At 69.3% G+C, this 57,671-nt stretch carries 50 protein-coding genes and 1 riboswitch (2 of these 51 cut by a window edge); of the genes, 37 read left to right on the forward strand and 13 right to left on the reverse strand.

Annotation, left to right across the window (positions count from 1 at the left end; all coding sequences use genetic code 11):
• On the reverse strand, nt 1-1,572 hold the 5' portion of the coding sequence (locus tag GO592_RS08685; RefSeq protein ID WP_007297465.1) for a DEDD exonuclease domain-containing protein. It extends 195 nt beyond the left edge of the window; the window shows 1,572 of its 1,767 coding nt (coding positions 1-1,572); the start codon lies at nt 1,570-1,572; the stop codon falls past the left edge of the window.
• A gap of 456 nt (nt 1,573-2,028) precedes the next feature.
• Nucleotides 2,029-2,193: riboswitch (cyclic di-AMP (ydaO/yuaA leader) on the forward strand.
• Between the two features lie 14 nt (nt 2,194-2,207).
• Between GO592_RS08685 and GO592_RS08690 the strand changes: the two genes are divergently transcribed.
• From GO592_RS08690 to GO592_RS08705, 4 genes are all read left to right on the forward strand, one after another.
• On the forward strand, nt 2,208-2,753 hold the full coding sequence (locus GO592_RS08690; protein ID WP_039951278.1) for an NlpC/P60 family protein: 546 nt from the start codon (nt 2,208-2,210) through the stop codon (nt 2,751-2,753).
• A 377-nt stretch (nt 2,754-3,130) separates the two neighbouring features.
• Complete coding sequence (locus GO592_RS08695) at nt 3,131-4,183, forward strand: C40 family peptidase (protein ID WP_005260128.1); 1,053 nt, start codon at nt 3,131-3,133, stop codon at nt 4,181-4,183.
• Between the two features lie 49 nt (nt 4,184-4,232).
• Nucleotides 4,233-5,594 (forward strand): peptidase MA family metallohydrolase, encoded by a 1,362-nt coding sequence (locus GO592_RS08700; RefSeq protein WP_007297464.1) that lies wholly within the window; start codon nt 4,233-4,235, stop codon nt 5,592-5,594.
• Nucleotides 5,595-5,637: 43 nt separating this feature from the next.
• Nucleotides 5,638-6,765 (forward strand): glycosyltransferase family 4 protein, encoded by a 1,128-nt coding sequence (locus GO592_RS08705; protein ID WP_007297463.1) that lies wholly within the window; start codon nt 5,638-5,640, stop codon nt 6,763-6,765.
• 60 nt (nt 6,766-6,825) lie between these two features.
• Here the strand turns inward: GO592_RS08705 and GO592_RS08710 are convergent, their stop codons facing one another.
• Nucleotides 6,826-8,637, reverse strand: a complete 1,812-nt coding sequence (locus GO592_RS08710) for an AMP-dependent synthetase/ligase (RefSeq protein ID WP_007297462.1) — start codon at nt 8,635-8,637, stop codon at nt 6,826-6,828.
• A 168-nt stretch (nt 8,638-8,805) separates the two neighbouring features.
• On the opposite strand from GO592_RS08710, the gene GO592_RS08715 reads away from it, so the two are divergent.
• From GO592_RS08715 to GO592_RS08740, 6 genes are all read left to right on the forward strand, one after another.
• Nucleotides 8,806-9,180, forward strand: coding sequence for a hypothetical protein (locus tag GO592_RS08715; protein ID WP_007297461.1), 375 nt, complete (start codon nt 8,806-8,808; stop codon nt 9,178-9,180).
• A 151-nt stretch (nt 9,181-9,331) separates the two neighbouring features.
• Nucleotides 9,332-9,769, forward strand: coding sequence for an SRPBCC family protein (locus GO592_RS08720; RefSeq protein WP_005247694.1), 438 nt, complete (start codon nt 9,332-9,334; stop codon nt 9,767-9,769).
• Nucleotides 9,766-11,007: an ArsA family ATPase gene (locus tag GO592_RS08725; RefSeq protein ID WP_080606193.1), complete on the forward strand. Its 1,242-nt coding sequence runs from the start codon at nt 9,766-9,768 to the stop codon at nt 11,005-11,007. The genes GO592_RS08720 and GO592_RS08725 overlap by 4 nt, the downstream gene beginning before the upstream one ends.
• A complete protein-coding gene (locus GO592_RS08730; RefSeq protein WP_007297460.1) occupies nt 11,004-11,405 on the forward strand; it encodes a hypothetical protein in 402 nt (133 codons plus the stop codon). The genes GO592_RS08725 and GO592_RS08730 overlap by 4 nt, the downstream gene beginning before the upstream one ends.
• A 52-nt stretch (nt 11,406-11,457) precedes the next feature.
• Complete coding sequence (locus tag GO592_RS08735) at nt 11,458-12,471, forward strand: ROK family protein (protein WP_007297459.1); 1,014 nt, start codon at nt 11,458-11,460, stop codon at nt 12,469-12,471.
• A gap of 130 nt (nt 12,472-12,601) precedes the next feature.
• On the forward strand, nt 12,602-13,360 hold the full coding sequence (locus GO592_RS08740; RefSeq protein ID WP_005260161.1) for a lysophospholipid acyltransferase family protein: 759 nt from the start codon (nt 12,602-12,604) through the stop codon (nt 13,358-13,360).
• A 13-nt stretch (nt 13,361-13,373) separates the two neighbouring features.
• Here the strand turns inward: GO592_RS08740 and GO592_RS08745 are convergent, their stop codons facing one another.
• Nucleotides 13,374-14,696 (reverse strand): glycosyltransferase 87 family protein, encoded by a 1,323-nt coding sequence (locus GO592_RS08745; protein WP_005260163.1) that lies wholly within the window; start codon nt 14,694-14,696, stop codon nt 13,374-13,376.
• Nucleotides 14,697-14,763: 67 nt separating this feature from the next.
• On the opposite strand from GO592_RS08745, the gene GO592_RS08750 reads away from it, so the two are divergent.
• Nucleotides 14,764-15,255: a polyadenylate-specific 3'-exoribonuclease AS gene (locus GO592_RS08750; protein ID WP_007297458.1), complete on the forward strand. Its 492-nt coding sequence runs from the start codon at nt 14,764-14,766 to the stop codon at nt 15,253-15,255.
• 42 nt (nt 15,256-15,297) lie between these two features.
• Nucleotides 15,298-16,683: a class II 3-deoxy-7-phosphoheptulonate synthase gene (locus tag GO592_RS08755; protein ID WP_005247669.1), complete on the forward strand. Its 1,386-nt coding sequence runs from the start codon at nt 15,298-15,300 to the stop codon at nt 16,681-16,683.
• 43 nt (nt 16,684-16,726) lie between these two features.
• On the opposite strand, the gene pknB is transcribed toward GO592_RS08755, so the two are convergent.
• Nucleotides 16,727-18,745 (reverse strand): Stk1 family PASTA domain-containing Ser/Thr kinase, encoded by a 2,019-nt coding sequence (gene pknB, locus GO592_RS08760; protein ID WP_039951276.1) that lies wholly within the window; start codon nt 18,743-18,745, stop codon nt 16,727-16,729.
• Between the two features lie 110 nt (nt 18,746-18,855).
• On the opposite strand from pknB, the gene GO592_RS08765 reads away from it, so the two are divergent.
• The gene (locus GO592_RS08765; protein WP_007297456.1) at nt 18,856-19,224 is read left to right on the forward strand and encodes an Rv2175c family DNA-binding protein; all 369 of its coding nucleotides are present in this window, start codon (nt 18,856-18,858) and stop codon (nt 19,222-19,224) included.
• 7 nt (nt 19,225-19,231) lie between these two features.
• Here the strand turns inward: GO592_RS08765 and GO592_RS08770 are convergent, their stop codons facing one another.
• From GO592_RS08770 to GO592_RS08785, 4 genes are all read right to left on the reverse strand, one after another.
• Nucleotides 19,232-20,173 (reverse strand): phytoene/squalene synthase family protein, encoded by a 942-nt coding sequence (locus tag GO592_RS08770; protein ID WP_007297455.1) that lies wholly within the window; start codon nt 20,171-20,173, stop codon nt 19,232-19,234.
• Nucleotides 20,174-20,180: 7 nt separating this feature from the next.
• Entirely contained in the window at nt 20,181-21,785 is a 1,605-nt protein-coding gene (locus tag GO592_RS08775; protein ID WP_007297454.1) for an alpha-(1->6)-mannopyranosyltransferase A, read from the reverse strand.
• A 121-nt stretch (nt 21,786-21,906) separates the two neighbouring features.
• The gene (gene crtI / locus GO592_RS08780) at nt 21,907-23,532 is read right to left on the reverse strand and encodes a phytoene desaturase family protein (protein ID WP_007297453.1); all 1,626 of its coding nucleotides are present in this window, start codon (nt 23,530-23,532) and stop codon (nt 21,907-21,909) included.
• Between the two features lie 9 nt (nt 23,533-23,541).
• The gene (locus GO592_RS08785; RefSeq protein ID WP_007297452.1) at nt 23,542-24,759 is read right to left on the reverse strand and encodes a polyprenyl synthetase family protein; all 1,218 of its coding nucleotides are present in this window, start codon (nt 24,757-24,759) and stop codon (nt 23,542-23,544) included.
• Nucleotides 24,760-24,829: 70 nt separating this feature from the next.
• On the opposite strand from GO592_RS08785, the gene metF reads away from it, so the two are divergent.
• On the forward strand, nt 24,830-25,795 hold the full coding sequence (gene metF, locus GO592_RS08790) for a methylenetetrahydrofolate reductase [NAD(P)H] (protein WP_005260176.1): 966 nt from the start codon (nt 24,830-24,832) through the stop codon (nt 25,793-25,795).
• Here metF and GO592_RS08795 read toward each other — a convergent pair.
• Genes GO592_RS08795 through GO592_RS08815 form a run of 5 tightly spaced genes read right to left on the reverse strand, consistent with a single transcriptional unit; the run spans nt 25,788 to nt 30,681 of the window.
• A complete protein-coding gene (locus GO592_RS08795; RefSeq protein ID WP_007297451.1) occupies nt 25,788-26,948 on the reverse strand; it encodes a glycosyltransferase in 1,161 nt (386 codons plus the stop codon). The two genes, metF and GO592_RS08795, sit on opposite strands and share 8 nt — an antisense overlap.
• Nucleotides 26,945-27,658, reverse strand: a complete 714-nt coding sequence (locus GO592_RS08800; protein ID WP_037204868.1) for an LppM family (lipo)protein — start codon at nt 27,656-27,658, stop codon at nt 26,945-26,947. The genes GO592_RS08795 and GO592_RS08800 overlap by 4 nt, the downstream gene beginning before the upstream one ends.
• A gap of 31 nt (nt 27,659-27,689) precedes the next feature.
• Entirely contained in the window at nt 27,690-28,502 is an 813-nt protein-coding gene (locus GO592_RS08805; RefSeq protein WP_007297450.1) for a carotenoid biosynthesis protein, read from the reverse strand.
• On the reverse strand, nt 28,499-30,073 hold the full coding sequence (locus GO592_RS08810; RefSeq protein ID WP_007297449.1) for a phytoene desaturase family protein: 1,575 nt from the start codon (nt 30,071-30,073) through the stop codon (nt 28,499-28,501). The genes GO592_RS08805 and GO592_RS08810 overlap by 4 nt, the downstream gene beginning before the upstream one ends.
• On the reverse strand, nt 30,070-30,681 hold the full coding sequence (locus tag GO592_RS08815) for a GNAT family N-acetyltransferase (RefSeq protein WP_005260186.1): 612 nt from the start codon (nt 30,679-30,681) through the stop codon (nt 30,070-30,072). Before GO592_RS08815 ends, GO592_RS08810 begins: the two co-directional genes overlap by 4 nt.
• 173 nt (nt 30,682-30,854) lie before the next feature.
• On the opposite strand from GO592_RS08815, the gene GO592_RS08820 reads away from it, so the two are divergent.
• From GO592_RS08820 to GO592_RS08930, 23 genes are all read left to right on the forward strand, one after another.
• Entirely contained in the window at nt 30,855-31,319 is a 465-nt protein-coding gene (locus GO592_RS08820; RefSeq protein WP_237720420.1) for an SAV_6107 family HEPN domain-containing protein, read from the forward strand.
• A 234-nt stretch (nt 31,320-31,553) separates the two neighbouring features.
• The gene (locus tag GO592_RS08825; RefSeq protein ID WP_005247640.1) at nt 31,554-31,982 is read left to right on the forward strand and encodes a DUF3040 domain-containing protein; all 429 of its coding nucleotides are present in this window, start codon (nt 31,554-31,556) and stop codon (nt 31,980-31,982) included.
• Nucleotides 31,983-32,472: 490 nt separating this feature from the next.
• Nucleotides 32,473-32,904, forward strand: coding sequence for a division/cell wall cluster transcriptional repressor MraZ (gene mraZ, locus GO592_RS08830; RefSeq protein ID WP_005247637.1), 432 nt, complete (start codon nt 32,473-32,475; stop codon nt 32,902-32,904).
• A 196-nt stretch (nt 32,905-33,100) separates the two neighbouring features.
• Nucleotides 33,101-34,117, forward strand: a complete 1,017-nt coding sequence (rsmH, locus tag GO592_RS08835; protein ID WP_007297447.1) for a 16S rRNA (cytosine(1402)-N(4))-methyltransferase RsmH — start codon at nt 33,101-33,103, stop codon at nt 34,115-34,117.
• Complete coding sequence (locus tag GO592_RS08840; protein WP_007297446.1) at nt 34,114-34,788, forward strand: hypothetical protein; 675 nt, start codon at nt 34,114-34,116, stop codon at nt 34,786-34,788. The genes rsmH and GO592_RS08840 overlap by 4 nt, the downstream gene beginning before the upstream one ends.
• Complete coding sequence (locus tag GO592_RS08845) at nt 34,785-36,635, forward strand: peptidoglycan D,D-transpeptidase FtsI family protein (RefSeq protein WP_039951275.1); 1,851 nt, start codon at nt 34,785-34,787, stop codon at nt 36,633-36,635. Before GO592_RS08840 ends, GO592_RS08845 begins: the two co-directional genes overlap by 4 nt.
• A 169-nt stretch (nt 36,636-36,804) precedes the next feature.
• Nucleotides 36,805-38,418 (forward strand): UDP-N-acetylmuramoyl-L-alanyl-D-glutamate--2,6-diaminopimelate ligase, encoded by a 1,614-nt coding sequence (locus GO592_RS08850; protein ID WP_007297444.1) that lies wholly within the window; start codon nt 36,805-36,807, stop codon nt 38,416-38,418.
• The gene (locus GO592_RS08855) at nt 38,415-39,929 is read left to right on the forward strand and encodes a UDP-N-acetylmuramoyl-tripeptide--D-alanyl-D-alanine ligase (protein ID WP_007297443.1); all 1,515 of its coding nucleotides are present in this window, start codon (nt 38,415-38,417) and stop codon (nt 39,927-39,929) included. The genes GO592_RS08850 and GO592_RS08855 overlap by 4 nt, the downstream gene beginning before the upstream one ends.
• Nucleotides 39,926-41,005, forward strand: coding sequence for a phospho-N-acetylmuramoyl-pentapeptide-transferase (mraY, locus tag GO592_RS08860; protein ID WP_005247625.1), 1,080 nt, complete (start codon nt 39,926-39,928; stop codon nt 41,003-41,005). The genes GO592_RS08855 and mraY overlap by 4 nt, the downstream gene beginning before the upstream one ends.
• A gap of 4 nt (nt 41,006-41,009) precedes the next feature.
• Nucleotides 41,010-42,509 (forward strand): UDP-N-acetylmuramoyl-L-alanine--D-glutamate ligase, encoded by a 1,500-nt coding sequence (gene murD, locus GO592_RS08865; RefSeq protein ID WP_007297442.1) that lies wholly within the window; start codon nt 41,010-41,012, stop codon nt 42,507-42,509.
• Entirely contained in the window at nt 42,506-44,041 is a 1,536-nt protein-coding gene (gene ftsW, locus GO592_RS08870) for a putative lipid II flippase FtsW (RefSeq protein WP_007297441.1), read from the forward strand. Before murD ends, ftsW begins: the two co-directional genes overlap by 4 nt.
• Nucleotides 44,038-45,186 carry an undecaprenyldiphospho-muramoylpentapeptide beta-N-acetylglucosaminyltransferase gene (gene murG / locus GO592_RS08875; RefSeq protein WP_005247177.1) on the forward strand — a complete coding sequence of 383 codons (1,149 nt, stop codon included), beginning with the start codon at nt 44,038-44,040 and terminating at the stop codon, nt 45,184-45,186. Before ftsW ends, murG begins: the two co-directional genes overlap by 4 nt.
• A complete protein-coding gene (gene murC, locus GO592_RS08880) occupies nt 45,183-46,694 on the forward strand; it encodes a UDP-N-acetylmuramate--L-alanine ligase (protein ID WP_007297440.1) in 1,512 nt (503 codons plus the stop codon). Before murG ends, murC begins: the two co-directional genes overlap by 4 nt.
• Complete coding sequence (locus tag GO592_RS08885) at nt 46,691-47,578, forward strand: cell division protein FtsQ/DivIB (protein WP_237720419.1); 888 nt, start codon at nt 46,691-46,693, stop codon at nt 47,576-47,578. The genes murC and GO592_RS08885 overlap by 4 nt, the downstream gene beginning before the upstream one ends.
• Before the next feature lie 217 nt (nt 47,579-47,795).
• A complete protein-coding gene (gene ftsZ / locus GO592_RS08890) occupies nt 47,796-48,995 on the forward strand; it encodes a cell division protein FtsZ (RefSeq protein WP_005247614.1) in 1,200 nt (399 codons plus the stop codon).
• Nucleotides 48,992-49,735, forward strand: coding sequence for a peptidoglycan editing factor PgeF (pgeF, locus tag GO592_RS08895; protein ID WP_005574462.1), 744 nt, complete (start codon nt 48,992-48,994; stop codon nt 49,733-49,735). Before ftsZ ends, pgeF begins: the two co-directional genes overlap by 4 nt.
• Nucleotides 49,736-49,772: 37 nt before the next feature.
• Complete coding sequence (locus GO592_RS08900) at nt 49,773-50,507, forward strand: YggS family pyridoxal phosphate-dependent enzyme (RefSeq protein WP_007297438.1); 735 nt, start codon at nt 49,773-49,775, stop codon at nt 50,505-50,507.
• An 85-nt stretch (nt 50,508-50,592) separates the two neighbouring features.
• Nucleotides 50,593-51,270 (forward strand): cell division protein SepF, encoded by a 678-nt coding sequence (locus GO592_RS08905; RefSeq protein ID WP_005574458.1) that lies wholly within the window; start codon nt 50,593-50,595, stop codon nt 51,268-51,270.
• Between the two features lie 133 nt (nt 51,271-51,403).
• Nucleotides 51,404-51,706, forward strand: a complete 303-nt coding sequence (locus tag GO592_RS08910; RefSeq protein WP_005247609.1) for a YggT family protein — start codon at nt 51,404-51,406, stop codon at nt 51,704-51,706.
• A 102-nt stretch (nt 51,707-51,808) separates the two neighbouring features.
• A complete protein-coding gene (gene wag31 / locus GO592_RS08915; protein ID WP_007297437.1) occupies nt 51,809-52,654 on the forward strand; it encodes a DivIVA-like cell division protein Wag31 in 846 nt (281 codons plus the stop codon).
• Between the two features lie 49 nt (nt 52,655-52,703).
• Nucleotides 52,704-52,955, forward strand: coding sequence for a hypothetical protein (locus GO592_RS08920; protein ID WP_005574455.1), 252 nt, complete (start codon nt 52,704-52,706; stop codon nt 52,953-52,955).
• 261 nt (nt 52,956-53,216) lie between these two features.
• Complete coding sequence (gene ileS / locus GO592_RS08925; RefSeq protein WP_007297436.1) at nt 53,217-56,351, forward strand: isoleucine--tRNA ligase; 3,135 nt, start codon at nt 53,217-53,219, stop codon at nt 56,349-56,351.
• A 31-nt stretch (nt 56,352-56,382) separates the two neighbouring features.
• Nucleotides 56,383-57,671, forward strand: the 5' portion of a protein-coding gene (locus GO592_RS08930; protein WP_443218437.1) for a DNA polymerase IV. Its footprint extends 61 nt past the window's final position; only the first 1,289 of its 1,350 coding nucleotides appear in the window; its start codon is at nt 56,383-56,385; its stop codon lies off the right edge, out of view.

Here is a 57,671-nt window from a genome sequence, read left to right on the forward strand (position 1 = left end):
CAGCCCGGCCTCCTCGGGGGACGCGCCGCGAAGCGGAGTTGCGTCGGGAACGACGGTTTCGGCGGTGAGCACGAGCGCATCGACCACCGGCATCGGATGGATTCCGCGCCGGGCGCAGCCCGCGGACGCGAGTCGCCCGGAACGGATCACCGCGAACTCCCAGCCGCCGGTGACGGCCGGGCGAGCGGCCACGAGCTGATCGAGGGCGGTGAGGGCGGCCAGGCGCTGCATTCTGCGCAACGCGAGGACGACCTCCGCGGTGCGATCACGCAGGCGTGCGGCGTTCTCGAACAACTCGCCGGCGGCCAGCTCCTCCACCCGTGCGCGCATGCGGTGCAGCGGGGCGTCGTCCAGGCCGCGCAGGAACTGCCGGAAGAGTTCCGGCCCGAGACGGTAGGCGTCCTCCGTCATGCGGTCGTGGACGGACGCCGGGCAGCGTCCGAGTTCGCGGGGCGGGCACTGCGGACCGTGCTCCCTTCCCTTCGGGATGCGGCTCGTGCACGTCCGGAGAATGCAGTACTCGGCGAGGACGTCGGCGACGTCGACTGCGGTCGAGCGGGACCGGAACGGACCGAGCGAGTCGGCGGTCGGGGTACGCACCACCGACAGCCGGGGGAATGCCTCCGCGGTGAGCGTGATCCACCAGCCGCGTTTCGGGTACTTGGACCTCCGGTTGTACGGCGGCGTGTGCGCGGCGAGCAGCCGGAGCTCGCGCACACCGGCCTCGAGCGCATGCGCGCACTCGACGTGGTCGATCCGGGTGGTCAGGGCCACCATCTCCTTCATCCGTCCACGCGTCTCGGAGCCGGTGAAGTAGTTGCGCACCCGCCGGCGCAGATCGGTCGCCGTGCCGACGTAGAGGACCTCGTCGGACGGTCCGCGGAACAGGTAGACGCCGGGAGCGTGGGGGAGATGGCTTGCGAGTGAGCGTTTCGCCCGCTGGTGTGAGGAGACGTCGGGCAGGTAGTCGACGAGTTCGGTGAGACTGTGCACCCCCTGATTGCCGACCCTCGCGATCAGGGCGTGCAGGACGTCGACGGTGGCACGGGCGTCGTCGAGTGCCCGGTGGGTCGGAGTGGTCCCGACGTCGAACAGCCGGGCCAGCGACGACAGCTTGACGGACGGCGCTTCGTCGCGGCTGAGGACGCGCCTGGCCAGTTTGACGGTGCAGAGCACGGTGAACTTGGGCCAGGGGGTGTCGGTGGCGGACGCCGCGGCTTTGAGGAAGCCCGTGTCGAACGGGGCGTTGTGGGCGACGAGCACGGCCCCGCGTGCGAACTCCAGGAACGCCGGCAGCACTCGCTCGATCCGGGGGGCGTCGATCACCATGGCGGTGGTGATGCCGGTGATCTCCACGATGTGCGGCGGGATGGACCGTCCCGGGTCGACGAGAGTGGCCATTTCGGCGATCACCTCGCCTCCGCGGATCTTCACGGCGCCGATCTCGGTGATGGCGTCCTCACCCGGTCGTGCACCGGTGGTCTCGAGATCGACCACCACGAACGTGGTGTCCCGCAGTGGGGTGTCGAGCTCGTCGAATCTCAGCTGTTCGGGTACACCGGGAACACTCACGGATCGGAGCGTATGGACGGGCACCGACAGAACCGCCCGGAGAGCCCGGAGAGACGAGGATCACATTGCCCGTCTCGGGCGGCGGTCGCGGGCGGTGCGAGGGGCGGCCGCGGGGCCGCGAACGAGGGATTCGCGTGGGGCGGCGGTCGGTTGTTGCGGGTCCGGCGCGTGCCGCGGGTTCGGTCCGCGGCACCCCGTTGAACAGCAGGAACACGGCGTGGGGAGAAATCGGGGAGTCGTGAGGGTCCGCGAAATGCCTACTCCCGCTGTCGGAAAGAGATCGGAAACAAACCGCTTGTTATCCAGTCGTTACCGAATGTGGGTATCGCGCGCCCGCAAAGCCGGAATCGGCCCAAACGGACACTTTCCGCGTGTTCCGGTCGACATCGGGGTATTCCATTTCGTAACCTTCCTGAGACCTAGCGGAGTCTCGCAGCCCCAACACCGGGGCAGCATCGCTAGTCACCGCCTAATCGGCCACTCGCGAGAGCGGTCGTACCGGGAACCCAAGTTTCTACTGGGGTGAATCCCGCCGGGACGTCCTCACGCACCGGTGGGTAGGGCTGATCTTCCCAGCCCGAACCCGTCAGCTAACTCGGTCGGCGGATGAATGGAAGAAACGGAGCACCCCTTTCGTGGCGTCACAAGTTTCCAAGCGGAGTGTGCGACGGGCAGTCGTCGCCGGCGCGCTCGCAGTCGGAGCGCTCACCGCTACCGCGGCCCCCGCGGCCGCAGATCCCGTCACCATCCCCGGAGTCGGAACCTTCGAGATCCCGGGTGTCGTCATCCCGCAGATCCCCGGTGTCCCGAACCTGCCCGCGCCCCCGGCGCCGGCCAGCACCGCAGGTGACAAGGCCGTTCAGGCTGCTCAGACCAAGCTCGGCTCGCCGTACGTCTACGGCGCCGCGGGCCCCAACTCGTTCGACTGCTCCGGCCTGGTGCAGTGGGCGTTCAAGCAGGCCGGACTGAACCTGCCGCGTACCAGCTACGCGCAGGCAGCGGCAGGCACTCCCGTGTCGCAGTCCGATCTCCGCCCCGGCGACGTGGTCTCCTTCTACGGCGGATCGCACTCGGGCATCTACGCCGGCAACGGCAACGTGATCCACGCCTCCACCGAGGGTCAGCCCGTCAAGTTGGCGCCCATCGCGTCCATGCCTTTCGACGGCGCACGCCGCTACTGATCCACACACGAGGCGAGGCATCCACCGAGTCGAGGGCGGGGATGCACGGGGTAGCTTCGTAGGATCTCGCACGACCATCGAGGGTGGGTTCGAATCGCGATTCGAACCCACCCTCGATGTCGTTGCGCCCCAGGTAGGCAGCGAGTCGTCCACTCGCCGGTGGTCCCCGCCACCGTTCGTGACATGGGTGGACACAAACGTATGCCATTCCGTAACCTATCCGAGACCTTGCGAAGTCTTGTCGCGCCAACCGGGCGGCAACGCGGGTCACCACCTCTTCGGCACTCCACGGTCGCCTCGGCCGCGGAAATCCCTGAGCCACGCACCGGACACCCGACCCGGCTGGTGGAGATCGACGATCGGAGAACTGCATTTCCGTGGCCTCACACAAGATGAAGCGCTCCCTGGGCAGCGTGCTGACAGCCGGCGTGCTATCGGTGGCGCTCGTGTCGCTGCCCGCGATCCAGGCGGGTGCAGACCCGGTCACCACCAACCCGACCGAAGCACTGACGAAGCTCGGTGACCTGTCCCGGCAGTCCGAGCAGACGTCGGAAGCACTCCACAACGCGCAGATCGATCTCGAGGCCAAACAATCGGCGCAACGCGACGCCGATGCCAAGCTTGCGGCCGACCAGGGTGTGCTCGACGCCGCCAACGCGCGCGTCGCCGTCTTCCAGCCCGTGGTGAACAAGCTCGCCACCGCCAACTACCAGGGCGCACGGACCAATCGCCTCTTCGCCGTGATGGTGAGCGATTCGCCGCAGCAACTCCTGGACCAGATGTCCGCTCTGGACGCCATCTCCAACGACACCCGCAATCAGGTCGCGCAATTCCAATCGGCAACGTCGGAAGCCACCGAGGCGGCCGAGGCGTCGAAGAAGTCCGCTGATGCCGCGCGGTCCGCGACCGAGCAGGCCAAAGCCGTGAGCGACGACCTGCAACGCAAACAGAGCGACCTGCAGGCGCAGATCGCCGACGTGATCAAGGCATTCGGAGATCTCACCGGCGCCGAACGCGACCAGCTGGCGGGGACGCCCTTCCCGCCCGGCTTCGACCCGAACACGATCCTCGCGCACCTCACCCCCGGCTCGGGCACGAGCGCGCTGCAGGCAGGCATGACCCGCATCGGCGACCCGTACGTGTGGGGTGCCACCGGTCCGGACGAATTCGACTGCTCGGGACTCGTCGTGTGGGCGTACAAGCAGATCGGCAAGACGCTGCCGAGGTCCAGTCAGGCGCAGGCCAGCGGCGGCACCCCGGTGTCCCGCGACGCCCTGCAGCCCGGCGACGTCGTCCTCTTCTACAACGACGCGTCCCACGTCGGCCTCTATGCCGGAAACGGCAACATTCTCCACGCCTCGACGTTCGGTGTTCCGGTGAAGATCGAGTCGATGGCGAAGTTCCCCTTCTACGGGGCGCGCCGCTACTGACGGCGACCGTCCGACAGCGGCGCCCGGGCGTGCTCATACACTCACCGGCGTGCCCGCTTCAGACCCGTCTCCCGCAACGGATCCGACCTCGCGCCGTCAGGCGCGCCCGTGGGAGCTGGCCGCACTGGCCGGACTCGTTCTCGCCGTCGTCGTCGTACTCGCACTGACCGGGTTCTCCCGGACCGAGCGGGCAGCCGACGGGGCCGTCGGCGCCGTGCAGGCCGACGCCGAGGCGCGTGCGGCAGCCGTCCAGACGCTCCTCGACACCTGGGCGTCGGCCGTGCGGACGAACGACGCGGCCCGGCTTGCCGGTCTGATGGATCGGGCGGCGGCACCGGGATTCCTGGCCGCCGAGACGCGGCGGGCGGGCAACGTTGCCGGGGTGGAATTCTCGGACTGGGGCTACGAGATCGCCGAGGGAGCCGAGACAGCGGTGCCGTCGAGTCTCGTCGACGCGATCCGGGCCGATGAGGTGTGGGCCCCCGCCGTGCAACTCCGCTACGCGATCGCGGACGAGAGTCCCACCCGCAAACCGGTGTCTCTCGTCGTCGCCCGGCGCGGCGACCGCTGGGCACTCGTCAGCGACAGCGCCACCGTGGACGGCGAGCGGCGGACCTGGCGCGGACCGTGGGATTTCGGACCCGTCGTGTCGCGCCGCGTCGACACCGGTGACGGGCGGACGTCGGTGGTGCTCGGACATCCCGAGAACGCCACCATGGTCGACCGGCTGGCGGACGAACTCCCCGCCGCCGTCGTCAACGCCACCCAGCTGTGGGGTTCGAACTGGGCGGGCCGCGCGCTCGTGTGGGTCGCGGGATCGCAGGACGAGTTCACGGCTCTCGTCGGGCCGAATCACGACGGACGCGACATCGCCGCCGTCGCCATCTCGGACGCCGTCGACCCCGACGCCGCCACGGTCACCGGACAGCGAATCGTGTTCAGCCCCGCGTCGGCGGACCGGCTGACCGAGATCACCCGGCGCGCGATCCTGCGGCACGAGCTGATCCACGTGGCGGCACGCGCCGAGACGGTGGACCGCTCGCCGATGTGGGTGCTGGAGGGCTACGCGGAGTACGCGGCCTACCGGGGGACCGGCGAGGCCGAACGGCAGATCGCGCCGGCACTGACCGCGCAGGTGGGTGCCGAGGGTCCGCCGACCGAGTTCCCCGAGGACACCGACTTCTCCGGGTACGGACAACGCGGTTCGGTCGCCTACGAGACGGCGTGGTCGATCAACGCCTTCGTCGCGGAGCAGTACGGTGAATCGAGGCTGACCGAGCTGTACCGGACGCTGGCCGTGGGAGAGGCCGATCCGGAAACGGTCGACGGGCGGCTGTCCGACGTCCTCGGCGTCGACGCCGATCAATTCCGCGACCGCTGGACCGACTGGGTGGGTGCTCACCTGGGGTGACCCTGCGTCGGTCGCCGCACGGTCCACCGCCTACGGTGATCACATGCGCCGAACCCTGTTGGTGACGAACGATTTTCCGCCGCGACCCGGCGGAATTCAGTCGTACCTGCACACCTTCGCCAAGCACCTGCCCGCCGACGACCTGGTCGTCTACGCCCCGCGCTGGCGCGGCGACTCGCACATCAAGTTCGATGCGCGGCAACCGTTTCAGGTCCTCCGGCACCCCACCACCTTGATGGTGCCCACACCGTTCGTCGCCCGCCGTGCCGCCACGTTGCTCGCCGAACACGACTGCACGGGCGTCTGGTTCGGCGCAGCCGCCCCGCTCGCGCTGCTGAGTTCGACGCTGCGCCGCGCCGGGGCGGAACGGGTGGTCGCGAGTACCCACGGGCACGAGGTCGGCTGGTCGATGCTCCCCGCCGCGCGACAGGCCCTCGGACGGATCGGCGACCGGACCGACGTCGTCACGTATGTCAGCCGGTACACGAGGGGCCGCTTCGCGTCCGCGTTCGGCGCGAGTGCCGCGCTCGAACACCTGCCGCCGGGAGTCGACACCGACCTGTTCACCCCGGACAGCGGCGCGCGGGCCGAACTGCGGTCCCGCTACGGGCTGGGGGAGCGGCCGACGGTCCTGTGCCTGTCCCGTCTCGTGCCCCGCAAGGGCCAGGACATCCTCATCAAGGCGCTCCCGGGCATCCGCGAGCACATCGACGGCGCCGTGCTCGTGATCGTCGGCGGCGGCCCCTACGAGGACCGCCTGCGCTCGCTCGCGCGCTCGGTCGGGGTGGAGGACCACGTCGTGTTCACGGGCACGGTGCCGTCCGCCGAGCTGGCGGCGCACCACACGATCGCCGACGTGTTCGCGATGCCGTGCCGCACGAGGGGCGCGGGACTCGACGTCGAGGGCCTCGGCATCGTCTTCCTCGAGGCGTCCGCCACCGGTGTGCCGGTCGTCGCCGGACAGTCCGGTGGCGCCCCGGAAACGGTGCGGCAGAACGAAACCGGCATGGTCGTGGACGGCACGTCGGTGGCCGAGGTGGCGCGTTCGGTGATCTCGGTCCTGTCGGACCGCGACCGCGCGGCCGCGATGGGGGCGGCCGGCCGCGAATGGGTCAGGGCGGAGTGGCGATGGGACGTGCTCGCCGCCAAGCTCCAGGCACTGCTTGCATGACCGCCCGTGAGTACTTGTCAACCGCCCGCGGTTGACAAGTACTCACGAGCCCGGAGGGCACTATTTGGCGTAGATGGCGGCGATGTCGTCGGCGAAGCTGTCGTGCACCACGTTGCGCTTGAGCTTCATCGTCGGCGTGAGCTCGCCGGTCTCCTCCGTGAAGTCGACGGGCAGGACCCGGAACTTCTTGATGGCCTCCGCGTGCGACACGAGCTTGTTGGCCTCCGCGACGGCCTCGTCGATCTCGGCCGTGAGGTCGGCGTCGGCGAGCAGATCCGCGACCGTCGTGCCTGCGGGCTTGCTGTTGCGCTCGTTCCACGCGGGCAGCGCGTCGGCGTCGATGGTGATCAGCGCGCCGATGAACGGCTGCTGGTCTCCGACGACGATGGCCTGGCTGATCAGCGGGTGCGCACGCAGGTGATCCTCGAGCTGGGCGGGGGAGACGTTCTTGCCGCCCGCTGTGACGATGATCTCCTTCTTGCGGCCGGTGATGGTGATGTACCCGTCCGCGTCGACCGATCCGAGGTCGCCGGTGTGGAACCAGCCGTTCTCGATCGCGTCGGCGGTCGCGTTCTCGTTGCGCCAGTAGCCGCTGAAGACGACCGGCCCCGACAGCAGGATCTCGCCGTCGTCGGCGATGCGAACGGAATTGCCCGCCAACGGCTTGCCGACCGAGCCGACCTTCTGCTCGCCGATCGTGTTGACCGCGAACGCCGCGGACGTCTCGGTGAGGCCGTAGCCCTCGTAGATCGTGATGCCGATGCCGCGGAAGAAGTGGCCGAGGCGGGCGCCGAGCGGGGCGCCGCCGGAGATCGCCAGCTGGCACTTGCCGCCGAGCGCCGCCCGCAGCTTCGAGAACACCACCTTGTCGAACAGCGCGTGCTTGGCCTTGAGCACCAGCCCCGGCCCGCCCTTGTCCTGAGCCTCGCTCCAGGCGATGGCCGTCTCGGCGGCGGCGTCGAAGATCTTGCCCTTGCCCTCGCCGTGGGCCTTGGCCCGGGCGCTGTTGTACACCTTCTCGAACACACGCGGCACGGACAAGATGAAGTCGGGGCGGAACTCGCCGAACGTGGGGACGAGGTTCGGGATGTCGCTGGTGTGTCCGAGTGCGGCGCCGGCGTCGAACGACGCGATGCTGACGGCGCGCGCCAGGACGTGCGCCATCGGCAGGAACATGAGGGTGCTGACGCCGGGCGTCTTCAGCAGGGTGCCGAGACTGGAATCGAGGATGCCCTTGGACTCTGCGATGAGGTTGGAATGCGTGAGCTGGCAGCCCTTGGGCCTGCCGGTGGTGCCGGAGGTGTAGATGAGGGTGGCCGGATCGCTCGACTTCAGCGCGGCCACGCGGGCCTGGACTTCGGAGTCGGGTACGTCGGCGCCCAGTTCGGTCAGTTCCTCGACGACGCCACGGCCGCCGTCGGACACCTCGATCTGGTAGACGCCGCGGAGCGCGGTCGCCTCGGCGGCGACGGCCTTCACGGTGGCCGCGTGCGTCGCGTTCTCGACGACGAGATCGATCGCGGCGGAGTCCTCGAGGATCCACCGGACCTGCTCGGCGGAGGACGTCTCGTAGATCGGGACGGTGACGCCGCCCGCTGCCCAGATCGCGAAGTCGACGAGGGGCCACTCGTACCGGGTGGCCGACATCAGTGCCACCCGGTCGCCCTGTTGGACGCCGAGGGCGATGAGACCCTTGGCGACCGCGGTGACCTGAGCCGCGAACTCGGCGGCCGTGACGTCGGTCCAGCGTCCGCCGATCTTGCGCTTGTACACGACCAGCGTCGGGTCGGCCACGGCGTGGGCGAACACCGAGTCGACCGCGGACGCGTCCTCCGCGATCGTGAACGACTGTGGCGCGCTGAACTCGGGCACGAAAACCTCCGACACTGAAGATACTGACGAGTAGGATTGTGGTCCCAACTTTAGACCTTCCCCCGCCCGGCCTGCTTCCAGGCCGAAGAAGGGTGGTCAGAGCCCTGCCGGCGAGGTGCTGCGGAACCCCGCGGCCACCGTCGGCGGCGGTATGTGAAGCTAGTCGCCGTGAGCAGCATTCAGGTCGCAGACCAGACGTTCATCGCGGCCCCACCACAGCAGGTCGCGGCGGCGATCGCCCCGCCGGCCCGCTGGCGCCGGTGGTGGCCCGATCTCACTCTCGCCGTCCGCGAGGACCGGGCCGAGAAGGGCATCCGGTGGACGGTGGCCGGATCCCTCACCGGGACGATGGAAGTGTGGCTCGAGCCGGTGCTGGACGGGGCGATCGTCCACTACTTCCTCCACGCCGAACCGGCCCGCAGCGAGGGCACCCCCGATCTGGCCGCACTGAACCGTCGCAGGCGCGTCGAGGGAAAGGTCATGTCCTTCGAGGTGAAGAAGGAACTCGAGGCCGGTCGCGCTGCGGGAGAACCGCCGTCCTGAGGCAGATCCGGCCGCGCGGCTGGGTCGGCATTGTGTCAGGGCGCCGAGATCGTGTGTGATAGTCGGGCACAACACAGACATACGACACCGGTAACGGCGTGGCCCCGCGATCGACGAGCGGGTCGGCCAGGCGAAAGGAAGCGTTCACTCCATGCCCGAGAGGACCAAGAGGTCGATCAGTATCGAGGCGCCGCCCGCCCGGGTGATGGATGTGATCGCCGACTTCGACGCGTACCCGGCGTGGGTGGCCGCAGCGAAGTCCGTCGAGGTCATGGAACCCGGACAGGGCGGCCGGGCCGACCGGGTGCGGTTCGTGCTCGACGCGGGCATGGTCAAGGACACGTACGTACTCCGCTACGACTGGGCTCCCGACGGCAAATCGGTCAGCTGGGAGCTCGAGTCCGGTGAGATCCAGAAGTCGCAGTTCGGTTCGTACGTTCTGGAGGACGAGCCGGGCGGCGGCACCACCGTCACATACGAGCTCACCGTCGACCTCACCATTCCGATGATCGGCCTGTTCAAGCGCAAGGCGGAGAAGGCGATCACCGACACCGCGCTCAAGGAACTCAAGAAGCGGGTGGAAGGCTGAGCAGCGAGGGTCGTGCCGGACCTGCGCGGGTCCAGTTCTTCGTAGGGAAGGGGGGCGTCGGGAAGACGACGCTCGCGGCCGCGACGGCGCAGGCGGCCGCAGAGGCGGGAAACCGGACTCTCCTCGTCTCCCTCGACCAGGCGCACTCCCTCGCCGACGTGATCGGGATCGCCGCCGCCCGGGACCTCGTGTCCGTCACCGACACCCTCGACGTGCTCGAACTCGACACCCTCACGTTGCTCGAGAACAGATTCCGGAGTCTGGCAGCGGTTCTCGCCGCCGCCGGATCGCACGACCACGGTGCCCAGCTGTCGGCGCTCGAACCGGAGGAGCTGACCGGGCTTCCCGGCGTGCAGGACGTGCTCGGGCTGCGCGAGATCGTCCGGTTCGCCACCGAGGGCGACTACGACGCCGTCGTGGTCGACTGCCCGCCCACCGCGGACTGCCTGCGGACGCTCGCCGCGCCTGCAATGGCCCTCGAGTACATCGAGCGGGTGTGGCCGCAGCACCGCCGCATCGTCGCGCTCCTGGGTTCCGATCCGCGCCTCGTCATGCTGGTGACGCTGATCGAACAGGTCGTCGCCGCGGTCGGCGAGGTCCGGGAGATGCTCGCGAACCGGGCGAAAACCACTGTGCGACTAGTGACGACGCCGGAGCGGGTGGTGCTGACGGAGACCCGGCGCACCGTGGCGGTGGCCGCGCTGTCCGGCCTGCGCATCGATGCGATCCTCGTGAACAACCTTCTGCCGCACTTCGATTCGCCGGCAGGACACGACGATCCCGGTGTGGCATGGTTGATCAGGCGGCGAGCCCTGCAGCAGCGGGTGCTCGCCGAGCTGACCGCCTCCGCGGGCGCCACGGTGATCCTCTCGGTGACCCGGTCGGTGACGGAGCCGGTAGGGTGGGCCGATCTCGGCGGAATCGCCCGGGAGTTGTATGCCGACGACACAGACGCGGTTGCGGTGTTGGGGAAAAACCCGCCTGCAGTGCGGGTGGGGCTGGAATCGGGGGCCGGTGTGGATTCTGTGTACACGATGCGGATGTATCTTCCGCTCGTGAACCCGTCGACCCTCACGTTGGGTCGAGTGGAGGACGACTTGGTCGTGGGAGCTGAAGGGGTGCGCCGCCGGGTCCGCCTCGCCTCGGTCCTGCGCCGGTGCGTCGTCGCGGGCGCAGAACTCGACGGAAGCGATCTGGTCGTGCGCTTCACGCCCGACCCGCAGGTGTGGCCGGTATGAACGACGACCACGCGCAGCTCGTGGCAGAGTTGCGGGCGCTCGCCGAGACCGCACTGGACCGTCTCGAGCCGATTCTCCAGCGCGCGGCGGCGCCGCACGCCCCGGCGGACGCCGAGGGTGCAGTGCCCGGAACCGGGCAGTGGTCGGGGTGCACATGGTGCCCGGTGTGCGCACTCGCGGCCCTGATCCGCGGTGAGCAGCACGACCTCGTGACCCTGCTCGCCGGCCAGGCGTCCGTGCTGATCGCGGTGCTGCGGCAGGTCCTCGACGAGCATGCCGTTCACGACACCCCGGACCCCGGCGGCCCCGACACTCCGGAACCCGGCCCGGGCGGTGGAACGCCCGAACCGGACGGCGGCTCGGCGTTCGAGCCGATCACGGTCACCATCAAGCATTGAGCGTGCTCAGCGCGGACCGGATCGCCGGACTCGTGCACGTCGGCGATCCGGCATGGGCACAATCATCTCCATGAGCACAGGCACGGGCAGCGAACGTGGCGGCAGCGCGGCGCTGACCATCGGCATCGACGTGGGTGGAACGAGCATCCGTGCGTCGGTGGTCGACTCGGCCGGTGAGGTGCTCGACTCGCTCCAGTCGCCGACCCCGGCGTCGGCGAAGGCACTCGAGAACGGCCTGGACCGCGCGGTCCGGGAGCTGTCCGCGCGGCACGACGTCGCCGCGGTGGGGCTGGCGGTCGCCGGGTTCATCACGCCCGACCGCACGACGGTGCGGTTCGCGCCGCATCTGCCGTGGGTGGGTGCACCCGTCGGCCGGGACCTCGGGCAGCGTCTCGGTCTCCCGGTGATCCTCGAGCACGACGTGAACGCGGCGGCCTGGGCCGAGCACCGGTTCGGTGCGGCCGCAGGCGGCCGGAACGTGGTGATGCTCGCGATCGGCACGGGTATCGGCGCGGCGCTCCTCGCGGACGGCCGGCTGTACCGCGGCAGCCACGGCGTCGCACCCGAACTCGGCCACATCCAGGTGGTCCCCGACGGGCGCCCGTGCGCGTGCGGCAAACACGGCTGCTGGGAGCGGTACTGCAGCGGGACGGCCCTCGTCGACACCGCGATCGAACTTCTGGCCGCGGATCCGGCGACGTCGACCGTCCTGGCGCGGGAGGTGGCGGTCGATCCCGGTGCGCTGACGGGCCGGCGGATCGCGGGCGCGGCACAGGACGGCGATCCACTGGCACTGGAGACCATGCGGGAGTTCGCCCGTTGGCTCGGCGTCGGCCTGGCGCTCATCGGGGACGTGTACGACCCGGATCTCGTCGTGATCGCCGGTGGGGTCGCGAGTTCCTCACCGCTGTTCATCGACGAGGCCCGCGAGCACTACGCGGCGCTGTCGACGGGGGCCGGGCACCGGCCGCTCGCCCGCATCCGGCCTACCCAGCTGGGGGAGGCGGCGGGCATGATCGGAGCGGCGGAACTCGCTCGGGCCGTCCTGCCCGATCGGGTGGGTTGACGTCCGGCCTACTGCTGTAAACCCGCAGAGTGTGATGCTGTGCGGGGTTCCCGGGCGTGTGTAGCGACCCTCACCCACCCGAAGTAGAGTCGACCCGAACGAAGCTTGGGTTGTGAACGGGAGGGACGCCATGTGGTACTGGCTCTTCAAGTACGTGTTTTTGGGGCCGGTTCTCTGGGGGCTGGGTAGGCCGACTGTGGAGGGTACGGAGAACATTCCGGCGGAGGGTGGCGCCATATTGGCGAGTAACCATCAGGCCGTGCTGGATTCGTTCTTCCTGCCGTTGCGTGTGCCGCGGAGGATCACTTTTCTCGCAAAGAGCGAGTACTTCACCGGGACGGGACTCAAGGGCGCTTTCCAGCGCTGGTTCTTCTCGGTGGTCGGCCAGGTGCCGATCGACCGGACGGGCGCGGACGCCGCGCAGGACGCATTGAACGCCGGGTTGCGCGTCCTCTCGCAGGGCAAGCTGCTCGGCATCTACCCGGAGGGCACCCGGTCGCCCGACGGCCGCCTCTACAAGGGCAAGACGGGCCTGGCCCGCATGGCTCTCGAATCCGGTGTGAAGGTCATCCCGGTCGCCATGATCGGAACGGAGAAGGTCAACCCGATCGGCTCCCGGGTGTGGCGTCCTTCTAAGGTCACCATCCGCGTCGGTGAGCCCATCGACTTCTCGCGGTTCGAGGGCATGGGCGGCAACCGTTTCGTGGAGCGGGCCGTCACCGACGAGGTCATGTACAAGCTGATGAAGCTGTCGGGTCAGGAGTACGTCGACATCTACGCGGCGACGCTGAAGAAGAAGGCGCCCGCCGCCGACGCCTCGGTGGCCGATGTGGCGCCGGCGAGCGACGCGACCACCGTCACGCGACTGCCGGACACGCGGGCGAGCTGACCGCCGCGACCTCTCAGCCGACGGGGACGGTGAGATCGTCGGAGGTCTCCGACCGATCGTCCTCGTCGGACTGTGAGGGGCGGGTGCGGAACGCGACGATCGCGACCAGCACCACGGCGAGTCCCCACCACACGTACGACGACGCCAGGAACTGATCCCACAGATTCCAGTGGGTTCCGCTCCAGCGGCCCACCCCGAGTTTCCAGTGCGCGGCGAGCCTCACGACGACGACGCCGGCCACGGCCGTGACCGCCAGGGCGACACTCCGGCGGCGGTAGGCGAGGACCCCGAGCACGAGGATCACCGGCACCGACCACACCCAGTGGTGCGACCAGGACACGGGGGAGACGAGCAGTCCGAGAACGGCGTTGAGTCCCAGCGCGAGCGCGGTCTCGCCGGACCGGAGCGCCCGCGCCATCGCGAGAATCACGAGTGCGAGAACCACGACGCTCAGCAGCAGCCAGAACGGGGTGCGCACCGAGTCGCTCAGGCCGAGCCGGGCCAGCACACCGGTGATGCTCTGGTTCGCCGGATACGCCGGGGTGCCGATCCGATCGGAATCGAAGAGGGTGTGCGTCCAGTAGGTGACGGAGTCGTTCCACGTCGCGATCGCGCCCACTGCGCTGAACGCGAGGAAACTGACCCCGGTCACGACGGCAGAGCGGAAGTCCTTGCGCACCAGGAAGTACAGGATGAACACGGCGGGCGTCAGCTTCACCGCCGCCGCGAGGCCGATCAGCACGCCGCGCGGCCACGGCGTCTTCTTCGGCAGGCAGTCCGCGGCGACCAGCAGCATAAGCAGGATGTTGATCTGCCCGTAGTCCAGGGTCGACGAGACGGGTTCGAGGGCCATCGACACCGCGAGCGCACCGAGGGCAGTCCACACCAGCGTGGTGCGGGGTGCGATGCCCAGCGAGTCGAGCGTGACGACGAGAACACCGAACAACGCGATCAGCGACAACACCGTCACGACGGTCCCGGCAGTCGCCAGCGACACCGTCGACAGCGGACTGAAGACGACGGCGGCGAGCGGCGGGTACGTGAACGGCAGGAAGTTGCCCATCTGGGTGGCCGGCATCGACCCGTATAGGGTCGGGCCGTGCAGGAACACCGAACCGCCCAGGCGGTAGACGTCGAGATCCAGCCGGTAGTAACTGCCGAAGTCCCGCAGGCCGGGCAGTCCGAGCAGGTTGTAGGCGAATCCGATTGCGAGCCCGGCGAGGACGAGGACTCGGACGACGAGACCTCCGATGCGGAGATGCAGAGGCACCCGCGGGGGGTCGATCAGGTCCGCGACAGGGGCGGCGGACTGTCGACCGTCGGAGGTTGCGCGCACCGAGGCCTCCTTCACGAGGTAGGGGTGGATCCGGATGACGCCAACGGGTGAGGCATAGTTTGCGGGCGTGCGTTACTTCTACGACTGCGAGTTCATCGAGGATGGTCGCACGATCGACCTGGTGTCGATCGGGGTGGTCGCGGAGGACGGACGTGAATTCTACGCGGTGTCCACCGAGTTCGATCCCGACCGCGCGGGCAAGTGGGTGCGCAGGAACGTGCTGCCGAAGCTGCCGCCGCCGTCGTCGCCCCTCTGGAAGAGCCGCGCCCGCATTCGCGACAACCTCTACGCGTTCCTGATTCCCCGGCCCGGCATCGTCCCCGAACTGTGGGCGTGGGTGGCCGCCTACGACCACGTCGCCCTCTGCCAGTTGTGGGGGGACATGACGGAGCTGCCGCAGTCGCTGCCCCGGTACACGCGGGAACTCCGCCAGTACTGGGAGGAACACGGCAGCCCGGCGCTCCCACCTGCACCGGGGGACGCCCACGACGCCCTCGCCGACGCCCGGCACAACCTGGCGAAGTTCGAGGCAGTTCGGGCGGCGCGCTCACTCCGGTGACCTGACTCGCCATCGCTCCGGTCGAGCGAATATCCTGTATGGGTGAACTGGACTGTCGACGTGCCGATCGACCGCTTGCCCGAACTCCCGCCGCTGCCCACCGAGATGCGTGAGCGCCTCGATGCAGCGCTGGCCAAGCCCGCTGCCCAGCAGCCGCAATGGCCCGAGGGTCAGGCCGCCGCGATGCGGACGGTCCTCGAGAGCGTGCCACCGATCACGGTGGCCAGCGAGGTCGTGGCCCTGCAGGAGAAGCTGGCCCAGGTCGCGCGCGGCGAGGCGTTCCTCCTCCAGGGCGGTGACTGCGCCGAGACGTTCGCCGACAACACCGAGCCGCACATCAAGGGCAACATCCGCACCCTGCTGCAGATGGCCGTGGTCCTGACGTACGGAGCGAGCCTGCCCGTCGTCAAGGTCGCCCGCATCGCCGGCCAGTACGCCAAGCCGCGGTCGTCGAACGTGGACGCCCTGGGCCTGCAGTCGTACCGCGGCGACATGATCAACTCCCTCGTCGCCGACGAGGCCGTGCGCGCCCACGACCCGTCGCGGCTCGTGCGGGCGTACGCGAACGCCAGCGCCGCGATGAACCTGGTCCGCGCGCTCACCGGCGCGGGCATGGCCGACCTGCACAAGGTGCACGACTGGAACCGCGAGTTCGTGGCGTCGTCGCCGGCCGGGGCCCGGTACGAGGCACTCGCCGCGGAGATCGACCGCGGGCTGCAGTTCATGAACGCCTGCGGCGTCACCGATCCCAGCCTGCACCACGCGCAGATCTTCGCCAGCCACGAGGCGCTCGTCCTCGACTACGAGCGCGCGATGCTGCGCCTCGACAACGACGACGACCACGCCAAGCTGTACGACCTGTCCGCTCACTTCCTGTGGATCGGCGACCGCACCCGTCAGCTCGACGGGGCGCACATCGCGTTCGCCGAACTCGTGTCGAACCCGATCGGCTTGAAGATCGGACCCAGCACCACACCGGAGATGGCGGTCGAATACGTCGAGCGCCTCGACCCCACCAACAAGCCGGGTCGCCTCACCCTGATCTCGCGGATGGGGAACAACAAGGTCCGCGACCTGCTGCCGCCCATCATCGAGAAGGTCCAGGCCACCGGTCACCAGGTGATCTGGCAGTGCGACCCGATGCACGGCAACACGCACGAGGCGTCCACGGGATACAAGACCCGCCACTTCGACCGCATCGTCGACGAGGTCCAGGGATTCTTCGAGGTCCACAACGGTCTCGGCACGTACCCGGGCGGCATTCACGTCGAACTCACCGGTGAGAACGTCACCGAATGCCTCGGCGGCGCGCAGGACATCTCGGACCTCGACCTGTCGGGTCGCTACGAGACGGCGTGCGACCCCCGCCTGAACACCCAGCAGTCGCTGGAACTGGCGTTCCTCGTCGCGGAGATGCTGCGCGGCTGATCGCCCGCATCATTCGGACCCTCACTGCCCTGCACCTGCGGGGTCAGGGCAGTGAGACCAGGGTGACCGTGCTCCCGGGCTTCACGAGATCGCCGCTGCCCGGGTTCTGGCTGATGACGAACGACCTGTCCGTGTCGGTCACCGAACGCACCTTGACGTCGAGTCCGAGACGGCTCAGTTCGTCCCGCGCGGATCCGACCGTCCGGCCCAGCATCGACGGAATTCGCACCGCATTCGACACACTCAACGTCACGCTGGTACCCGCATTGATGCTGGTGCCCGCCTTCGGGCTGGTGGCGATCGCGTCCCCGGCGGCGACGTTGCGGTCGAAGTCCGTGGTGACGTCCTGCACGACGATGCCCACCGCCTCGAGTGACGCGCGGGCCTCGGCTTCCGACATACCCTTCACGTCGGGAACGTCGACCGGCGGTGCACCTTTGCTGACGATCAGTTTGACCGTGGAACCGGTCGCGAGCTCGGTACCCGGTGCCGGGTCGAGCGCGGCCACCGCACCGATCGGGACCTTCGCGCTGAACGCCTGACCACCGTCGACCGGGGTGAACGTGCGGTTCCGCAGTTCCTGCTCGATTCCGGCGCGCTCACCGCCCGCGGGCAGCGGCGGGACCGTCGGCCTCCCGAGGGAGACGAGAAGAGCCACCGTGCCGTCGCGGGAGATCCGCGAACCGCCGGTGGGATCGGTACCCAGCACCGTGTCGAGCGCAGCCGTGTCGGAATACTGCCCCCGGATCTCCGTCGACAGACCGGCCGCTTCGATCGCCGTCACCGCCGCACCGCGATCGAGACCGTCGGTGGTCGGGACCGCGGTGAATCGGCCCGAACCCATCCACCAGCCACCGAAACCCACCGCCAGGGCGAGCATCAGGATCACGAGAAGCCACACGATCGTGGTCCGGCGCGACCGCTGCCGTTCGGCGGCGAAGTCGGGGTAGTGATAGCCGTCGTCGGGTTCGTCCTCCACCCCGAACGACGGTTCGTCGATCGGCGGGCGCGGAGTCTGGGTGGTGACGACCCGCGTGTGCTGGACACCGGGCTGCGCCGGTAGCGGGCTGGGCGGCGACAGCGGTGCGGCGGGGGGAAGGTGCACGGTGGGCGGTGCGGCGGGGCCCGGCGGCGCGCTCAGGGGAGGCGCGCTCGCGGCGGCCGCGGCGCTCAGGTGCTGCGCCGAGCGTCGCGGGGCGGGCACCCGATAGGCGGGCAGGTCGAGCGCCGCAGCGATGCCGCGCAGGGCCGAGCCCATCTGCTCGGCGTTGGCGAAGCGGTGCGACGGTTCCCGGTGGGTGGCCTCCGCGACGAGTTCGTCGAACTCGGGCGGGACGCCCGCGATGAACGAACCCGGCCTCGGAACGTCCTGGTTGATCCGCTGGTAGGCGACGGACAACGACGTGTCCCCGGTGAACGGGGTCCGTCCGGTGAGGAGTTCGAACAGCAGGACACCGGTGGAGTAGACGTCGCTGCGGGTGTCCGCGATCCCGGACGTCACCTGCTCCGGCGACAGGTATGCCGCCGTGCCCAGAATCACACTGTTCGACGTGGTGGTCGACGCGGCGGCGGCCCGCACCAGACCGAAGTCGGCGATCTTCACCTCACCGCCGTCGGAGATCAGGATGTTCTCGGGTTTGATGTCGCGGTGCACGAGACCGGCCCGGTGGGCGACGGCGAGCGCGTCGAGAACCGGGCCCGCGACCGCGGCCACCGCGTGCGGCGGCATCGGCCCGCGTTCCCGGAGCAGTTCGCGGAGCGTTCCGCCGTCGACGAGTTCCATCACCAGGAACGCGTGCTCGCGGTCGTGCCCCTGGTCGTAGACCGCGACCAGCGACGGGTGCTTGAGTCGTGCGACCGAGCGGGCCTCGAACTCGAACCGGGTGACGAACGCCGGGTCGGCCGCGAACTGCGGATCCATCACCTTGATGGCCACCGGACGGTCGAGACGCGTGTCGAGCCCCCGGTAGACGGTGGACATGCCGCCACGCGCGATCGTGGCATCCACCCGATAGCGCCGGTCGAGCAGCTCGCCGATCAAACGTTGACCTCCATCGTGCACAGTGTCCGTTCCCCCGTCAGTGCGCGTGGCCCGGCCACGCGCCCCTCAATCGTAGCCAGCGACACCGACCGGTAGCGCCACGCAGGAAGCGACCAGATAACGTTAGGGGAGTGAGTGCCATCCCTTACTGTGACGATGTCCTGGACCCTTCCGTCTCGCTCCTCCAGTTGGTGGACGTCGCGAAGAACCTCGGTGTGGCCGTCACTCGTGTGCAGCAGCTTCTGCGCGATCAGCAGTTGATCGCCGTCCGACGCGACGGCGTCCTCGGTGTTCCCGAACTCTTCTTCGGCGAGACCGGCGAGACCGTGAAGTGGCTGCCCGGTCTCATCGCCGTGCTGCACGACGGCGGATTCAAGGACGAGGAAATCCTGCAGTGGCTGTTCCGTGAGGACGACAGCCTCCCCGGCGCACCCGTCCAGGCCCTGCACGGCGACCTCGCCCGCGAAGTGATCCGCCGCGCTCAGGCGATGGGATTCTGACCGCCGGTCACCACGCTCGGCCACGGGCCGGCACCGCGAGCCGGGCGAACTGAGGCAGCGCCGTCGCCCACCGGTGTCTCCGGGACACGGTGGCGCGCCGGTCGAGAACCCGGTAACCGCCTCGCTCGATCTCGTCGAGAATGCGGGAATACAGCACGAACGCGGTCCGGATCCCGGGTTGCACCCGTCGGTCCAGCATCGCGATGCCCGGTTCCGCGTCCCGGTACACGGAACGGGTGATCGAGATCAGGTGGGCGAGAGCCCGCACGATCCGCTGGTCCGTCGTGCCGCTGCGACGACTGTGCGCGAGTAGTTCGGTGTCGACACCGAACGCGGCCAATTCGTCGGCCGGGAGGTAGACCCGGCCCCGATCCAGGTCCTCGCCGACGTCGCGAAGGAAATTGGTCAGCTGGAACGCCTCACCGAGAGCCGCAGCGTGTGGTTCGGCATCGGCGGCGGGCCCGGTGGTTCCGAGGACGGGCAGCATCTGCAACCCGATCACGACCGCCGATCCGTACATGTAGGTCCGGAGTTCGGTCATGGTGCCGTACTCGGCCCGATGCTCCGCGGTTCCCGGAACATCCATCCGCATGGACTCCAGGAACGCGAAGAAGTAGTCGTGGGGGATGTCGAACGAAGCCACGGTGTCGAGGAACGCGGGAAGGACCCGCTGCATCTCCGGTGCGCACGCAGCCGGCCCGACCGCGTTCCGGTCGGTGAAGCCGAGTCGCAGTGCCGCGTCGATCCGATCGAGTTCGGCGGCGCAGTCGCCGGCCGTCCGACCGGCATCGACGTCCACGATGTCGTCGACCGTGCGGGCGAACCCGTAGAGGGAATGCACAGCGGCCCGGCGGCGCACGGGAAGCAACCGGGTCGCGAGATGGTAGGTGCGACCGTGCTCCGCCGTCACCGCGCCGCAGAACCGGTAACTGTCGGCCAGTTCGGTCATCGACCGGTCATTCGACGCGGGACGACGTCGCAGCACCTGCGAGACCGGAGGTGCGCTCGTGCTCGACGGGCCGGGGTGCGCGCAGCCGCAGCGGATCGACCGTGCGGAGCGATACCGCCGCGACGACCGCGGCGAACGTCGCGAGCACGACGTGCGCGAACGTGTAGAGACCGATCGAGCCGTCGGGCTGGAAGACCAGCATCAACCAGGTGGACAACCCGACGAGGACCATCAGGGTCCGCGTCGACAACGCGAAGCCGGCCGCGATGGCGATCGGCCACGAGTAGTACCAGGGCAGTGCCGCGGGCGACAGGATCACGATCGCGACCAGGACGATGAGAATTCCGAGAATCGCCTCACGCTCGGTCTTCCGGTAGCGCCACCAGGCCGCCAGCACGATCGCGACCAGGGCGACCGCGCAGATCGGGCGGGTGATGGCCAGCACCTCACCCAGCCGCAGCTCCGCGAACCACGACGTTCCGACGGTCACGATGTGGGCGAGGATCGTCGGCAGCGACAACCAGTTGATGATCTTGTTCGACCCGGACAGCGCGGTCATCCAGCCGAGCCCGACACCGGCGACGGCGGACGCGGCCGCGAAGACGGCCACGAACACGGCGAATCCCGCGCCCGCGGTCTTCGCGAACGACGCGAGCGGCGACGCGGGTGTGCGCCCTTCCGCCTCGGCCTTCTCCCTCTCGTGGAGCATCCAGATCCAGACCATGAAGGGCAGCGCGGCGCCTGCGGTCGCCTTGATCGCGACCGCAACCGCCACGAGGGCGATCCCGGCGAGATGGTGACGTTCGAGGACGAGCGCGATGCCGGCGATCATCAGGCCGACCATCAGCAGTTCGTTGTGGACACCGCCGATGAGGTGGACGAGGACCAGAGGATTGAGCACGGCGAGCCACAGGGCGATCGCCGGATTACCGCCGAGGTGGCGCGCGAGGTGCGGGACTCCCCACACCATGAGCGCGAGTCCGGGCAGCATCGTCACGCGCAGAAGCATCGTCCCGGCGATCACATTGTCGCCGGTCAGCCCCGTGATCCCCTGGCTGAGGAGCAGGAACAGCGGACCGTACGGCGCGGTGGTGGTGGTCCACACGTTGCTGACGTTGTCGAGGAGCACGCCCGGGTTGACCACCGGCCCGACGGCGTAGGGGTCGAACCCGTCACGCAGGAGCGCACCCTGCGCCAGGTAGGAGTAGGCGTCCCGGCTGAACATCGGCACGGCCAGCAGCAGCGGCACCGTCCACACCGGGACGACCATCCGCAACTGCCGGAGGGTGACGTCGCCGCCGAGCGTGGCGCGGCCCAGCCGCACCCAGGCCGTGATCATCGCGACGACACCCGCCCACACTATGACCGTCGACAGGATCTGACCGTGACCGAACCGGAGCCACGACAGGTGCATCGCCTCCAGGAGCGGGTCCTCGCGGCGGACGCTGCCCGCACCGAAACCACCGAACGTGATCATCACGGCGCCTGCGAAACCGAGGATGGCGGCGTGCCCCTCGGGGCTGCGGAGGAAGTCGGCGGTGGTCTGGGGCCACGACCGCTGCGGCGTGGGCGTCGCAGCGGCGACGGTCGCCTGCCGGGCAGAGGACGTCATGAGTGCAGATTCCTCCCCCGAGGTGCGTTCGGTTGCGGTCGGTGCGCTCGTCGTCGTGCGCATCGCATGGTCGAGGAACCAGTTTAATTGCTGCCGGCACCAGTTCCCGCCACGCCTCGCCCTATCCTTCCGCACTGGATGCTTTCGTGTGTCTTTCCGCACTTCGTGCTGCGGTAGGTCTTTCCGCACTTCGTGCTGGGGTGGGCCCGGTGATGCGGGCGGCCGCGAGCTTCCCCGACAGCAGGACGGTCGGAACTCCGACCCCCGGGACGGTGCCGGAACCGGCGAGCACGACGTTGTCCAGCCCCCTGACCAGGTTGGGGCGCCGGAACGGTCCGGTCTGCCGGAACACGTGCGCCGCCGCGAACGGACTGCCCGCCGCCATGCCCTTGCCGAGCCAGGTGAGGGGGGTGTCGACGTGGTCGATCGTGAAATTCTCCGCGATTCCGGTGTACCCGCGCGTCTCGAGTTCGCGCAGCAGTTCGTTCACGTACGGGCCGGTCAGCGACGACCACTCCAGCGGTGCGCTGTGCAGGTTCGGGCAGGGGGCCAGCACCGACAGCGGTTCCGACGGAGTGCCCGCCCGGTCCACGGCGAGGCCCGGATCCGACAGGGCGGGCCGGGTGATCAGCAGCGACGGGTCCGTCATGAGCCGTCCGCGCCCCGCGCGGGCGGTGATCTCCGCGAACGTCCGCTTCCACGCATGACCGAAGTCGATGGTGTGGTGCCGTTGGGCGGCCCACTGCGACGCGACCGCGGTCGGGACGGTCCCGTGCAGGACCACGGCGGACGGTGACACCCGCACCAGGCGGGGCGTCCGGCGTGTCACCGGGCGGAGCAGTGCGTCGACGACGGCGGTGTCCGGGGTGAGTACCAGCGAGTCGCAGTCGATGCGGTCACCCGCAGCCGTGACGACGGTGCCGATGCGGTCGCCGCTTCGCTCGAGCGCCGCGACCTCGGTGTCGAACCGGATCTCACCGCCCGCGGTGGTGAAGGCGTCGGCGAGGGCGAGCGCGATCGAGCGCATCCCGCCCCGGGGGAAGTAGACGCCGAGCGAGGTGTCCATGTGGGCGATCGCGCCATACACCGCGAGGGCGTCGGCGGGAGCGACCCCGGCGTAGAGGGCCTGGAACGTGAAGATCCGGCGGAGTCTCGGATCGGTGATCGTGCGGTCGACCCGGGCTCCGAGCCTGCCGAACCCGCCCAGGGCGGTGAGAGTGAGCAGATCCCGCGCGGCCGCGGGGGACGAGACGAGATCGAGCGGCGAGTCGAAGTTCGCGTCCATGAAACGGTGGTACTCGGCGTCGAAGATCCGGCCGAGCCATCGCCGCAGCCGCAGGTACCTGGCCGATTCCTCCGGCCCGCACACCCGGCTGACCTCGGCGACCATCGCCTCGGGATCGGAGTGCACGTCCAGCGAGGAACCGTCGGCGAATCGCGCGTGATACGCCGGCGCCAGCCGCTCGAGGACGAGTGCCGGACTGGTGGACTCGAAATCCGCGCCGACCGCGGCCAGGGCCTCGCCGACCAGTTCGGGCATCGTGAGGACGGTGGCACCGTTGTCGATGTCGTAGCCGGGACCACGGTAGGTGCCCACCCGGCCGCCCGGTGACGACTCCCGTTCGAGGACGGTGACGCGCCGGCCCGATCCGGCGAGGTGCAGAGCGGCCGAGAGACCGGCGAGGCCGGCACCGACGACCACGACGTGATCGGTGCGGCCGGGAACCGTCCGGAGCGCGCGGGCCACCCCGGACCCTCAGTAGTCGCGGCGCGTCGCGGCGACGGCCATCTCGGTGAGCTGCTGCCTCGCCTCCGCGGTGGCGGTGCTCGCCGCCAGCGTCGACAGCGCGTTCTCGACGAGTTCCTCGATCTGTTTCTCCACGTCCGCGACCGCGCCGAGCGACGTGATCGTGGCCCGGAGGGTGTCCACGTCCGAATCGGACAGATCGGTGCCGATGCCCTCGCGAAGGAGTTCGGCCGCCGCGGGGTCTTCGGCGTCGGCGCGCTGCAGCGACATCGCGAACAGGACGGTGCGCTTGCCCGCCCGCAGGTCGTCGCCCGAAGGCTTGCCCGTCACGGCCGGATCGCCGAACACGCCGAGCAGGTCGTCGCGGAGCTGGAAGGCGATACCGATGTCGGTGCCGAAACGGCGGTACGCCGAGACCAGGGTCTCGTCGGCGCCTGCGAGCGCCGCACCGAGGTGCAGGGGCCGCTCGATGGTGTATGCCGCCGTCTTGTACCGATTCACCTTCATGGCGGCGTCGATCGATTCGTCCGCCCGGGCCTCGTTGCTGATGTCGAGGAACTGCCCGCCGAGCACCTCGGTGCGCATCGCGGACCAGACGGGGGAGATGCGGGCCGACGCGTCCGCGGTGATGCCCGATTCGCGGATCATGTCGTCGGCCCAGGCCAGCGCGAGATCGCCGAGGAGGATCGCGACGCCCTCGCCGAAGTGAGCGGAATCACCGCTCCACGCCCCCGCACGATGCTGTTCCGCGAATTCGACGTGGACGGTGGGGAACCCGCGGCGCGTCGTGGACGCGTCGATGATGTCGTCGTGGACCAGTGCGCAGGCCTGAACCAGTTCCAGCGCGGAGCAGGCGCGGAGCACGGGTCCGGCCTCGGGGTCGCGAGGGTCGCCGCCCGCCCCGAGCCAGCCGGTCCACGCGAAGGCGGGACGGACCCGCTTGCCTCCGCGCAGGACGAAGTCTTCGAGGGTGGTCACGGCCTCGCGGTAACCACCGCCCACGGAGTCGACGAGGTCCTGCCGGCTGGTGAAGAAGTCGCGAAGCGCATTTTCGACCTCGGCCGCGAGGGCGGCGGGGCGCGTTCCAACGGACAGTGTTGCCTCCAGGATCGAATTCTCGCGTGCGCGCCGAGACCGGCGACAGGCGTCGACACCACCATAGTGGGCGCCCTCCCGGGTGGCCGGATACCCGGATCCCGCCGCCCCGTGTAGACGCAGTGGGTGCATTGCCCTGGGCACTACCTATGCTGGACGGGTGACATTCGATTCCGTCAGGGGGCGGGCCAGCGAAGGTTGGGTGACCCGCACTCCGTCCATCGTCGACCGGATCCGGTCGTCCAGCGACGGCCGGGTCCCCTTTTCCGTCGAGTTCTCGCCGCCGCGTGACGAGGCCGCCGAGGCTCGTCTGTGGCGTGCGGTGCGGGAGTTCGAGCGGCTGGGTCCGGCCTTCGTGTCCATGACCTACGGTGCGGGCGGGTCGACGCGGGACCGCACGGTCCGCGTCACCGGCCAGCTCGCCGAGGAGACCACCCTCCTGCCGGTCGCGCACCTCACTGCCGTGTCGCACAGTGTCGACGAACTGCGGTCGATGGTCGGCGCCTACGCCGACCGCGGAATCAGCAACATCCTGGTTCTGCGCGGCGACCCGCCCGGCGACCCGCTGGGCGAGTGGGAGAAGCATCCGGACGGCGTCGAGTACGCCGAGGACCTCGTCCGGCTCGTCCGCGACCTCGGCGACTTCCACGTCGGCGTCGCGTCGTTCCCCGAAGGCCACTACCGCGCGCCCGATCTCGCGCACGACACCCGGTACCTGGTGTCGAAGCTGCGGGCCGGCGCCGAGTACTCGATCACCCAGATGTTCTTCGACGTCGACGACTACCTGCGCCTGCGCGACCGGGTGTCGGCGTACGACCCCGAGCAGGGAGCCAAGCCGATCATCCCCGAGATCATGCCGATCACGTCGCTGCGGTCGGTCCGCCGCGTGCTCGAACTGTCGGGGTCGCGTCTCCCGGCGCACCTCGAGAAGCGTCTGGCCACGGCCGCCGGGGACGGTCCCGAGGAGAACCGCGCCGCCGTGCGCGAGATCGGCATCGACGTCGCCACCGAGATGAGCGAACGTCTCATCGCCGAGGGTGCGCCCGGCCTGCACTTCATCACCCTCAACTTCGCGCGCGCCACCAGCGAGGTGCTGGCCCGGCTCGGCGACAAGGTCGGTTCGGGTGTGGCGGATCCCACCCCGGTCACCCCGGCGCGGGTCAGCTGAGCGTCCGCCCCTTCCATCGGGTGCGCCCGCGTCGATGATTGCGGTGTGACGACACCGTCAGGGCCGTCACCGCGGCGACGGACAGCGGGTGCGCGACCGCGCCGGCCACGTCGGCGCCGGTGAGGCGGCCCTCCCGTTCCAGTGCGCGGGCGCACAGCCGGGACGCCGTGGCGGCGAGATACCCCACCGCACCCCACCCGCGCACGCGTCCCCGTCCGGCCGCGAACGCGACCGGCGGCGCGAGGTACGCCACACTTGCCGCACCGAGCACCGCGACGGCGCCGAGGCGGGAGCCGAATGCCGTCCACAGCCAGCGGTCGTAACCGCGGCGCAGCGCGTCGGCGTCCTCGTACATCCGGCACGACGCCGACCGGCCGGCCACGACCAGTGTGCTCGCACGACCCCGCATACGGAGCAACCGTGCGATGTCAAGGTCCTCGGTCACGCTGTCCGCGACGGCCCGGTGGCCCCCGACCCCGCGGTACCGGGCGGAATCGAAGACCATGAACTGCCCGCAGGCCACGGCCGTCGACGGGCGCCGCGACCGGTTGGCCAGGCGGATCGGCAGTGTCGCCGCCCACGACCACGCGAGCAGCGGCTGCACCAGGACCTCGGTCACCGACCCCGCCTGCTGGAACGGCCACGGGCAGACCAGCGCTGCCTCGGACTCGCGCAGCACGGCGCAGGCGGCAGTCAGGGCGTCCGGACGCAACCGCACGTCGGCGTCGAGGAACACGAGTATCCCGCCGTCACCGCGGCCCTGCGCGAAGGCGTGCTCACTCACCCGATGGCAGGCCGCGGGTTTGCCCACCCAGCCCGACGGCGGTTCCGCGGTTCCCCGCACCACGGAGAAGCGGGGGTCCGCGCCGCTCGCGGCCTCCGCGACCTCGGCCGTCCCGTCCGTGGAGGCGTCGTCGTAGACGAACACCCGCAGGTCGCCGACGCCTCGCTGCTCTCGCAGGTCGCCGATCAGGTCGGGCAACCGGTCACGCTCGTCCCGGGCCGGAATGCAGACCGTGACGGGTTCGGTGACCGGGCGGGTCGCCGTGGGGAGCCGTGGGGCGCGGACGAGGTTGGCGCCGGCCGTGACGAGACCGAGAACCGAGATCAGGGAGCCGATCCGCACGACCCACTCGATCGGCGGAGAGGTCACACCTCCGAGTGGTCCCGTGCGCGACCGCTGCCGATCACCGGATCCTTGTTGCGGGCCATCCAGGCCAGCGCACCGACGATCACGGCGACGCCCAGCGTCACGCCGGCCATGATGCCCGCCCAGCCCGCGAAGCTGCGGGTGCTGGGGTCCGAGTACCGCACCTCGGCGCGGATCGTCGAGGTGTCGCCGGCGGGAAGTTTCCACGACACGATGGAGTCGCCCTCCCGGGTGCCGTTGGTGGTGGCGACGCGCGCCGGAAAAGCAATCGTGAACTGCACGTCCGTGCCCTGGGCGGGTACCGAACCGAGATCGGCCTTCCCGTCGAGGGTCACGAGGTCGCCGGTCCGCTTGAGCGAGATCTGAAAACTTCCGTTGGCCTGCTCGGACATGGAGCCGAGCTGTTGCACGTCGCCGAACGTGAGGTCGCTGAAGAACGCCTGGCTGCCGACGTACCCGTCCTTCTTGTACTCCTGGACGCGCACCTTGCCCGACAGCGAGTCGGGCGGAGTGAGTTGCGGGCCCTTGTCCTGATCGTTCGCCGGCACGGCGGCCGCGACGATCTGACCGGAGACCCGGTCGTCGGCGGACACCCCCATCGACACCTGAACCCGCAGGCATCCCGCGAGGAGGGGCACGAGAAGGAGGCCGAGGGCCGCGAGGGACAAGGCCCTCCGCGAGCGGGTGGAGGTCGGAACTGAGGGCGGCTGCACAGTCGTATCGTGCCAGGGGAGTGGATCGGTGTCAGGCGTGAGGGTGCGTGTCGTGGGTCCGGGGTCGCCGGGCGCGCGGCCGAAGCAGCGACACGAGCAGGGGAACTCCCAGGATTCCCATCGCCAACCACCCGTAGATCGCCGAATACCGCAACTCGGGGGCGCCGAGGAAGACCGAGTGTGCCAGCGCCGAACCGAGCCACGTCCACAGGAACAACCCGATCGGTACACCGTCACGGTGCCGGGTCCCGGCGTCCAGACGGCGGTCGATCCGGTCCACGGCGACGGCCATCACGGCGGCGACGACGAACCACCCGGCGTAGTTGGTCAGCGGAATGTGTTCGACACCGGGCAGGCCGGCGTCGGTGACACACCAGTGCCACTGCCCGTCCGCGACCATCTGCGGGTCGAGGTACAGGTCCCAGCCGACGACACCGATCGTCGTCAGTGCGATGCGCGTCAGCCGTCGGTACGGGCCGCGCGCGAGCACGGACGCCACGCACCACACCGGATAGAACCCGGCCGTCCAGGCGAACGGCACCACCAGAGGCACCCCCGCGAGTGCAGGGCCGAGCCGGCCGACGCTGTAGTCGTAGCAGCCGTAGGGGAAGCCGGTGGCCGTGCCGACGATCTCGGAGCACAGACCGAGCCCCGCGGTCACCAGCACCAGTCCCACCGTCCAGCGGGCACCCCTGGTCGCGGCCGCGTGGGTGACGGACGCCGCGGCGAGCAGCGCGACGACGAGGACGGTGACGACGTCACGGGTCCCGCCGTGCACCAGCGGGTAGACGATCTGCGCCGCGATCGCCGCGCCCGCGAGCAGCAGGGGCAGGCGGGAGGTCATCGCCGGCGCCGCAGGCGTCCCAGACCCCGCCGGTCGTCGTGGAGCGCGATGCGTGCAGCGCTGCGGCCACTCGCGCCGGACACCCCGCCACCCGGATGGGTCGAGGCGCCGGTGAGGTACAGGCGGTCGGCACCCGGCACCCGGTGTCCGGACAGTTCGGGGAGCGGACGCCACATCATCATCTGGTCCAGCGACATCTCCACGTGCATGACGTTGCCGCCGAGCAACCCCATCTCGTTTTCGAGGTCCTGCGGCGACTGCACGTGCCGGTCGAGGACGGACTCACCGAAACCGGGTGCCAGCGCGTCGATCTCCGCGACGATCCGATCGGCCTCCGGTCCGGCGAGGTCGCTCCAGCGCCGGCCGCCGGTCAGCCGGTACGGCTGCCACTGCGACCACAGGGTCACCTGGTGCCTGCCCTCGGGTGCGATGGTGGGGTCGAGGCCGCTGAAGCTCATTCCCAGCACGGCGGGCCGCGGCGGGAGTTCTCCGGCGAGTGCCGCGCCGTGCGCGAGCCGCAGGTGTGCGCGATCCGAGACCAGCAACTGCAGCCCGTGGGTGACCGACGCGTCGGACGCACTCGGATAGGCGGGGAGGGCGTCGGTGGCCAGCCGCACGACCATCCCGATCCCCGGGCCCACGCGGATCCGGCGACGCCACCGGTCGAGGGTCAGCGCGTCGTACCCACCGCGCTCGAGCAGGCCGAGCGTGGTCAGCACGTGACAGCCCGCGATCACCGCACGTGAGCGGATCTCCCGTCCGGACGCCGTCCGCGTCGTCCAGGAGTCGCCGTCGCGGCTCAGCGAGACCACCGAGTCGCCGAGCGAGACGGTCCCGGAGTCGGCGCGCAGCTTCGCGGCGAGAGCGGCGGTCAGGGCTCCGCTGCCGCCGACGGCACGGCCGGGCGGAATTGTGTGCAGCAGGGCGGCGAATCCGACCATCGGCGCCGTCCCCGGCTCCGACATCGGCGGACCGGACTGGGCGCCGAACCACGCGAGGGCGGCCTTGAGGCGTTCGTCGTCGAAGTACTCGTCGAGCAGCGCGTCGCCGGAACCGAGGAACTGCCGGGAGAGGTCGCTGCCGCCGCCGCCCGTGTCGAGCCCCCAGAACGACGAGAGGAGCGCGGGCCCGGTCGGCGGATTCGAGAACGCGCGCATGACACGTGCGCTGCGCGGACCCCACACCGCCACGAACCGGCGGTACGCGTCGGCGTCCGCGGCGCCGCAGGACTCCTCGATGGACCGGCACGTCGCGTCCAGGCTGCGGCGGAACACGATCCCCGGCCGATCCGACCCCGCGGGGGCGGGGGCGAACGCCCACGGATCGCAGTCGAGGTACCGCAGGCCGTGCGCGCCGAGGTCGAGTTCCTCGACGATCCCCGTGTGACGGACCATGATGTGCGCGGACGACCCGCGGTCGACCTTGTACCCGGGGAAGCGTTCGACGGTGGACACCGCGCCACCGATGACGGTGTCGCGTTCGATCACTTCGACCGACCATCCGGACCGCGCGAGGTAGCACGCCGACACGAGGGCGTTGTGTCCCGATCCCACCACCACCGCGTCGATCACAGGGGAAGCCCGCGTCCCAGTACGGCGAACGGCCGGTTGTCCCCGGCGAATCGGAAGTGACGCAGGACATCTCTGAAGCCGAGGCGGCGATACAGCCGCCATGCGCGGTTGTCCTCGTCCGCCACTTCCGGGGTGGAGAGCAGCACGCCGCGTTCGGGCCTGTGGTCGAGGAGGCGGAGGAGCAGGGTCTCGCCGAGCCGATGTCCCTGGGCGTCCGGGTGGACGTGGAGTTCGGTGAGTTCGAAGTAGTTGCCGAGGATCACGTCGATCTGGTCCCGGGTCCACCCGGTGTGGCGCAGACCGGAACGGACCTGCTGATGCCACCACTGTTCGGGTGCCCCGCGGTAGCCGTAGGCGACGGCGACGAGACGGGCGGCCGCGGTGTCGGCGGATCCGTCACCGGCCGGGACGAGCGCGCCGACGCCACGCCACCCCGATCGCTGCAGGTGCTCGTTCCACATCGGCGCCCGGTGGTATTCGGTGCCGTGGGGATAGCCCATGGCGGCGACGTAGATCGACAGCGCCTCGTGCAGGCGGTCGCGGAACTCGGTGGCCGTGAGTTCGACCACGAGTGGAGTCTGATCAGCGTTCGTGTCGACCGGTCTCACCTTTCTCTTGACGACGTGTCGGTGGGTCCAGCTATATTGAATAGGTCGAACGGATGTTCGATAGCGGGGATCCGGCGATGCTCGAGGGAAGCGAGCATCGCCGGCCCCCGAACTCACGAACCGACTACGCCCGGCGGGGTGGTTGCACCGGGGTTTTGGAGGTGTTCGAAGTGATGACGAACCCGGTCACGGGACCGGCCTCTGGGAACTCGCGCCGACCGGGTGACATACGCAACCCGGGCTCCAGGCGGGGTTCGACGCTGCTCGATCGCGCCGACGCGCTCCTCGCCCAATCGGTGGGGGCCGGTGGGCCGGCGGATCGATTCCACAGTGCGTATCTGGCCGCGCTCCGCGGCGCGGGCGCAGTGCTGGCCGCCGTCGAGGGGCCTGCGGCGGGGAGCAGACGGACACGAACGCGTAACGCCTGGGTTCTCATGGCCGCCGCGGCGCCGGAATTCGTGAACTGGGCCGACTACTTCGCCGGGCACTCGGCCACCCGCGCCGCGATCGAGGCAGGAATGTCGCGTACCCTCACCGATCTCGAGGCGGACGAGTTCTTTGTCGAGGTCGGACGCTTTCTCCAGCACGTCGAAGATCACATCGGACGTCGCGCAGGTCTCGATCTGCGGGCGTCGTAGACCGGGCTGTGGGCCGCAAACGGCGGCAAAACGGTGAGGCGTCCGCGACATTGCGGTGCCCCGAACGGGGTTCGGTGCGGGAGTCCGTAAGGTTGGTGTCGAACTCGTACGTGGAGTAGGTGGTACGGGGATCGAACTGCTCGTATTATTAAATCTAGGTAGCCGCCAAAGTCGGTTACCCACCGTCTCGCACCGTGAGGCGGTGGCCAACACTCCAGTGCCGGGGGAGGTACCGTGCCACTCTCCGAGCACGAGCAGCGCATGCTCGACCAGATCGAGAGCGCTCTCTACGCCGAGGATCCCAAGTTCGCCTCCACTGTGCGAGGCGGTCGCATGCGTGCGGCATCGAGTCGTCGTCGATTGCAGGCGGTGGCCCTGTTCGTTCTGGGGCTGGTCCTGCTCATTGCCGGCGTCGCCCTTCCGATCAAGCCGGGCGGTTTTCCCGTCATCAGCCTGATCGGCTTCATCGTCATGTTCGGTGCCGGAGTCCTCCTCCTGTGGGGTGGAGGAAAGAGCAAGTCCGGACAGTCCTCACGTGGTGGCTCGACCACGCAAGGTGAGACCGGCCGTGCCGATCGCGGTAAGCCCCGAGGCGGGCGCAAGAGTGGCGGATTCTCGTCTCGAATGGAAGACCGCTTCAAGAAGAGATTCGAGCAGGAGTAGTTCGACCCGCTCGGCAGCACAGTGGCGGCGTGGCAGGTGATGCCACGCCGCCACTGCTGTGTCCGGGCGGTGCAGGGTCGCTTGGGTGCGGTAGGTCGGGGTCGATCCGGTGGGGCCAGTGAACGTTCCTGCCCACGAATCCCCACCCTCACCCACCCCGTTTCCCCACTTTCCCCCCTGCGCCCCGCGATGAACCGCGAGGTGGGGGCGCCGGCCCCTCGCGTTGTGCTTTCACCTGGGCTTTTACTGCTTTTTAGGCTGATGTGTGACCGAGCCCGATCGGCTCGGCTCGTGTCGGTGATCACGTCGGGAATTTTCCCCCACCTTCTGCAATAAGCGTTGACCAGCAAGTATTGGGCAAATTGGGCGACAACACGCTGTTATCCACCTTGTGAGTGGGGGAAAGTGGGGTACTGTGGTGCGCAGCGGGGAGCGAAGGTGAACCGCCCGGGCATACGGCGTTCGATACGAACGTGGTGGGAGGTGTCGAGTGTTTCTCGGTACCTACACGCCGAAGCTCGACGACAAGGGGCGGCTCACGTTGCCCGCAAAGTTCCGGGATGCGCTGGCGGGAGGGTTGATGGTCACCAAGGGTCAGGATCACAGCCTCGCGGTGTATCCCCGGGAAGAATTCACCGCTCTCGCACGCAAGGCCGCGGCCGCGTCGAGAAGCGATCCGGAGGCGCGAGCCTTCGTTCGCGGACTGGCGGCAGGTACCGACGAGCAGCACGCAGATGCCCAGGGGCGCATCACCCTCTCGGCAGATCACCGTCGTTACGCGGGTCTCTCCAAGGACTGCGTAGTGATCGGTTCGGTCGATTTCCTCGAAATCTGGGATGCGCAAGCCTGGCAGACCTACGTCGAGGCGAACGAGGAGAACTACTCGCAGGCAACAGGAGTCGCGCTCGGCGAGATCGTCTGAGCGTGACCGCGTCCCCGCGAATGCCGCGAGGCCTCTGTCCGACGGAACCCTGACGCACTTCCCCAGCGCCAGGTTTTCATTTCGGGCAGGGACCTCGAAGCATTCGCCACGGCAACTGGCCGACAAGAGAAGTTCGAGCAGTGAACCCCGGCTTCGGGCGCTTCACCCGCACCACAGAGCAGGAGCCGGAGGGATCATGGTGGATCACGAGGGGGAAGATTCCTCGCCCGCCGATGGTTTCGGTCACACCCCGGTTCTGCTTCACCGCGCAGACGAACTGCTGGGCCCCGCCCTCACCGTGAACGACCCGCAGGGCGGGGGAGCCGTCATGATCGACGCGACCCTCGGTCTCGGTGGTCATTCCGAGCACTTCCTGCGGACCTACCCTCAGCTGAGGCTCATCGCCCTCGACCGTGATCCGCACGCGCTCGAGATCGCCGGTGGCCGGCTCGCTCCGTTCGCCGATCGCATCACGTTCGTGCACACCCGCTACGACGGCATCGAGGATGCGCTCGCCCAGGCGGGCCTCCCCGCGCAGGAGTCGGTGCACGGGATCCTCTTCGACCTCGGTGTCTCCTCGATGCAGCTCGACGAATCGGATCGGGGATTCGCGTACTCGATCGACGCGCCCCTCGACATGCGGATGGACCCGACCACCGGCATCACCGCGGCCGAGGTCCTCAACACGTACAGCCACGGAGACCTCGCTCGCATCCTCAGCACGTACGGCGAGGAGCGCTTCGCAGGCAAGATCGCGTCGGAGATCGTCCGGCAGCGCGCGAAGGAGCCGTTCACCACCAGCGCAGCGCTGGTCGAACTGCTGTATCGCTCCATTCCTGCGGCGACCCGCCGTACCGGGGGACATCCGGCCAAACGGACGTTCCAGGCCCTTCGAGTGGAGGTCAACGGCGAGCTCGATTCACTGCGCGCCGCGGTCCCGGCAGCACTCGACGCGTTGACCGTCGGGGGACGCGTCGTGTTCATGTCGTACCAATCCCTGGAAGACCGGGTCGTCAAGCAGGAAATCACTCCCAGGTCGAAGTCGAAGAGCCCCGAGGGGCTTCCTGTCGAACTGCCGGGGATGGGACCGGAGTTCCGGATCCTCACACGAGGGGCGGAGCGGGCGTCCGAGCAGGAAGTCGAAGAGAACCCACGATCAGCCCCGGTGCGTTTGCGCGCTGCAGAAAGAATTGCCAGGAGGTCGGCGGCATGACGGTTCAGGTGAGTTCCACCGAGATGCGGCCCGCGCGGGCGACCGCCCGGACGGGCGCGGCTGAGCGGGCGTACAAGAAGCGCACCCAGCGCGCGGCCGTGCACAGTGGATCCGCGATCGCCGTCTCCGGTAAGAACCGCACCGGCACGCTCACCGCCCGCATCCCGTTCGTGGCAACGATCCTCGTTCTGCTCGCGATGGGCCTGGCCATGACACTGCTGCTGACAACCCGATCCGCGGAGGACTCGTACCAGCTGAGCGCCGCCCGCGCTCACAACCAGTCGCTCGCGGAGGAGAAGGCGGCACTCGAGCGTGACGTCGAGACCGCCAACTCCGCCCCGAAACTGGCGGAGGAAGCAGCCAAGCTCGGCATGGTGCCCGCCAACGATCCCGCTCGCCTCGTCGTCCACCCCGACGGCAGCGTCGAGGTCGTCGGAAAGCCGGCCCCGGCGTCGGGTGCACCCGTGCCGCCGCTGGACGTCGCCCCGCCCACCCAGCGTGGCAACGCCGTCGCGACCGCCCCCAACCGCGGGACGACGACGCAGTCGCCGCGCGCCACGCCGCAGCCCGGCAATGGCACCGAGATCCAAGCGCAGGGTGAACAATTGGTTCCCGTGATCCCCTCGACCACCGCTCCGACGACTGCTCCACCGTCCGGCGGTCGCCGGTGAGTCGAAGCGCACCGAGAAGTCGTCCCCGGCGCCCCAAGGGCGCCGGTTCGGCGTCCTTTCCGTTCAGACAACGGTACGGACGCCTGGTGATGTTCTTGGCGCTCGGCCTCGCCGCAGTGCAACTTCTGTGGATCCAGGTCATCGACGCACCACAACTGTCCGCGGAGGCGGCGAACCAGCGCACCACCACCGAGGTGGATCCGGCGCTGCGCGGGTCGATCACCGACCGCAACTCCAACCCCATCGCATTCACGATGGAAGCGAAGGCCCTGACGTTCCAGCCCCCACGGGTGCGGAAGGAACTCGAGGAGGCGAAGGCCAAGAGCGACACCGCCCCCGACGTCGACTCCCGTCTCGACGCTATCGCGAAGGAGATCCACGACCGGCTCGGCGACGCCGCACCCGAGAAGGATCTGAAGGAGAAACTGCACGGCGACGACACGTTCGTCTATCTGGCGCGCAGCGTCGACCCCAACATCGCCGCGCAGATCAGTGACAAGTTCCCGGAGGTCGGACTCGAACGCCAGGACATCCGCGAGTACCCCGGCGGATCCCTCGCCGCCAACCTCGTCGGCGCCACCGGCTGGGACGGTCACGGACTGCTCGGCCTCGAGGACTCGCTCGACTCCACTCTTGCCGGCACCGACGGCTCCCAGACCTACGACCGAGGTTCCGACGGCGCGGTGATTCCCGGCAGCTGGCGCGACAAGCAACCGGCGGTGGACGGGTCGAGCGTCGAGCTCACCATCGACTCCGACCTGCAGTACTACGTCCAGCAGCAGGTGCAGATGGCGAAGGACAAGTCCGGTGCGAAGGACGCGTCGGCGGTCGTGCTCGACTCCCACACCGGTGAGGTGCTCGCGATGTCGAACGACAGCACGTTCAATCCGGCGATCGGGGTGGGCAACAATCCGCGGACCGTGGAGATGGGCAACCTGCCGGTGAGCACGCCGTTCGAACCGGGCTCGGTCAACAAGATCGTCACCGCGGCGGCCGCGATCGAGTACGGGCTCACCACACCGGACGAAGTTCTCGAGGTCCCCGGCAACATTCAGATGTCGGGTGTGTCGGTGAAGGACGCCTGGGACCACGGGGTCGCCCCGTACACGGCCACAGGCGTATTCGGTAAGTCCTCCAACGTGGGCACTCTGATGCTCGCCCAGCGCGTGGGGGAGGACCGCTACGCGGACATGCTGTCCAGGTTCGGTCTCGGCCAGCGCACCGACGTCGGGCTCCCAGGTGAGAGCGCCGGCAGTGTCCCCAGCCGCGACCAGTGGTCGGGGGGCACGTTCGCGAACCTGCCGATCGGCCAGGGCCTGTCGATGACACTGCTGCAGATGACCGGCATGTACCAGGCGATCGCCAACGACGGCGTCCGCATCCCGCCGCGCATCGTGAAGGCGACGGTCGACGCGTCCGGGAACCGGACCGAGACCGAGACGCCCGAGGAGGTGACGGTCGTCAGCCCCCAGACCGCGTCCACCGTTCGCGACATGTTCCGGTCCGTCACCCAGGACGACACGGGCAACCAGCGGGGTACCGGGGTGCAGGCCGCCGTCGACGGATACCAGATCAGCGGCAAGACGGGCACCGCCCAGCAGGTCGATCCCGCCTGCAAGTGCTACTCGAACTCGAACTACTGGATCACGTTCGCCGGGATCGCCCCGGCCGACAACCCGCGGTACGTCGTCGGAATCATGCTCAACGCGCCGACACGCAGCGCGGACGGCTCCGGCGGGCAGTCCGCCGCACCGCTGTTCCACAACATCGCGTCCTGGATGCTGCAACGCGACAGCGTGCCGATGTCCCCGGACCCCGGACGCAGGCTGGTGCTGCAGGCCGATTGAGCGAAGGTCGGCCGAATCGGGTTCCGAGAGCTCTCGCGGTAATCTGACACGTCGGCCGTTCAGTGGACACGGACTTTTCCGTGGACGCAGGGAACTGCCGAGGTAGCACGCTGTATCGATCCGTGCACTACGCCGTTGTCAGTGAGAGTCGACATCCGAGAGGAGCCCGGTGCCTGTTCCGTCCCGCCCGCAGTCGGCGTCAGTGGAGGCGAAGGTCACAGACAGCCTTCGCCCCGCCCAGCCGGTCCGTACCACGGTGAGCGCTCTGGCAGCGCTCGCCGGAGCGAGGGTCGAGGCACCCACCGGAACCGCCGAGCACGTGATCGTCACCGGGGTGGATCTCCGCGCCCAGGGGATCATCGAGGGCGATCTGTTCGCGGCCCTTCCCGGGGCCCGCGCGCACGGCGCGGAATTCGCCGCCGACGCTCTCGCCCGCGGCGCGACCGCGATCCTCACCGACGAGGCCGGATTCGAGTTGGTGTCCGCACTGGGCTCCGACATGCCGGTGCTCGTCCACGACGACCCGCGGGGTGTTCTCGGCGAGCTGTCGGCCACCATCTACGGCCGGCCCTCGGAGAAGATGCAGGTCATCGGTATCACCGGGACGTCGGGGAAGACCACGACCTCGTATCTCGTCGAGGCCGCGCTCACCGCCGCGGGGCGGACGACCGGTCTCGTGGGCACCATCGAGACCCGGATGAGTGGCCGCCGGGTGCCGAGCGCACTGACGACGCCCGAGGCGCCGCAGCTCCACGCCCTGTTCGCGGTGATGCTCGAGCAGGGCGTCGACACGGTGGTCATGGAGGTGTCCAGCCACGCGCTGTCGCTCGGCCGCGTCGACGGGGTCCGCTTCGACGTGGGCGCGTTCACGAACCTCTCCCAGGACCACCTGGACTTCCACCGCGACTTCGAGGACTACTTCGCCGCCAAGGCGCGGCTCTTCGCAGCCGATTCGTCCGTCCATGCACAACACGCCGTCATCTGTGTCGACGACGTGTGGGGCCAGCGGATGGCCGACGTCGCGCGCGGCGCGCACTCGATGGTGACGACGGTGGGCACCACGCCGGAGAGTGAGGGCGCGGTGTGGACGGCGGGCCCGGCGACGGTGTCGTCCTCGGGCTCGCAGACCTTCGCGCTCACCACGGCCGAGGGCACCACACTCGACGTCGAGCTCCGTCTGCCGGGGCAGTACAACGTCGCCAACGCTTCCCTTGCCGTCGCGCTGTGCGCGGCGCTGGGTGTCGATCCGCGCGACGCCGTCGCGGGCATCGCCGGGGTCGACGTGCCGGGCCGGGTGCAGCGGATCGACCGAGGGCAGGACTTCCTCGCCGTCGTCGACTACGCGCACAAGCCCGCAGCGGTCGAGGCCGTGATCGCGACGCTGCGCGAGCAGGCGCACGGCCGCGTCGCCGTCGTCGTGGGTGCGGGCGGCGATCGCGACGCAGGCAAGCGGCCGCTGATGGGCGCCGCGGCGGCGCGCGGAGCCGACCTTCTGATCATCACGGACGACAACCCCCGCACCGAGGATCCGGCGAAGATCAGGGCCGCGGTCCGCGAGGGCGCTCTCGGAGTGCCCGAATCCGAGCGGGGACAGGTGTGGGAAGTAGCGGACCGAGCGAAGGCGATCGCCGACGCCGTCGGCTGGGCGCAGGCAGGCGACGTGGTTCTGGTCGCAGGCAAGGGACACGAGATCGGTCAGGAGATACACGGGGTGAAGTACCCATTTGACGACCGCGACGTACTGGGCGACGCGATCGAGCGACAGGTCGGAGGAGCGCGATGATCCCGATGACACTCGCTCGCGTCGCCGAGATCGTGGGCGGCGAACTGCACGACGTCGCCGATCCGTCGGCCGAGGTGACGGGAACGGTCGAGTTCGACTCGCGGAAGGTCACCGCCGGGGGTCTGTTCCTCGCCCTGCCCGGCGCCCGAGTGGACGGCCACGATCACGCGGCCTCGGCGCTCGAGGCCGGTGCGGTCGCGGTCCTGGCGGCGCGCCCGGTCGGCGTCCCCGCGGTCGTCGTCACCCCGACACCGAGCGACATCCCGAGCAAGGCGATGGCACTCGAGCACGACACCGACGGATCGGGCGCCGCCGTGCTCGCGGCCCTCGCGAAGCTCGCGCGCGCATCCGTCGACGACCTCACCGCGAAGGGGCTCACCGTCGTCGGCGTCACCGGATCGGCGGGAAAGACGTCGACGAAGGATCTGCTCGCCGCCGTCCTGCGCCCCCTCGGCCCCGTCGTCGCGCCGCCCGGATCGTTCAACAACGAACTCGGCCACCCGTGGACCGCCCTCCGCGCGGACGCGGACACGGGATACCTGGTTCTGGAGATGTCGGCCCGCGGCCGCGGCCACATCGCCTCCCTCGCGACAATCGCACCCCCGAAGATCGGGGTCGTCCTCAACGTGGGCACGGCGCACCTCGGCGAATTCGGTTCGCGTGATGCGATCGCCGCCGCCAAGGGCGAACTCGCGGAGTCGCTGCCCTCGGCGGACGACGGTGGCGTCGCGATCCTCAACGCAGACGATCCGCTGGTGGCAGCCATGGCCCCGCGCACGTCGGCCCGGGTGGTCCTCGTCGGCCAGTCGGAGTCCGCGCACGTGCGGGCCACCGACATCGTGCTCGACGAGAAGGCAAGGGCGCGTTTCACTCTCACGGCGCCGGCGGGCAGTGTGACCGTCGAGCTCGCCGTGCACGGCGAACACCAGGTCGGCAACGCGCTCGCCGCAGCGGCGGTGGCGCTCGAATGCGGGGCGGACCTCCAGCAGATCGCGCTGGCCCTCTCCGGTGCCGCCGCCGTCTCGGCGCGCCGGATGGACGTCCGCGACCGGCCGGACGGTGTGACCGTCGTCAACGATTCGTACAACGCGAACCCCGACTCGATGCGGGCGGCCCTGAAGGCGCTGGTGTCGATGGCCAGGACGGGCCGGGGTGCGGCGCGCCGGAGTTGGGCGGTGCTCGGAGAAATGGCCGAGCTGGGTCCAGAATCAGTGGTCGAACACGACGCCATCGGCAGATTCGCCGTCCGGCTGGACGTGAGCAGGCTGATCATCGTCGGAACCGGCAGGCCCGCCCGCGCCATGCACCAGGGTGCGGTCATGGAGGGTTCGTGGGGCGAGGAGTCGATCCTCGTCCCCGACATCGCCGGTGCGGTCGCCTTGCTCGAACAGGAACTGGCGCCGGGTGATCTGGTGCTGGTCAAGGCGTCGCAGTCCATCGGATTGTGGGAGGTTGCGGACACGGTGTTGGCGGGAAGCACGGGACAGAAGGGTTCGGAGGCTACGCGGTGAGACAGATCCTCTTCGCGGCGGGCATCGCGCTCGCCGTCTCGATTCTGCTGACCCCCGTTCTCATCAAAGCCTTCTCCCGTCAGGGATTCGGTCAGGAGATCCGTGTCGAAGGTCCGGCGAGCCACCAGTCGAAGCGCGGCACCCCGACGATGGGTGGCGTCGCCATCCTCGCCGGACTGTGGGCCGGCTACTGGGGTTCGCACCTGATCGGCATCGGCTACAACGCGGACGGGCCGTCGGCATCGGGACTGCTGGTTCTCGGTCTCACGACGGCGCTCGGCGGGGTCGGATTCCTCGACGACTTCATCAAGATCCGCAAGCAGCGCAACCTCGGTCTGAACAAGACCGCGAAGCTGGTCGGCCAGCTCATCGCGGCAGTGGCGTTCGGCATTCTCGCGCTGCAGTTCCGGGGCGCCAACGACCTCACGCCGGGCAGTGAGCACCTGTCGTACGTGCGTGACATCGCGACGGTCACGATGGGCTCCGTCGTGTTCGTCGCGTTCTGCTACCTCCTGGTGAGCGCCTGGTCGAACGCGGTCAATCTCACCGACGGACTGGACGGTCTCGCTGCCGGTTCCATGAGCCTGGTGCTCGGCGCGTACGTGATCATCACGTTCTGGCAGTACCGCAACGCGTGCGAGACGAGTCCCGGCAAGGGCTGCTACGACGTCCGCGATCCGCTCGATCTGGCCCTGATCTGCGCGGCCGGTGCCGGTGCGTGCATCGGATTCCTGTGGTGGAACGCGGCGCCCGCCAAGATCTTCATGGGCGACACCGGTTCGCTGGCACTCGGCGGCATGCTCGCCGGACTGTCGATCACGACGCGCACCGAACTGCTGATGGTCGTGATCGGCGCGCTGTTCGTCGCCGAGGCGGCATCGGTCGTGATCCAGGTCGCGGTGTTCCGGTCGAGCCGGAGACGAGTGTTCCGGATGGCTCCGTTCCACCACCACTTCGAACTCGCCGGGTGGGCGGAAACCACGGTGATCATCCGGTTCTGGTTGCTGGCCGCCATCGCTTCCGCGATCGGGCTCGCGCTGTTCTACAGCGAGTACCTGGCAGCGATCGGGGGCTGACGACGTGGCAGAGGAACACGGCGGGCTCGACTGGTTGCGGGGTCGCAGCGTCCTCGTCGCCGGTGCGGGAGTCTCCGGCCGGGCCACCATCGAACCGCTTCGTGACCTCGGTGCGCTCGTCACCGTCACCGACGCGAACGTCGACGCCCTCGCCGAGTGCGCGCGACTCGGCGCCGCGACCGTCCCGATCGACGATCTGCTCGCCGAGCGGGACCGGGTCGCCGAGTTCGCGCTGGTCGTGACGAGCCCGGGGTTCCGTCCGGACGCGCCGCTGCTCTCGCTCGCCGCCGGGGACGGGGTGCCGATCTGGGGCGACATCGAGTTTTCCTGGCACGTCGACCGGGCCGGGCTCTACGGTCCGCCCCGGCGGTGGCTGGTGGTCACCGGAACCAACGGCAAGACCACGACGACCTCCATGCTGCAGTCCATCCTCGAGGCGGCCGAGCTGCCGAGTCTGGCCTGCGGCAACATCGGGCTTCCGGTACTCGACGCCCTGCGGCAGACCGAACCCCGGGCGGAGGTGCTGGCCGTCGAACTCTCGTCGTTCCAGCTGCACTGGGCGCCGTCGGTCCGGCCGACCGCAGGCGCGATCCTCAACATCGCCGAAGATCATCTGGACTGGCATGGCGGGATGCAGCCGTACATCGATGCGAAGGCCCGCGCCCTGACCGGTGAGGTCGCGGTGCTGGGGCTCGACGACGAAGTCGCGTCCTCTCTTTTCTCCTCGTCCCTCGCAGACCGGACCCTGGGTTTCCGGCTCGGTGTGCCGGCGTCGGGCGAACTGGGTGTCGACGACGGGTATCTCGTCGACCGCGCGTTCGCCGACGGCGAGCGGCTTGCCCCGGCCGAGGGGATCACCCCGCCCGGGCCTGCCGGACAGATGGATGCCCTGGCCGCGGCGGCTCTGGCCCGGGCGATCGGAGTTCCGCCGGACGCCGTCGCTGCAGGTCTGGCCGCCCACGTCGTGGGCCCGCACCGCGCGGCACACGTCGCCGACGTCGGGGGAGTGACATTCGTCGACGACTCCAAGGCCACCAACCCGCACGCCGCCCGCCCATCGATCCTCGCCCACGAGCGGGTGGTGTGGATCGCCGGTGGTCTGCTGAAGGGTGCGCGGGTCGACGACCTCGTCCGCGAGGTGGCGGGTCGCCTCGCCGGCGCCGTCCTGCTCGGCCGCGATGCGATGCAGATCGCAGAGTCCCTTGCGCGACACGCCCCCGAGGTTCCCGTGGTCACTGTCGAAACGGGAGACGATGCAGGTGTGAGTGCAGTCCCGCAGACCGCGACGCACCGGCTGGTGCTGCCGGCGGACACCGACAGCGACGGCGTGATGGGTGTCGTCGTGCGCGAAGCGGCTGCGCTGGCAACGGCAGGGGATTCCGTCGTCCTGGCGCCCGCGGCGGCCTCGCTCGACATGTTCGACAGTTACGGCCACCGGGGGCGCAGCTTCGCGGACGCCGTCGGCAGGCTCGACGAGTCGGACATCTCCAGGACTCTGCGATGACCTCCGCCGGAGCCCGCACCCGCCGCGTCCCCGAAGGACGGCGGTCCCCGGCCCGCACGGCGGCAGCCCCCGGGGTGGTGAAGCGTGCACCGTCGAGTCCCCGCACGCGCACGGCACCTCCGCGTGGCCCGCGCACCCGGATCGGGGCCTGGCTGTCGCGGCCTCTGGCGTCGTTCCACCTCGTGGTCACCATCGCGTTTCTGCTGACGGTCCTCGGCCTGGTGATGGTGCTGTCGTCCTCGAGCGTCGAGGCCTACGCCTCCGACGGTTCGGCATACACCCTCTTCACCCGGCAGGCGCTGTTCGCGGCTCTCGGGCTCGGCCTGTTCTACGCGGCGCTGCAGATCCCGGTCCGGGTGATGCGCGCCCTGTCGTTCCCGGCCTTCGCGGTCACGATCATCCTGCTGGTCCTGGTCCTCATACCCGGCATCGGCACCGTGTCCCAGGGCACCCGCGGTTGGTTCGTCGTGGCGGGATTCTCGTTGCAGCCCGCCGAGCTCACCAAGATCGCGCTGGCAGTGTGGGGCGCGCACATCCTGGCGTCGCGGCGCAGCGACATCTCCAGTATCCGGGACATGCTCGTTCCGCTGGTGCCGGCCGCGCTCGTCGCGTTCGTCCTGATCATCCTGCAGCCCGACCTCGGAACGACGGTCTCGCTGGCCATCATCCTGATGGCCCTGCTGTGGTTCGCGGGCCTGCCGCTGAAACTGTTCATCGCGATCGTCGGCACCGGCTTCGGCGGAATCGTGATCCTCGCGCTCACCGCCGGCTACCGCTCCGCTCGCGTGCGCGAGTTCCTCAATCCCGGTTCCGACCCGCAGGGCATCGGGTACCAGTCGCGGCAGGCGATGTATTCGCTCGCCGACGGCGGAATCCTGGGGCGAGGGCTGGGGCAGAGCCGCGCGAAGTGGAGCTACCTGCCGAACGCCCACAACGACTTCATCTTCGCGATCATCGGCGAGGAGCTCGGATATCTGGGCGGCGCCGCCGTCCTCGGCTTGTTCGGACTGTTCGTGTACACGGGCCTGCGCATCGCGGCCCGATCCGCCGACCCGTTTCTGCGCCTACTCACCGGAACGGCGACGGTGTGGATCACCGGACAGGCATTCATCAACGTCGGATACGTGATCGGGCTGCTGCCCGTCACCGGCCTGCAGTTGCCGCTGGTGTCCGCCGGCGGAACGTCGACGGCCACCACACTGTTCATGTTCGGCCTCGTCGCCAACGCGGCGCGGCACGAACCGGAGGCGGTCGCGGCGCTGCACTCCGGACAGGACGGCCCGTTCGGTCGTCTCCTCCGGCTCCGCAAGCCGGAGGCGTATTCGCCGGTGCGGGCCGACGCGGCACGCGCCGAGGCGGTGCGCCGCGCCGAGGCCCGCCGGCGGGCCGGTCGGGAGATGGCCCCACGGACCCGCAGCGTCACATACGAGAAGGGCCGCCCCGAACGCGGCAAGGGCCGCACCCCCGAACGAGGTGCACGTCAACAGCGAAGCTCGGGTGGCCGAGCAGGAGAGCGAGGATTTCGTAGGTGAACGGCGACAAGTCCACCCTGTCGGTGATCGTGGCCGGTGGTGGTACCGCCGGGCACATCGAACCGGCTCTGGCAGTGGCCGATGCGATCAAGGCGATCGACGACACCGCGGTGGTGACCGCTCTCGGTACGGCGCGTGGCCTCGAAACCACCCTGGTTCCCGAGCGGGGCTACCCGCTCGAGCTCATACCTCCGGTGCCGCTGCCCCGTAAACCCACCCTCGACCTGCTGCGACTTCCCGGCCGGGTGCGCGCGTCGGTGCGCCGCACCCGCGAGGTGCTCGACGCGACCGGTGCCGACGTCGTCGTCGGATTCGGCGGGTATGTCGCGCTGCCGGCATATCTGGCGGCCGGCCCCGGACTGCTGCGCCGCCGGCGCCGCATTCCGATCGTGGTGCACGAGGCGAACGCCAGTGCCGGGATAGCCAACAAGATCGGTGCCCGCCGGGCCGCCCGGGTCCTGGCCGCGGTCGCCGGTTCCGGAGTCTCCGCACGCGGTCGTTCGGACGCGGAGATCCTCGGGATCCCGGTCCGGGCGTCGATCACCGGTCTCGACCGGGCGGCCCTGCGGGCGGAGGCGCGCGCACATTTCGGGCTCCCCGCCGACGGTCCCGTACTGCTCGTCTTCGGTGGTTCGCAGGGCGCGCGGTCGCTCAACGAGGCCGTGTCGGGCGCGGCCGAGTCGCTGGCAGCGGCCGGTGTGGCCGTCCTGCACGCGCACGGACCGAAGAACACCCTCGACGTTCCCGCGACACCGGGCGGCCCGCCGTACGTGGCCGTTCCCTACCTGTCGCGGATGGACCTCGCCTATTCGGCCGCGGACGCGGTGATCTGCCGGTCGGGTGCGATGACGGTGGCGGAGGTGTCGGCGGTGGGGCTTCCCGCGGTGTACGTGCCGCTGCCACACGGCAACGGGGAGCAGGAACTGAACGCGCGACCGGTGGTCGCCGCCGGAGGTGGAATGATTGTGGCCGACGGAGACCTGTCCGCCGGATTCGTCGCGGAGACCGTGATCCCTCTGCTGCGTGATCCCGCACAGCTCGAGGACATGGGGCGACGCGCGGCCGGCGCGGGTCACCGCAGCGCAGCCACCGAGGTTGCGCGCATCGTGCTCGACGTGGCCGCGCTGACGAGGGGAACCCGATGACCGACCTGCCCGCGGAGTTGGAACGTGTCCACATGGTCGGGATCGGCGGCGCCGGAATGTCCGGAATCGCGCGGATCCTGCTGGCCAGGGGTGGGCAGGTGTCCGGATCGGACGCCAAGGAGAGCCGCGGCGTCCTCGCGCTGCGTGCCCGCGGCGCGCACGTGCGGATCGGTCACGACGCCGGCGCGCTCGACCTGCTGCCCGGCGGCCCGACCGTCGTGGTCACCACCCACGCAGCCATCCCGAAGGACAACCCGGAACTCGTGGAGGCGGCCCGGCGCGGGATACCCGTGATCCTGCGACCCGCGGTGCTGGCCTCGCTGATGCAGGGGCATCGCACCCTGCTGGTGTCGGGCACGCACGGTAAGACGTCGACCACGTCGATGCTGGTGGTGGCGCTGCAACACTGTGGTTTCGATCCGTCGTTCGCGGTCGGCGGCGAACTCAACGAGGCCGGAACCAACGCCCACCACGGTAGCGGCGACGTGTTCGTCGCGGAGGCCGACGAGAGCGACGGTTCGCTGCTCCAGTACGAACCGGACGTCGTCGTCGTCACCAACGTCGAAGCCGACCACCTCGACTACTTCGGCAGCACCGAGGCGTACATCCAGGTGTTCGACGATTTCGCGGCACGTCTGTCGCCCGGCGGTCTGCTCGTCGCCTGTCTCGACGATCCGGGGTCCGCGGCGCTCGCGCAGCGGGTGGCGGCGCGGGGACTGCCCGGTGTGCGGGTGCTGGGGTACGGCAGCGCCGAGAACACCGATGGGGCCTTCGCTCCCGTCGACGGCGTCGAGGTCGGCGCGCGGCTGCTGAGTTTCGAGGCCCGGGACGTCGGCGGAGTGCTGCAGTTCCAGCTGGCCGGCGAACAGGCGCCGAGGACGGTCCGGATGGGTGTGCCCGGCAGGCACATGGCGCTCAACGCTCTGGCCGCTCTCCTCGCCGCCCGGGAAGCCGGTGCCGACGTGGACGAGATCCTCGAAGGCATTGCCGGATTCGGGGGAGTGCACCGCCGGTTCCAGTTCACCGGCCGCGAGCACGGGGTCCGCGTGTTCGACGACTACGCTCATCACCCCACGGAGGTGCGTGCCGTGCTCGGCGCCGCCGCCGATCTGGTGCGCCAGCCCCACGAGGCCGACCGTCGCGAATCCGAGGACTCGGTGCGCAGCGGCAAGGTCATCGTGGTGTTCCAGCCCCACCTGTACTCCCGCACAGCAACATTCGCGGAAGAATTCGGGCACGCGCTCGACCTCGCCGACGAGGTCGTGGTCCTCGACGTGTACGGCGCGCGGGAAGAACCGCTCCCGGGTGTCAGTGGCGCCCTGGTCGCGCTGTCGGTGTCGAAGCCGGTGCACTACCAGCCCGATCTGTCGCAGGCGCCGCGGCAGGTCGCGGCCCTCGCGACCCCCGGGGACGTGGTGATCACCATGGGTGCCGGTGACGTGACGATGCTCGGCAACCAGATCCTCGACGCTCTGCGTGCGGCTCCGCACCACCACCCGTCGCGATGACGCGGGAGCGTCGGGGCCGGTCGGAGCGGCCGGACCGCCCTGTCCGCCGCGACGTCCAGCGCAGTCCGAGGCCAGGGCGTGAGGCCGGTGCCCGCGCGACGGCGAGCGATCGGACGTCCTCGCGTCGGCGCACCTCGACGGTCACCGACCCCGAAACGCGGCGCACCCGCGAATCGGCTTCGGCGGCACGGAAGTCCGCGGCGGCGGAGACGCCGCAGCGACCGTGGTACCGGCGGCCCGCGGTGGTGGGCGTCGTCGGTGTCGTCGTGGTCGTGGCGCTCGGCCTCGTCGCCTGGTTCACGCCGCTGCTGTCGGTGCGGGAGACGGACGTCGCGGGGGCGACGTCCGTCTCCGAGGAGCAGATTCGCCAGGTGCTGGCGGTGCCGCAGGGGCAGCCGTTGCTGCGTGTCGACACGGAGGGCGCGGCTCAGCGGGTCGCCGCGATCCCGAAGGTGGCGTCCGCGCGCGTCCAGCGGGTGTACCCGTCCACCATCCGGGTCACGGTAACCGAGCGGGTGCCCGTCGTGTTCGTCGACAACCCTGGCGGTACCCATCTTCTCGATGTGGAGGCCGTGGACTACGAGATCGCACCGCCGCCGCCGGGGGTGCCGCGTCTGGTGACGGAGACGCCGGGGTGGGGCGACCCGTCGACGGAGGCTGCGATCGAGGTGCTGGAGTCGATGCCGCCTCAGCTCCGCGGTCAGGTGGGACAGATTGTGGCGAAGTCGATTTCGGATATCGCGGTGACGTTGCTCGACGGCCGGACCGTGGTGTGGGGCGGCACGGAGAAGTCCGAGCGCAAGGCTGCGGTCACCCTGCCGCTGCTCACTCAGCCCGGGCAGACGTACGACGTGTCGAGTCCCGACCTGCCGACGGTGCGGTGAGGGGTCGTGACCCGGATGCGAAAGAGTTGCGGGCGAGTTCGTCAAATAACTCGGCGCGTCTCGGCGCGCCTAATGGCGTATCCGTATGGCGGTGCATAGCGTTTCGCTCTAGTCGGGCAGCACTTGACATAACCGTAACCCTATGGTTGAGGTTGAGGGTTCAGGCTGGACTGATCTGTACGAAAGCGTGATACACACTCATGGAAGGCGAGAGCCGATGACGCCCCCGCACAACTACCTCGCCGTAATAAAGGTCGTCGGCATCGGCGGCGGCGGCGTGAACGCAGTCAACCGGATGATCGAGCAGGGACTCAAGGGAGTCGAGTTCATTGCCGTCAACACCGACGCGCAAGCGCTGCTGATGAGTGACGCCGACGTCAAGCTCGACGTCGGCCGGGAGCTCACCCGCGGGCTCGGAGCCGGCGCGGATCCCGAAGTCGGCCGCAAGGCCGCAGAAGACCACAAGGACGAGATCGAGGAAGTCCTCAAGGGCGCCGACATGGTGTTCGTGACCGCAGGCGAGGGCGGCGGCACGGGTACCGGTGGCGCACCGGTCGTGGCGAGTATCGCGCGCAAGCTCGGAGCCCTCACCGTCGGTGTCGTCACCCGCCCCTTCTCCTTCGAGGGCAAGCGCCGCGGCGGCCAGGCCGACACCGGCATCCAGTCGCTGCGTGAATCGTGCGACACCCTCATCGTGATCCCGAACGACCGCCTCCTGCAGCTCGGTGACGCCGCAGTCAGCCTCATGGACGCGTTCCGCAGCGCCGACGAGGTCCTGCTCAACGGTGTCCAGGGCATCACCGACCTCATCACCACCCCCGGTCTGATCAACGTCGACTTCGCCGACGTCAAGGGCGTCATGTCCGGCGCGGGTAGCGCGCTGATGGGCATCGGATCCTCGCGCGGCGAGGGCCGGGCCATCAAGGCCGCGGAATCGGCGATCAACTCTCCGCTGCTCGAGGCGTCGATGGAGGGTGCGCGCGGCGTGCTGCTCTCGATCGCCGGTGGCAGCGACCTCGGCCTGTTCGAGATCAACGAGGCGGCGTCGCTGGTGCAGGAAGCTGCCCATATCGACGCGAACATCATCTTCGGCACCGTCATCGATGATTCGCTCGGCGACGAGGTGCGGGTCACCGTCATCGCCGCCGGGTTCGACGGCGGCGCCCCCGCCCGTCGGCCGGTCGAGTCGGGCGCCGCCGGTCGCAGTGCCATCGGTGCCGGGCGGGCGGGCGAGGTCGGACAGCAGGCCGAGCAGCAGCACAGCGAGCCGATGTCGGTGACCCGAGAGACGATCAGCTCCCACCAGAGCCCGAGCAGTCTGCCGCCGCTTCCGGGAAACGGTCAGTCCCGTGCGGTGCCGGTGTCCGACGAGGAGGGTGAAGACGAAGTCGACGTGCCCTCCTTCATGCGTCGTTGAGTTCGTCGTCAGCCCCCGATTTCAGGGTTCGCCGGGTCGTCACCACCCGTGCCGGTGGGCAGTCCGTCGCACCGTACGACACGTTCAACCTCGGTGATCACGTCGGCGACGATCCGGCCGCCGTGGAGGCGAACCGGCGTCGGCTGGCCGACAACATCGGCGTGGCCTTCGACCACTTGGTCTGGATGGAGCAGATCCACAGTCGCAACGTGACCGTGGTCGACGGGCCCACCGACGTGCCGGTGCCCGCCACGGACGCGCTGGTGACGACGGTGCCGGGGCTCGCACTCGCGACCCTCAGCGCCGACTGCGTCCCGGTGCTGCTGTCCGACGACGAGGCCGGGGTGATCGCCGCCGTCCACGCCGGCCGGATCGGCGCACGCATCGGCATCGTTCCGCGGGTGCTCGACGTCATGGTCGAGCAGGGGGCGCGGGTCGACCGGATCGGCGCCTTCCTGGGTCCGGCGGCGAGCGGCCGACAGTACGAGGTTCCCGCGGCGATGCAGGCGGACGTCGAGAAATTCCTTCCCGGCAGCGCCACCCGCACCGTCAAGGGGACCCCCGGCCTCGATCTGCGGGCCGGCCTGCGGAAGCAACTGCTCGACGCGGGTGTCTCGGGGGTGGCGGAGGATCCGCGCTGCACCATCGAGGACCAGACACTGTTCAGTCATCGCCGGCAGGCCCCGACCGGTCGCCTCGCGGCGGTGATCTGGATGGATACTGGGCAAGACAGCGTGTGACGACGGCCGCCGGCGGCGGCGAGGATTCGGTGTGGGAGTGGACAAGATGGGCAGGGTCGGGGAGATCGAGGCTGCGCTGGGCGCCGTGCGCGCACGGCTCGACGCGGCGTGCCGGGACGCCGGCCGCGACCCCGCGGAGGTGTCGCTGCTGCCCGTCACCAAGTTCTTCCCCGAATCCGACGCGCGGATCCTGTACGACCTCGGGTGCCGCGAGTTCGGGGAGTCACGTGAGCAGGAGGCCACCGCCAAGATCGCGGAGTTCCGGACCGCGGTGACGGATCCGTCGGTGCGGTGGCACATGATCGGGCACCTCCAGCGCAACAAGGCGAAGGCCGTCGCGCACTGGGCGTACGCCATCCACTCGGTGGACAGCGAACGACTCGTCGGCGCCCTCGGCCGCGCGGCGACCGCGGCTCTCGAGGCGGGGGAGCGGCCCGAGCCTCTGCGGGTGCTGCTCCAAGTCAGTCTGGACGGCGATCCGCAGCGCGGCGGTGCCGCGATCGCCGACCTCGAACACCTTGCCGCGCAGGTGCAGTCGTCGCCGGGACTCGAATACCGCGGGCTGATGGCGGTTCCGCCGATCGACGCCGACCCGGACGCGGCGTTCGAGGAACTGGAGAAGATACACGCGCGGCTCAGGCGCGACCATCCGGATGCGACGGACCTCTCAGCAGGCATGACGAATGATCTCGAGCACGCTGTCCGGCACGGGTCGACGTGCGTGCGTGTCGGAACCGCGCTGTTGGGTTCGAGGCCTATAACCTCGAAGTAGATCGCCCAGGTGATCGCCAACCCGTCCACACCGCTGCGACCGGTCGCAGTTGGATCCTGTCCGCCGCGCCAAGGAAGGTCGATCAATGAGCAGTCTGCACAAGTTCAAGGCTTACTTCGGCATGGTTCCCCTCGACGACTACGAGGACGAGTACCTGGACGAGCCGGAACCTGCGCGCAGGCCCGCTCGACCGGCGCGTGACAGTGGACGTGACCCGTATCTCGACCGCGACGACCGTGACTTCGCGGAGCCGGCCTTCAGTAAGGCTGCCTACGCTCCCGGCCGCCGGGACGACCTCGACGACGACTTCGACCGGTACGACGGCCCGCGGCACTCGTCCCGGGTCGAACCCGTGGCCGTCCGGTCGGCCCGTCCCAGTGCGAGCGGTGCCGTGCGCGGCAGCACCCGCGGCGCGCTGGCCGTCGACACGCGGTCCGAGCGGGTGGAGAGTCGTCGCGGACCCCTCTTCGACGAAGGGGGCCCGCTGTCCAAGATCACCACACTGCGTCCCCGCGACTACGGGGAGGCCCGGACCATCGGCGAGCGGTTCCGTGACGGCACCCCCGTCATCATGGACCTCGTCGAGATGAGCAACGCCGACGCCAAGCGCCTCGTCGATTTCGCCGCCGGACTGGCATTCGCGCTGCGCGGGTCCTTCGACAAGGTGGCCACGAAGGTGTTCTTGCTCTCACCCGCAGACATCGACGTCTCTGCCGAGGAGCGTCGCCGCATCGCGGAAACCGGCTTCTACAGCCAGAAGTAAACCGGCGAGCGGGGGAAACGACCATCGGGATCCGAACGTCCGAAACGACGCGGGCCGCGGCGGCTGTGGCGGAGAAAGCCCTGGCCACGCGGCTCGTTTTGATCGGCCGGACATTCTCAGGCAGAGTGAAGGTGTGGCCTTGTTCTCGGTGATCTACTTGATACTGTTTGTCTTTTGGCTGCTACTCATCGGCAGAATCATTGTCGAGTTCGTACGGACCTTCGCACGAGACTGGCGGCCAACCGGCGTCGTGGTCGTCATCCTCGAAGCGATTTTTACGGTCACCGATCCTCCGGTCAAACTGCTCCGGCGGTTGATCCCCCCGATCAATCTCGGGGGGGTGCGGTTGGATCTATCCATCATGGTCTTGCTGTTCATCGTCTTCATCCTGATGTCGATCGTTCAGGGACAAGCGCGTGCTACGGGTCTGGTGTGACAGAATGGACCCCATTGATCCAGTCTTGTTTCACCGTTACGTAGACTGCGCTGTAACTGAATGCTTGCTAGACCGCCAAATGACGCGTGAAGGGATCCTTCCATGCCGCTGACTCCCGCTGATGTGCACAATGTCGCGTTCAGCAAGCCACCGATCGGTAAGCGGGGCTACAACGAAGACGAAGTCGATGCGTTTCTCGACCTCGTCGAGCAAGAGTTGTCGCGCCTGATCGAGGAGAACGCCGACCTTCGGCAGCGAGTAGGGGAGCTCGACAAGGAGCTCGCCGATGCGAAGAAGGCTCCACGCTCCGCGTCCGCAGCACAGACTCCCGCCCCCAAGGCAGAGCCGGCTCGCGTCGTCGAGCAGCCCAAGGCTCCCGCGCCGGCACCGGCTCCCGCCGCTGCGGCTGCGGCCGCTCCTGCACAGGGCGCCGACGCACACATGCAGGCTGCCAAGGTTCTGGGTCTCGCCCAGGAGATGGCGGACCGCCTCACGAGTGACGCGAAGACGGAGTCCGAGCAGCTGCTCGGCAACGCGCGCACCAACTCGGAGCAGCTGGTCAGCGATGCGCGGACCCGTTCCGAGACGATGATCGCGGACGCCCGCCGGAAGTCGGAAGCGCTGATTACCGACGCTCAGACCCGGTCCGAGACCCAGCTGCGCCAGGCCAAGGAGAAGGCCGACGCGCTGCAGGCGGACGCGGAGAAGAAGCACACCGAGATCATGGCGACGATCAACCAGCAGCGTTCCGTGCTGGAGGGTCGTATCGAGCAGCTCAAGACATTCGAGCGCGAATACCGTGTGCGCCTGAAGTCGTACCTGGAGTCGCAGCTCGAGGAACTGGAGCAGCGGGGATCCGCGGTTCCGGTGGACGGCGGTCAGGATTCGTTCGCGCAGGGTGGATCGCAGTCCAATTACAGCCAGTCCTACGCCAAGGGCAATAGCTGACTGAGCGCGCGGTAGTTGCCCAGCCAGCGGCCCGGATAGAGGTTGAGCCGTGCTGGTCGTGACACTCGCTCTTGCAGCGGTGGGGTTCGCTCTCCTGGTGGTGGCTCTGATGACCGGTTCGGTCGTGTGGGCCTGGGGATGCATCGTAGTGTGCGTCGCCGGAGCGGTCCTGCTGCTCGTCAGCGCCCTCGCGGGCAAGAAGGCGGCGACCGTGCCGGGGCAACCCGCGAGCGGTGTTCCCGGTGAACGCGGTCCCGCACGGGACGCGGACACGACGCCCGGTTCCGACGAGGGCGACTGAGCTGCCGCACGCCGGTGGCGGCTAGACTGCATTCAGCGAATAATTCAGTAACCGAGTTTCGCGGCGACGATCCGGCCATCACCGGGGAGCCTTCGGAAGAACGGCCGGTACGCCGGCTCAGTAGAACCGAACGGGTGGGCCCGTCACAGCCCGGCACCGAGAGGCGCCCTCCGGGGTGCAAGCGGGGTGGTACCGCGGTGGTGACGCAGGAGGCGTCTCCGTCGTCCCCGTGCCGAGTACGTCAGGCACGAGGAGATCGCGGTGACCGACACCAGCAACGTGACCAGCAGCAACGAGTCCTACCCCAAGGTCGACTACGGCGTCTCCCAGGATGCGGGTGTCCGGTTCCCCCAGATCGAGCAGCGTGTGCTGGCCGGCTGGGACGAGGACGACACCTTCCGGGCATCGGTCGCCCAGCGCGACGACGCCCCCGAATTCGTGTTCTACGACGGTCCGCCGTTCGCGAACGGTCTCCCGCACTACGGCCACCTCCTGACGGGGTACGTCAAGGACCTGATCCCGCGGTTCCAGACCATGCGCGGCAACAAGGTCGAGCGCCGATTCGGCTGGGACTGCCACGGACTGCCCGCCGAACTCGAGGCGGAGAAGCAGCTCGGGATCAAGGACAAGTCCGAGATCGACGTCATGGGTCTCGAGAAGTTCAACGAGTACTGCAAGTCCTCCGTGCTGCGGTACACGGACGAGTGGCGCGACTACGTCACCCGGCAGGCCCGGTGGGTCGACTTCGACAACGATTACAAGACCCTGGACCTCGACTTCATGGAGTCGGTCATGTGGGCGTTCAAGGAACTGTTCGACAAGGGCCTGATCTACCAGGGCTTCCGTGTGCTGCCGTACAGCTGGTACGAGCAGACGCCGCTGTCGAACCAGGAGACCCGGCTCGACGACGCGTACAAGATGCGCCAGGATCCCGCCGTCACGGTCGACATGCCGCTGCACGGTGAGGGCCCGCTCGACGGCGCCAACGCGATCATCTGGACCACCACGCCGTGGACGCTGCCGTCCAACCTCGCTGTCGCGGTGCACCCGGACATCGACTACGTCCAGGTGACGGGCGCCGACGGCAAGCGCTACGTGCTCGCCAAGGATCGGCTGGGTCACTATGCCCGCGAACTCGGCGAGGCACCCGAGGTGCTGTCGGAGCACAAGGGTTCGGACCTCGTCGGGCTCCGCTACGACCCGCCGTTCGACTTCTTCGTCGGACACGAGAACGCGCACCGCGTCATCTCCGCCGACTATGTCACCACCGAGTCCGGTACCGGAATCGTCCACCTTGCACCGGCTTTCGGTGAAGAGGACATGGAGTACTGCACGGCGAACGGAATCGAGATCGTGCAGCCGCTCGACCCGGGCGGCAAGTTCACGGCGATGGTGCCGCCCTACGAGGGTCTCCAGGTGTTCGACGCGAACCCCGTGATCATCAAGGACCTCAAGGCTGCTGGAAAGTTGCTGCGGCACGAGACGATCGAGCACTCGTACCCGCACAGCTGGCGCAGCGGGCAGCCGCTGATCTACATGGCGGTCCCGTCGTGGTTCGTCGCGGTCACCAAGTTCCGCGACCGCATGGTCGAGCTGAACCAGGACATCACGTGGGTCCCCGAGCACATCCGCGACGGACAGTTCGGCAAGTGGCTCGAGGGCGCGCGCGACTGGAACATCAGCCGCAACCGATACTGGGGCAGCCCGATTCCGGTGTGGGTGTCCGACGACCCGGCGTACCCGCGCACGGACGTATACGGCTCGCTCGACGAACTCGAGCGCGACTTCGGTGTGCGCCCGACGGATCTGCACCGGCCGATGATCGACGACCTGGTGCGTCCGAACCCCGACGACCCCAGCGGGAAGTCGATGATGCGGCGCGTGCCCGAGGTCCTCGACTGCTGGTTCGAGTCCGGGTCGATGCCGTACGCGCAGGTGCACTACCCGTTCGAGAACCGCGAATGGTTCGACAGCCACTTCCCGGGCGATTTCATCGTGGAGTACAACGGCCAGACCCGCGGCTGGTTCTACACGCTGCACGTGCTGGCGACGGCGCTGTTCGATCGTCCCGCCTTCAAGACCGTTGCGGCCCACGGCATCGTCCTGGGCGAAGACGGCCTGAAGATGAGCAAGTCCAAGGGCAACTACCCGGACGTGAAGGAGGTGTTCGAGCGCGACGGCTCGGACGCCATGCGCTGGTTCCTCATGTCCTCGCCGATCCTGCGCGGGGGGAACCTCGTCGTCACCGAACAGGGCATCCGCGAGGGTGTCCGGCAGGCGCTGCTGCCGCTGTGGAACGCGTGGAGCTTCCTGCAGCTGTACGCGCCGACATCCGGTGAATGGCGCACGGATTCGACGAATGTCCTGGACCGGTACATCCTCGCGAAGCTGGCCGGAACCCGGGACGCCATCACCGGCGCGCTCGAGACGAACGACATCGCCGGGGCGTGCGACGAACTGCGCACGTTCTGCGACGCGCTGACGAACTGGTATGTGCGGCGGTCGCGTTCGCGCTTCTGGGACGAGGACAAGGACGCCGTCGACACCCTCCACACGGTGCTCGAGGTGGTCACCCGGCTCGCCGCTCCGTTGCTGCCCCTGATCAGTGAGGTGATCTGGCGGGGGCTCACCGGCGGACGGTCCGTGCACCTCGCGGTCTGGCCGGCCCAGGGTGGGCTGCCGGCGGATGCGGAGTTGGTGTCTGCGATGGACGAGGTGCGGTCGGTGTGCTCGACGGTGCTGGGCCTGCGCAAGGCGCAGAACCTCCGGGTGCGGCTGCCGCTGCCCGAGGTGACGGTCGCGTCCGACGACGCGGAGCGCCTGCGCCCGTATCTGGGTCTCATCGCCGACGAGGTCAACGTCAAGAAGGTCGACCTCACCACCGACGTGGACGTGCACGGCCGGTTCGAGCTCGTCGTCAACGCGCGCGCCGCGGGGCCGCGCCTGGGCAAGGACGTGCAGACCGTCATCAAGGCCGTCAAGGCCGGTGACTGGTCGGAGAACTCGGACGGCGTCGTGGTCGCGGCGGGGATCGAGTTGCTGCCGGAGGAGTACACGCAGCGGCTGGTCGCCGCCGAACCGGAGTCGACGGCAGCCCTGCCCGACGGGGCCGGTCTGGTCGTCCTGGACTCGGCGGTCACCGAGGAACTGGAAGCCGAGGGGTGGGCGAAGGACCGTATCCGCGAGTTGCAGGACGCGCGCCGCGCCGCCGGGCTCGAGGTGTCCGACCGGATCACCGTCGTCCTCGACGTGCCCGCGGAACGGCGGGACTGGGCGCTCGCGCACCGGGAGCTGATCGCCGGCGAGATCCTCGCCGTCGAGCTGGAACTGGCCGAGGCGCCGGGCGACGCCGTCGAACTCGGTGAGGGTGTGCGGGCGGCGATCGCCAAGGCATGACCTGTCGGACCGGGCGGGTATTTTGCACCAGGTGAGTCGTCGGTGGGTGTTGCACCTCGACATGGACGCGTTCTTCGCGTCGGTCGAGCAGCTCACCCGGCCGACGCTCCGCGGCCGCCCGGTTCTCGTCGGTGGTCTCGGCGGACGCGGTGTCGTCGCCGGGGCCAGCTACGAGGCGAGGGTCTTCGGCGCGCGTTCGGCCATGCCGATGCATCAGGCCCGCAGGCTGGTGGGTCCGGGCGCGGTGGTGCTGCCGCCGCGGGGCCGCCTCTACGGCATGTTGAGCAAATCCGTGTTCGACGCTCTCCGCGGCCCGATGCCGGTGCTCGAGCAACTGTCGATGGACGAGGCATTCGGCGAACCGACCGAGCTGGCCGGGGCGGATGCGGCCACGGTGCAACGCTATTGCGAGGGACTGCGCGCCCTCGTGCTCGAGGAGACGGGACTGGTCGCGTCCATCGGCGCCGGGTCGGGCAAGCAGGTGGCCAAGATCGCGTCCGGTCTGGCCAAACCCGACGGGATCACGGTGATCCCGCCGGACGAGCAGCATGCCGTGCTGGACGAGCTTCCGGTGCGGAAACTGTGGGGCATCGGCCCGGTCGCGGAGGAGAAGCTCAAGCGGCTAGGCATCGAGACCATCGGCGGTTTCGCGCGGACCCCGGAATCGGAGGTGGCGTCCATTCTGGGCACCACGGTCGGACCGGGCCTGCACCGGCTGGCGCAGGGCATCGACAATCGGCCGGTCGCCGAACGCGCCGAGTCCAAACAGGTCAGTGCGGAGACGACTTTCGCCACCGACATCGTCACGATGGCCGAGTTGCGGGGTGCCGTCGAGTCGAGCGCGGCGTCCGCGTTCGGGCGCCTGCAGAAGGACGGCCGGGCCGCGCGGACGGTGGTGCTGAAGCTGAAGAAGGCGGACATGAGCATCGTGACGCGCTCGGTCACGCTGCCCTACGCGACCCTCGACCGTCAGATCCTCGTCGCGGCGGCGCAGCGGCAGGTGATCGATCCGCTCGAACTCGGGCCGGTGCGTCTGGTCGGGGTGGGATTCGCCGGACTGTCGACGGTCCGCCAGGGCTCGCTGTTCCCCGAGCTGGACCTGGACGTCCCGGGCTATCAGGAGTCGAAGATCACGGAGGCGGGCCCCGACGACGGCCTCTCCGCGCCCACTCCCGCACCCGCCCGGGCGATCGACACGCGGTGGCATCCCGGTCTCGACGTGACGCACCCGGACTTCGGTCACGGCTGGGTGCAGGGGGCCGGCCACGGTGTCGTGACCGTCCGATTCGAAACGCGCACAACGGGTCCGGGGAAGGCGCG

Origin of the sequence: Rhodococcus sp. 21391 (assembly GCF_016772255.1) — a bacterium.
GTDB lineage: Bacteria > Actinomycetota > Actinomycetes > Mycobacteriales > Mycobacteriaceae > Rhodococcus_F > Rhodococcus_F opacus.

Excerpts from the sequence above, each read along its gene's own strand:
- GO592_RS08705 (WP_007297463.1), top strand. The coding sequence starts at position 5,638 with ATGCGCCGAACCCTGTTGGTGACGAACGATTTTCCGCCGCGACCCGGC.
- GO592_RS08720 (WP_005247694.1), top strand. The coding sequence starts at position 9,332 with ATGCCCGAGAGGACCAAGAGGTCGATCAGTATCGAGGCGCCGCCCGCC.
- GO592_RS08730 (WP_007297460.1), top strand. The coding sequence starts at position 11,004 with ATGAACGACGACCACGCGCAGCTCGTGGCAGAGTTGCGGGCGCTCGCC.
- GO592_RS08735 (WP_007297459.1), top strand. The coding sequence starts at position 11,458 with ATGGGCACAATCATCTCCATGAGCACAGGCACGGGCAGCGAACGTGGC.
- GO592_RS08740 (WP_005260161.1), top strand. The coding sequence starts at position 12,602 with ATGTGGTACTGGCTCTTCAAGTACGTGTTTTTGGGGCCGGTTCTCTGG.
- GO592_RS08770 (WP_007297455.1), bottom strand. The coding sequence starts at position 20,173 with ATGACCGAACTGGCCGACAGTTACCGGTTCTGCGGCGCGGTGACGGCG.
- GO592_RS08775 (WP_007297454.1), bottom strand. The coding sequence starts at position 21,785 with ATGACGTCCTCTGCCCGGCAGGCGACCGTCGCCGCTGCGACGCCCACG.
- GO592_RS08785 (WP_007297452.1), bottom strand. The coding sequence starts at position 24,759 with ATGCACCCACTGCGTCTACACGGGGCGGCGGGATCCGGGTATCCGGCC.
- GO592_RS08805 (WP_007297450.1), bottom strand. The coding sequence starts at position 28,502 with ATGACCTCCCGCCTGCCCCTGCTGCTCGCGGGCGCGGCGATCGCGGCG.
- GO592_RS08820 (WP_237720420.1), top strand. The coding sequence starts at position 30,855 with ATGACGAACCCGGTCACGGGACCGGCCTCTGGGAACTCGCGCCGACCG.
- rsmH (WP_007297447.1), top strand. The coding sequence starts at position 33,101 with ATGGTGGATCACGAGGGGGAAGATTCCTCGCCCGCCGATGGTTTCGGT.
- GO592_RS08840 (WP_007297446.1), top strand. The coding sequence starts at position 34,114 with ATGACGGTTCAGGTGAGTTCCACCGAGATGCGGCCCGCGCGGGCGACC.
- GO592_RS08855 (WP_007297443.1), top strand. The coding sequence starts at position 38,415 with ATGATCCCGATGACACTCGCTCGCGTCGCCGAGATCGTGGGCGGCGAA.
- ftsW (WP_007297441.1), top strand. The coding sequence starts at position 42,506 with ATGACCTCCGCCGGAGCCCGCACCCGCCGCGTCCCCGAAGGACGGCGG.
- murC (WP_007297440.1), top strand. The coding sequence starts at position 45,183 with ATGACCGACCTGCCCGCGGAGTTGGAACGTGTCCACATGGTCGGGATC.
- GO592_RS08885 (WP_237720419.1), top strand. The coding sequence starts at position 46,691 with ATGACGCGGGAGCGTCGGGGCCGGTCGGAGCGGCCGGACCGCCCTGTC.
- ftsZ (WP_005247614.1), top strand. The coding sequence starts at position 47,796 with ATGACGCCCCCGCACAACTACCTCGCCGTAATAAAGGTCGTCGGCATC.
- GO592_RS08905 (WP_005574458.1), top strand. The coding sequence starts at position 50,593 with ATGAGCAGTCTGCACAAGTTCAAGGCTTACTTCGGCATGGTTCCCCTC.
- wag31 (WP_007297437.1), top strand. The coding sequence starts at position 51,809 with ATGCCGCTGACTCCCGCTGATGTGCACAATGTCGCGTTCAGCAAGCCA.